57 protein-coding genes and 1 pseudogene (2 of these 58 cut by a window edge) are annotated in these 55,349 nt (G+C 69.8%); 29 read left to right on the plus strand and 29 right to left on the minus strand.

Annotated elements, in window-relative coordinates:
- The 3 genes from ABD093_RS07335 to ABD093_RS07345 form a co-directional block, all read left to right on the plus strand.
- Positions 1–1,165 carry the 3' portion of an aldehyde dehydrogenase family protein gene (locus ABD093_RS07335; RefSeq protein ID WP_343923414.1) on the plus strand. Its footprint begins 320 nt before the window's first position, so 1,165 of the gene's 1,485 nt are visible here — the last part of the coding sequence; its start codon lies off the left edge, out of view; it ends in the stop codon at positions 1,163–1,165.
- Between the two features lie 130 nt (positions 1,166–1,295).
- A complete protein-coding gene (locus tag ABD093_RS07340; protein WP_193117905.1) occupies positions 1,296–2,888 on the plus strand; it encodes a GMC family oxidoreductase in 1,593 nt (530 codons plus the stop codon).
- Between the two features lie 300 nt (positions 2,889–3,188).
- On the plus strand, positions 3,189–3,530 hold the full coding sequence (locus ABD093_RS07345) for a hypothetical protein (RefSeq protein ID WP_343923415.1): 342 nt from the start codon (positions 3,189–3,191) through the stop codon (positions 3,528–3,530).
- 72 nt (positions 3,531–3,602) lie between these two features.
- Here ABD093_RS07345 and ABD093_RS07350 read toward each other — a convergent pair whose 3' ends face one another.
- The 5 genes and pseudogenes from ABD093_RS07350 to ABD093_RS07370 form a co-directional block, all read right to left on the minus strand.
- A complete protein-coding gene (locus tag ABD093_RS07350) occupies positions 3,603–4,142 on the minus strand; it encodes a DUF4411 family protein (protein WP_343923416.1) in 540 nt (179 codons plus the stop codon).
- Entirely contained in the window at positions 4,142–5,296 is a 1,155-nt protein-coding gene (locus ABD093_RS07355) for an ImmA/IrrE family metallo-endopeptidase (protein WP_343923417.1), read from the minus strand. Before ABD093_RS07355 ends, ABD093_RS07350 begins: the two co-directional genes overlap by 1 nt.
- Before the next feature lie 134 nt (positions 5,297–5,430).
- A complete protein-coding gene (locus ABD093_RS07360) occupies positions 5,431–6,369 on the minus strand; it encodes a GIY-YIG nuclease family protein (RefSeq protein WP_343923418.1) in 939 nt (312 codons plus the stop codon).
- A pseudogene (locus tag ABD093_RS07365) lies at positions 6,366–6,977 on the minus strand (type I restriction enzyme endonuclease domain-containing protein); the annotation flags it as partial. The pseudogene ABD093_RS07365 and the gene ABD093_RS07360, both read right to left, overlap by 4 nt.
- 181 nt (positions 6,978–7,158) lie before the next feature.
- Positions 7,159–8,082 carry an NADP-dependent oxidoreductase gene (locus ABD093_RS07370; RefSeq protein ID WP_343923420.1) on the minus strand — a complete coding sequence of 308 codons (924 nt, stop codon included), beginning with the start codon at positions 8,080–8,082 and terminating at the stop codon, positions 7,159–7,161.
- Between the two features lie 198 nt (positions 8,083–8,280).
- Between ABD093_RS07370 and ABD093_RS07375 the strand changes: the two genes are divergently transcribed.
- Positions 8,281–10,992, plus strand: a complete 2,712-nt coding sequence (locus ABD093_RS07375; protein ID WP_343923421.1) for a lamin tail domain-containing protein — start codon at positions 8,281–8,283, stop codon at positions 10,990–10,992.
- 73 nt (positions 10,993–11,065) lie between these two features.
- On the opposite strand, the gene ABD093_RS07380 is transcribed toward ABD093_RS07375, so the two are convergent.
- Positions 11,066–11,389: a hypothetical protein gene (locus tag ABD093_RS07380; protein WP_343923422.1), complete on the minus strand. Its 324-nt coding sequence runs from the start codon at positions 11,387–11,389 to the stop codon at positions 11,066–11,068.
- A 166-nt stretch (positions 11,390–11,555) separates the two neighbouring features.
- Here ABD093_RS07380 and ABD093_RS07385 point away from each other — a divergent pair, with 166 nt between their 5' ends.
- Positions 11,556–12,449, plus strand: coding sequence for an SDR family oxidoreductase (locus ABD093_RS07385; protein WP_343923424.1), 894 nt, complete (start codon positions 11,556–11,558; stop codon positions 12,447–12,449).
- A 94-nt stretch (positions 12,450–12,543) separates the two neighbouring features.
- Here the strand turns inward: ABD093_RS07385 and betC are convergent, their stop codons facing one another.
- From betC to ABD093_RS07400, 3 genes are all read right to left on the minus strand, one after another.
- Positions 12,544–14,136 carry a choline-sulfatase gene (gene betC / locus ABD093_RS07390; protein ID WP_343923426.1) on the minus strand — a complete coding sequence of 531 codons (1,593 nt, stop codon included), beginning with the start codon at positions 14,134–14,136 and terminating at the stop codon, positions 12,544–12,546.
- Complete coding sequence (locus ABD093_RS07395; RefSeq protein WP_425546232.1) at positions 14,133–16,142, minus strand: BCCT family transporter; 2,010 nt, start codon at positions 16,140–16,142, stop codon at positions 14,133–14,135. The genes betC and ABD093_RS07395 overlap by 4 nt, the downstream gene beginning before the upstream one ends.
- Positions 16,143–16,370: 228 nt before the next feature.
- Positions 16,371–19,403, minus strand: coding sequence for a laminin G domain-containing metallophosphoesterase family protein (locus ABD093_RS07400; protein WP_343923428.1), 3,033 nt, complete (start codon positions 19,401–19,403; stop codon positions 16,371–16,373).
- A gap of 565 nt (positions 19,404–19,968) precedes the next feature.
- On the opposite strand from ABD093_RS07400, the gene ABD093_RS07405 reads away from it, so the two are divergent.
- Positions 19,969–20,421, plus strand: coding sequence for a hypothetical protein (locus ABD093_RS07405; RefSeq protein ID WP_343923430.1), 453 nt, complete (start codon positions 19,969–19,971; stop codon positions 20,419–20,421).
- Positions 20,422–20,644: 223 nt separating this feature from the next.
- Here ABD093_RS07405 and ABD093_RS07410 read toward each other — a convergent pair whose 3' ends face one another.
- From ABD093_RS07410 to ABD093_RS07435, 6 genes are all read right to left on the minus strand, one after another.
- Entirely contained in the window at positions 20,645–22,642 is a 1,998-nt protein-coding gene (locus tag ABD093_RS07410) for a TRAP transporter permease (protein ID WP_343923432.1), read from the minus strand.
- A gap of 1 nt (position 22,643) precedes the next feature.
- The gene (locus ABD093_RS07415; RefSeq protein WP_193119602.1) at positions 22,644–23,639 is read right to left on the minus strand and encodes a TAXI family TRAP transporter solute-binding subunit; all 996 of its coding nucleotides are present in this window, start codon (positions 23,637–23,639) and stop codon (positions 22,644–22,646) included.
- 166 nt (positions 23,640–23,805) lie between these two features.
- Complete coding sequence (locus tag ABD093_RS07420; protein WP_193119277.1) at positions 23,806–23,958, minus strand: hypothetical protein; 153 nt, start codon at positions 23,956–23,958, stop codon at positions 23,806–23,808.
- A 205-nt stretch (positions 23,959–24,163) separates the two neighbouring features.
- A complete protein-coding gene (locus ABD093_RS07425) occupies positions 24,164–25,831 on the minus strand; it encodes an ABC-F family ATP-binding cassette domain-containing protein (RefSeq protein ID WP_193119276.1) in 1,668 nt (555 codons plus the stop codon).
- Positions 25,832–25,974: 143 nt separating this feature from the next.
- Positions 25,975–26,289, minus strand: coding sequence for a 4a-hydroxytetrahydrobiopterin dehydratase (locus tag ABD093_RS07430; protein ID WP_193119275.1), 315 nt, complete (start codon positions 26,287–26,289; stop codon positions 25,975–25,977).
- 204 nt (positions 26,290–26,493) lie between these two features.
- Positions 26,494–27,405, minus strand: a complete 912-nt coding sequence (locus tag ABD093_RS07435) for a class I SAM-dependent methyltransferase (protein ID WP_193119274.1) — start codon at positions 27,403–27,405, stop codon at positions 26,494–26,496.
- 64 nt (positions 27,406–27,469) lie between these two features.
- Between ABD093_RS07435 and ABD093_RS07440 the strand changes: the two genes are divergently transcribed.
- The 6 genes from ABD093_RS07440 to ABD093_RS07465 all read left to right on the plus strand — a co-directional run bounded on the left by ABD093_RS07440 (position 27,470) and on the right by ABD093_RS07465 (position 31,966).
- A complete protein-coding gene (locus tag ABD093_RS07440) occupies positions 27,470–28,348 on the plus strand; it encodes a DUF3152 domain-containing protein (protein ID WP_193119273.1) in 879 nt (292 codons plus the stop codon).
- 41 nt (positions 28,349–28,389) lie between these two features.
- Entirely contained in the window at positions 28,390–28,965 is a 576-nt protein-coding gene (locus tag ABD093_RS07445; RefSeq protein ID WP_193119272.1) for a 1-acyl-sn-glycerol-3-phosphate acyltransferase, read from the plus strand.
- 41 nt (positions 28,966–29,006) lie between these two features.
- Positions 29,007–29,447: an alternative ribosome rescue aminoacyl-tRNA hydrolase ArfB gene (arfB, locus tag ABD093_RS07450; RefSeq protein ID WP_193119271.1), complete on the plus strand. Its 441-nt coding sequence runs from the start codon at positions 29,007–29,009 to the stop codon at positions 29,445–29,447.
- Between the two features lie 22 nt (positions 29,448–29,469).
- Positions 29,470–30,213 (plus strand): helix-turn-helix transcriptional regulator, encoded by a 744-nt coding sequence (locus tag ABD093_RS07455; protein WP_343923437.1) that lies wholly within the window; start codon positions 29,470–29,472, stop codon positions 30,211–30,213.
- Positions 30,214–30,386: 173 nt separating this feature from the next.
- On the plus strand, positions 30,387–31,184 hold the full coding sequence (locus tag ABD093_RS07460) for a VOC family protein (protein WP_343923439.1): 798 nt from the start codon (positions 30,387–30,389) through the stop codon (positions 31,182–31,184).
- A gap of 53 nt (positions 31,185–31,237) precedes the next feature.
- Positions 31,238–31,966 carry a hypothetical protein gene (locus tag ABD093_RS07465; protein WP_343923441.1) on the plus strand — a complete coding sequence of 243 codons (729 nt, stop codon included), beginning with the start codon at positions 31,238–31,240 and terminating at the stop codon, positions 31,964–31,966.
- 18 nt (positions 31,967–31,984) lie between these two features.
- Here the strand turns inward: ABD093_RS07465 and ABD093_RS07470 are convergent, their stop codons facing one another.
- The 5 genes from ABD093_RS07470 to ABD093_RS07490 form a co-directional block, all read right to left on the minus strand.
- The gene (locus tag ABD093_RS07470; protein WP_226850976.1) at positions 31,985–32,887 is read right to left on the minus strand and encodes a phosphatase PAP2 family protein; all 903 of its coding nucleotides are present in this window, start codon (positions 32,885–32,887) and stop codon (positions 31,985–31,987) included.
- A 420-nt stretch (positions 32,888–33,307) separates the two neighbouring features.
- Positions 33,308–33,901 (minus strand): response regulator, encoded by a 594-nt coding sequence (locus ABD093_RS07475; RefSeq protein ID WP_343923492.1) that lies wholly within the window; start codon positions 33,899–33,901, stop codon positions 33,308–33,310.
- A 71-nt stretch (positions 33,902–33,972) separates the two neighbouring features.
- Positions 33,973–35,151 carry a sensor histidine kinase gene (locus ABD093_RS07480; RefSeq protein ID WP_343923444.1) on the minus strand — a complete coding sequence of 393 codons (1,179 nt, stop codon included), beginning with the start codon at positions 35,149–35,151 and terminating at the stop codon, positions 33,973–33,975.
- Positions 35,148–35,654 (minus strand): DUF6069 family protein, encoded by a 507-nt coding sequence (locus ABD093_RS07485; RefSeq protein WP_343923446.1) that lies wholly within the window; start codon positions 35,652–35,654, stop codon positions 35,148–35,150. Before ABD093_RS07485 ends, ABD093_RS07480 begins: the two co-directional genes overlap by 4 nt.
- Before the next feature lie 246 nt (positions 35,655–35,900).
- Positions 35,901–36,578, minus strand: coding sequence for a TetR/AcrR family transcriptional regulator (locus ABD093_RS07490; protein ID WP_193119266.1), 678 nt, complete (start codon positions 36,576–36,578; stop codon positions 35,901–35,903).
- Between the two features lie 98 nt (positions 36,579–36,676).
- Here ABD093_RS07490 and ABD093_RS07495 point away from each other — a divergent pair, with 98 nt between their 5' ends.
- Positions 36,677–37,534, plus strand: a complete 858-nt coding sequence (locus ABD093_RS07495; RefSeq protein ID WP_343923449.1) for an SDR family NAD(P)-dependent oxidoreductase — start codon at positions 36,677–36,679, stop codon at positions 37,532–37,534.
- 152 nt (positions 37,535–37,686) lie between these two features.
- Here the strand turns inward: ABD093_RS07495 and ABD093_RS07500 are convergent, their stop codons facing one another.
- Both ABD093_RS07500 and ABD093_RS07505 read right to left on the minus strand, forming a co-directional pair.
- The gene (locus ABD093_RS07500) at positions 37,687–37,971 is read right to left on the minus strand and encodes a hypothetical protein (protein WP_343923451.1); all 285 of its coding nucleotides are present in this window, start codon (positions 37,969–37,971) and stop codon (positions 37,687–37,689) included.
- A gap of 118 nt (positions 37,972–38,089) precedes the next feature.
- On the minus strand, positions 38,090–39,016 hold the full coding sequence (locus ABD093_RS07505) for an SDR family NAD(P)-dependent oxidoreductase (protein WP_193119263.1): 927 nt from the start codon (positions 39,014–39,016) through the stop codon (positions 38,090–38,092).
- A gap of 84 nt (positions 39,017–39,100) precedes the next feature.
- Between ABD093_RS07505 and ABD093_RS07510 the strand changes: the two genes are divergently transcribed.
- The 5 genes from ABD093_RS07510 to ABD093_RS07530 all read left to right on the plus strand — a co-directional run bounded on the left by ABD093_RS07510 (position 39,101) and on the right by ABD093_RS07530 (position 43,562).
- On the plus strand, positions 39,101–39,649 hold the full coding sequence (locus tag ABD093_RS07510; RefSeq protein WP_193119262.1) for a TetR/AcrR family transcriptional regulator: 549 nt from the start codon (positions 39,101–39,103) through the stop codon (positions 39,647–39,649).
- An 88-nt stretch (positions 39,650–39,737) separates the two neighbouring features.
- On the plus strand, positions 39,738–41,366 hold the full coding sequence (locus tag ABD093_RS07515) for an alkaline phosphatase D family protein (protein WP_343923454.1): 1,629 nt from the start codon (positions 39,738–39,740) through the stop codon (positions 41,364–41,366).
- Between the two features lie 27 nt (positions 41,367–41,393).
- On the plus strand, positions 41,394–42,002 hold the full coding sequence (locus tag ABD093_RS07520; protein WP_193119260.1) for a hypothetical protein: 609 nt from the start codon (positions 41,394–41,396) through the stop codon (positions 42,000–42,002).
- A gap of 40 nt (positions 42,003–42,042) precedes the next feature.
- Positions 42,043–42,927, plus strand: a complete 885-nt coding sequence (locus ABD093_RS07525; RefSeq protein WP_193119259.1) for an RCC1 domain-containing protein — start codon at positions 42,043–42,045, stop codon at positions 42,925–42,927.
- Entirely contained in the window at positions 42,924–43,562 is a 639-nt protein-coding gene (locus tag ABD093_RS07530) for a LysE family translocator (protein WP_193119258.1), read from the plus strand. Before ABD093_RS07525 ends, ABD093_RS07530 begins: the two co-directional genes overlap by 4 nt.
- Before the next feature lie 12 nt (positions 43,563–43,574).
- Here the strand turns inward: ABD093_RS07530 and ABD093_RS07535 are convergent, their stop codons facing one another.
- Positions 43,575–44,126 (minus strand): hypothetical protein, encoded by a 552-nt coding sequence (locus ABD093_RS07535; protein WP_193119257.1) that lies wholly within the window; start codon positions 44,124–44,126, stop codon positions 43,575–43,577.
- Between the two features lie 305 nt (positions 44,127–44,431).
- On the opposite strand from ABD093_RS07535, the gene ABD093_RS07540 reads away from it, so the two are divergent.
- Positions 44,432–44,686, plus strand: coding sequence for a PspC domain-containing protein (locus tag ABD093_RS07540; RefSeq protein ID WP_193119256.1), 255 nt, complete (start codon positions 44,432–44,434; stop codon positions 44,684–44,686).
- 65 nt (positions 44,687–44,751) lie between these two features.
- On the opposite strand, the gene ABD093_RS07545 is transcribed toward ABD093_RS07540, so the two are convergent.
- Entirely contained in the window at positions 44,752–45,159 is a 408-nt protein-coding gene (locus tag ABD093_RS07545) for an NTP pyrophosphohydrolase (RefSeq protein ID WP_193119255.1), read from the minus strand.
- Positions 45,156–45,554 carry a hypothetical protein gene (locus ABD093_RS07550; RefSeq protein ID WP_226850972.1) on the minus strand — a complete coding sequence of 133 codons (399 nt, stop codon included), beginning with the start codon at positions 45,552–45,554 and terminating at the stop codon, positions 45,156–45,158. Before ABD093_RS07550 ends, ABD093_RS07545 begins: the two co-directional genes overlap by 4 nt.
- Positions 45,555–45,674: 120 nt before the next feature.
- Here ABD093_RS07550 and ABD093_RS07555 point away from each other — a divergent pair, with 120 nt between their 5' ends.
- From ABD093_RS07555 to ABD093_RS07570, 4 genes are read left to right on the plus strand one after another with little or no spacing between them, the layout of a single operon-like run.
- Positions 45,675–46,379, plus strand: coding sequence for a VOC family protein (locus tag ABD093_RS07555; protein ID WP_319021702.1), 705 nt, complete (start codon positions 45,675–45,677; stop codon positions 46,377–46,379).
- Between the two features lie 43 nt (positions 46,380–46,422).
- Positions 46,423–46,833 (plus strand): VOC family protein, encoded by a 411-nt coding sequence (locus ABD093_RS07560; RefSeq protein ID WP_343923459.1) that lies wholly within the window; start codon positions 46,423–46,425, stop codon positions 46,831–46,833.
- Positions 46,834–46,876: 43 nt separating this feature from the next.
- Positions 46,877–47,407 (plus strand): hypothetical protein, encoded by a 531-nt coding sequence (locus ABD093_RS07565; RefSeq protein ID WP_343923461.1) that lies wholly within the window; start codon positions 46,877–46,879, stop codon positions 47,405–47,407.
- The gene (locus tag ABD093_RS07570) at positions 47,305–48,081 is read left to right on the plus strand and encodes a sulfurtransferase (protein ID WP_343923463.1); all 777 of its coding nucleotides are present in this window, start codon (positions 47,305–47,307) and stop codon (positions 48,079–48,081) included. The genes ABD093_RS07565 and ABD093_RS07570 overlap by 103 nt, the downstream gene beginning before the upstream one ends.
- Before the next feature lie 61 nt (positions 48,082–48,142).
- Here ABD093_RS07570 and ABD093_RS07575 read toward each other — a convergent pair whose 3' ends face one another.
- A complete protein-coding gene (locus ABD093_RS07575) occupies positions 48,143–48,781 on the minus strand; it encodes a hypothetical protein (RefSeq protein ID WP_343923465.1) in 639 nt (212 codons plus the stop codon).
- Positions 48,782–48,922: 141 nt separating this feature from the next.
- Positions 48,923–49,900, minus strand: coding sequence for an aldo/keto reductase (locus ABD093_RS07580; protein ID WP_343923467.1), 978 nt, complete (start codon positions 49,898–49,900; stop codon positions 48,923–48,925).
- A gap of 141 nt (positions 49,901–50,041) precedes the next feature.
- Here ABD093_RS07580 and ABD093_RS07585 point away from each other — a divergent pair, with 141 nt between their 5' ends.
- The 6 genes from ABD093_RS07585 to ABD093_RS07610 all read left to right on the plus strand — a co-directional run bounded on the left by ABD093_RS07585 (position 50,042) and on the right by ABD093_RS07610 (position 53,611).
- Positions 50,042–50,401, plus strand: a complete 360-nt coding sequence (locus ABD093_RS07585) for a hypothetical protein (RefSeq protein ID WP_343923469.1) — start codon at positions 50,042–50,044, stop codon at positions 50,399–50,401.
- Positions 50,402–50,563: 162 nt separating this feature from the next.
- Complete coding sequence (locus ABD093_RS07590; RefSeq protein WP_193119248.1) at positions 50,564–51,094, plus strand: DUF2975 domain-containing protein; 531 nt, start codon at positions 50,564–50,566, stop codon at positions 51,092–51,094.
- Between the two features lies 1 nt (position 51,095).
- Positions 51,096–51,335 (plus strand): helix-turn-helix domain-containing protein, encoded by a 240-nt coding sequence (locus ABD093_RS07595; RefSeq protein WP_193119247.1) that lies wholly within the window; start codon positions 51,096–51,098, stop codon positions 51,333–51,335.
- Positions 51,336–51,525: 190 nt separating this feature from the next.
- A complete protein-coding gene (locus ABD093_RS07600) occupies positions 51,526–52,275 on the plus strand; it encodes an MSMEG_4193 family putative phosphomutase (protein WP_343923471.1) in 750 nt (249 codons plus the stop codon).
- A complete protein-coding gene (locus ABD093_RS07605; RefSeq protein WP_193119245.1) occupies positions 52,272–52,844 on the plus strand; it encodes a DUF3090 domain-containing protein in 573 nt (190 codons plus the stop codon). The genes ABD093_RS07600 and ABD093_RS07605 overlap by 4 nt, the downstream gene beginning before the upstream one ends.
- On the plus strand, positions 52,844–53,611 hold the full coding sequence (locus ABD093_RS07610; protein ID WP_343923474.1) for an SCO1664 family protein: 768 nt from the start codon (positions 52,844–52,846) through the stop codon (positions 53,609–53,611). The genes ABD093_RS07605 and ABD093_RS07610 overlap by 1 nt, the downstream gene beginning before the upstream one ends.
- On the opposite strand, the gene ABD093_RS07615 is transcribed toward ABD093_RS07610, so the two are convergent.
- Complete coding sequence (locus tag ABD093_RS07615) at positions 53,550–54,260, minus strand: YdeI/OmpD-associated family protein (RefSeq protein ID WP_343923476.1); 711 nt, start codon at positions 54,258–54,260, stop codon at positions 53,550–53,552. The two genes, ABD093_RS07610 and ABD093_RS07615, sit on opposite strands and share 62 nt — an antisense overlap.
- Positions 54,261–54,298: 38 nt before the next feature.
- Positions 54,299–55,349: the 3' portion of a helix-turn-helix transcriptional regulator gene (locus tag ABD093_RS07620; protein ID WP_343923478.1), read on the minus strand. 2 nt of this gene lie beyond the right edge of the window; only the last 1,051 of its 1,053 coding nucleotides appear in the window; only part of the start codon is in view: it crosses the right edge, with 1 base visible at position 55,349; it ends in the stop codon at positions 54,299–54,301.

Raw genomic sequence — 55,349 nt, forward strand, 5'->3', positions numbered from 1 at the left:
CGACATCACCGCCTGCTTCCGCTACTTCGGGAAGGTCGCGGGCCAGAACCCGGGCCGCCTGGTCGACGCCGGGGACGACAGCGTGATCTCGCGCGTGGTGCACGAGCCGATCGGCGTGTGCGGCATGATCACGCCCTGGAACTTCCCGCTGCTGCAGGCCGCATGGAAGATCGCCCCGGCCCTGGCCGCCGGCAACTCCTTCATCATCAAGCCCGCGGAGCTCACCCCGCACACCACGATCCTGATCGTGGACGTGATGGACAAGCTGGGCCTGCCCGCCGGGGTGGCGAACCTGGTGCTCGGCTCCGGCGCCGTGGTCGGCGCCCCGCTGTCCTCGCACCCGGAGATCGACCTGGTCTCCTTCACCGGCGGCCTGGTCACCGGCCGGAAGATCGCCGCCTCTGCCGCCGAGAGCATCAAGAAGGTCGCCCTCGAGCTCGGCGGGAAGAACCCCAACGTGATCTTCGCCGACGCCGACTACGAGGCCGCGCTCGACAATGCGCTGAACGCCGCCTTCATGGACTCCGGTCTGCTCTGCTCCGCTGGCACGCGCCTGATCCTGCAGGACACGATCGCCGAGCAGTTCGTCGATGACCTGGTGGCCCGCGCCGAGGGCATCGTCATGGGCGGCCCCCTGGACGAGAAGGCCGAGACCGGGCCCCTGATCTCGAAGGAGCACCGCGACAAGGTCACCGACTACGTGAAGCGCGGCATCGAGGCCGGGGGCCGGCTGCGCACGGGCAACCACTGGGGCGGCGCGGAGCTCGAGCAGGGCTACTTCTACGCGCCGACCATCCTGGACCGGTGCACCGCGGAGAACCCCGCCGTGGTCGAGGAGGGCTTCGGCCCCGTCATCACGGTCGAGACCTTCTCCACCGAGGAGGAGGCGATCGCGATCGCCAACAACACCGAGTACGGCCTGGCCGGCGCGGTGTGGACCTCGAACTCCGGGATCGCGAACCGGGTCTCGCGGCGGCTGCGCCACGGCACCATCTGGATCAACGACTTCCACCCCTACCTGCCGCAGGCGGAGTGGGGCGGCTTCAAGATGTCCGGCGTGGGCCGCGAGCTGGGCCCCACCGGTCTCGAGGAGTACACCGAGTCCAAGCACATCTATGAGAACACCGAACCGGCCGTGACCGGCTGGTTCCCCCGCAAGGGCTGACCAGCCCCTCGCCCGGGGCCGCACCTCGTGGTCCCGGGCGGCGCTTTCGCTCTCCCGGCCGCCGCCGCGAGCGGTCTTCCCGCTCGCGGGCGCCCACCTCCGTCCCCTCCGTCGACAGGAAGCTGAAGACATGACCACCGATGACCTCACCTCCGAGAACCCTCTCTCCGAATTCGACTATGTCGTCGTCGGCGGCGGCTCCGCCGGCGCCGCGCTGGCCTCACGCCTCAGCGAGGACGCGAGCATCGACGTCGCCCTCCTCGAGGCCGGCCCGTCGGACCTCGAGCACCAGGAGGTGCTGCAGCTCAAGCGCTGGCCCGAGCTGCTCGAGGGCGGGCTGGACTGGGACTACCCGATCGAGCCGCAGGAGAACGGCAACTCCTTCATGCGCCATGCGCGCGCGAAGGTGCTGGGCGGCTGCTCCTCCCACAACTCGTGCATCGCCTTCCATCCGCCGGCGGAGGACATGGACCAGTGGGAGCAGCTCGGTGCCGAGGGCTGGAACGCCGAGACGATCATGCCGCTGATCGCGCGGCTCGAGACGAACATGTCCCGCACCGGCGAGGGCCACGGCACCGACGGTCCCGTGCACCTCATGGACGTGCCGCCCGAGGATCCGGTGGGCGTCGCCCTGCTGGAGGCCTGCGAGCAGGCCGGCATCCCCACGGCCACGTTCAACGACTTCGAGACCGTCGTCAACGGCGCGAACTGGTTCCAGGTGAACCGGCAGGCCGACGGCACGCGGGCCTCCTCGTCCGTGTCCTACCTGCACCCGAACCTGGAGCGGGAGAACCTGCACGTCCTCACCGGTCTGCAGGTCATGCGGGTGCTCTTCGACGAGGAGCAGCGGGCCACGGGCGTGGAGTACATCGACAACGCCTTCGACCGCTCCTCGATCATGCACGCTCGGCGCGAGGTCATCCTCTCCGCCGGCGCGATCGACTCCCCCAAGCTGCTGATGCTCTCGGGCATCGGCCCGGCGGATCACCTGCGCGAGGTGGGCATCGAGGTGCGCGTCGACTCCCCCGGTGTCGGCTCGAACCTGCAGGACCACCCCGAGGCCGTGATCTCCTGGGAGTCCACCCAGAAGATGACACGCGAGTCCACGCAGTGGTGGGAGATCGGGATCTTCTCCCCCACGCAGGAGGGCCTGGACCTGCCGGACCTGATGATGCACTACGGTTCGGTGCCCTTCGACATGCACACCCGCCGTCAGGGCTACCCCACCTCGCCGGAGTCCTTCGCGCTCACGCCGAACGTCACCCACGCCCGCTCGCGCGGCACGGTGCGCCTGCGCACGATCGACTACCGCGACAAGCCGCGGGTCGATCCGCGGTACTTCACCGATCCCGAGGGCCACGACATGCGCGTGGCGGTCGCCGGTATCCGCAAGGCCCGCGAGATCGTCTCGCAGCCCGGCATGGACGCCTACCGAGGCCGAGAGCTGTTCCCCGGCGAGAACGTGCAGAGCGACGAGGAGATCGCGGACTACGTCTCCACGACCCACAACACCGTCTACCACCCCGCCGGCTCGTGCCGGATGGGCGCGGTGGACGACGACATGTCGCCCCTGGATCCGCAGCTGCGGGTCAAGGGCGTGACGGGCCTGCGCGTGGTCGACGGCTCGGTCATGCCGCAGCTGGTCGCCGTGAACCCCAACATCACCACGATGCTGATCGGCGAGCGCGCGGCGGAGCTGATCCGCGGCGAGCAGCAGAGCTGATTCGGCACATGCAGAGCGCCTGATCCTGCACCGATGAGCGCCCTGGGCACCGTGGAGGTGTCCAGGGCGCTTCTGTGTTCCCGCCGAGCACTGCGCTGACCTCAGCTTCGGCGTCCTCACTCAATCTGATGCCATCTTCCGGGATAGCAAGACTTATCAACGGTCGCAGCCGGGTTCTTTCGCCCGCTGTCGCATCATCAGATCGTGCGCCGCTCATCTGTCTGCAGCCACCGATCTTCTGCCCGCAGCACTCCCGATGAGGGCGTCACGCGGGACCGTCCCCCTTGTTGAAGGACACCCATGCATCTCACTCCTGATATGGCCGATTCGTTCGGCGACCGGCTCGAGCGCGACCTGATTCAGCACGGTCTGGTCTCGGCTCGGCCGGAGCTCGCCGACGCGATGGTCCCTGATGAGCACCGTCCGCTGCTGCGTATTCGCCGTCCCGGCGCTGGCATGCTCATCGTCGCGAGGGTCATCGAAGGGGCGGCCGCGCGCTGGGTGATCGGAGTGCCCGGCGAGCCCTCTCCGACGCTCCTCGACGCCGACTCCCCCGACGATGCCGTCGCGATTGTTCTCGCCGCCCTGGATGGGGCGAGTCGAGGACGTCACGGAAACAGCCCGGCCGACACCCCCGGATGATGTGCCCGATCTGCGCGCCAGCCAGTACGAAATGCGCCGAAGCCAGCGATGAACCGCGGGCACCTGCGAGCGTCATTCGAGACCTGGAAGAGTAGGTGCTACGAGGGCTCCGTCATCGAATGGTGCCAACGCGAGATGGAGGCTGGCACCGGTCGCACGCATCATGTCGAAGGTGTCGACGGTCGGAACGCCCATGGCGACACAGACGTCCGGGATCAGCACTCGCTTGCGCGCATTGGGCTTGGGCCTCTCATGCGTCGCCACGGTGAACCCGTGCTCCACCGCGAAAGCGATCAGCTGGAAGTCAGCGTCCTTTCCCGTGAACGCGTTGATGGCGGAAGGCCGGTATCCCTGCGCGGTGACCCAGGCCGTGAGCGCACCGAAATGAGTCGTGGTCCGTTGGTCGAGGGGACGGAAGAAGTCTCGATGAGCAGCGGCCCATCCGGTCAGCTCGTCGTCCCCGCGAAGGAGCTCGTCACGAACGGAGTCGATACTGCAGGTGACACCCTGCCGATGAGCCCGGTCCAGCCACTCCCAGAACCCCGGTGCGATGTCGAAGGCGTAGTACCTGTTCTTCGCCTCGATCAAGATGTTCGCGTCGACGAGGTACATCAACGGGCCCCGAGTTGGTCTGCGAGCCCTTCGAACGTGCTGTGCTTCGTCAGGCCGAGGAGCTGATAGGCGTCCCGGTATCGGGTGCTCCCCTCGTGGGTGCTCTCGATGACCGATCGAGCGAACTGCCGGCTCAGCCTCAGCGGCTGAGTGTTGTAGTAGTTCCCTCCCCCGCCGGCCTCACGCACCTCGGCGAGTTTGGCCAGGACTCGACGCTCTTCGTCGATGTACCGCGCACGGAAGTCGGCCCAGGCCAAGAATCCTGCATCTGCTATGCGACGCAGCACGACGAGCGTGCTGACGGAGAACTGGCGAGCGAGCTCGTCGAGTGCTTCAGGGGAGGCATCGCCCCGGTATTCCGCTCTCAGGAGGTCGACCGGCACCAGGAATTCCGCAGCGACATCGTTGCACCAGCGCTCCGTCGTGTTCACAGAGCGCTCAGCGACATTCGCATCAGAGAGAGCGCTGCCACCCAGCCAGAGATGCGCGAACTCGTGGATCAGGGTGAAGATCTGGGCCGCTTTGGTATCTGCACCATTGACGTAGACGAGCGGTGCGATCTCGTCTGCCAGGGCGAAACCTCGGAATTCTCCAGGATCCAGCACGCGATGAGTGTTCGCCCCGACGACCCCGCTCACCATCACGAGGGCACCGGAGGCCTCGATGCGGTCGACCAGTCGACGGAACGTCGCCGACCAGCTACTCACGGCATGTCCAGGGTTCGCGTCACCGAGGAGTACGTGCATCCGGTGCGCAACCGTCGCGGGAGCGTCCTCGATACTGACAGAGCCGATGTAGCCCACAGGGTCGAGGCCGTTCTCCGCTGCGAAGTCGCGGTACCAGTCCTGCCGTTCCTGGCAGAGGTAGATCGTGTCCAGGAGATCGGCGGAGGGCCGTCGGACCGCCGCGTCCTTGATCGTGCGCAGGTCCGGCATCGGCAACGGCTCGATGGGCGGCTCGGGGAGGAACAGCTGCCCGAACGGCGCATGGGTTGCGTGCGCGAACTTCTCCAGCTGCTTGAGAGTCGGCTGCCGTACCCCGGCAGTCCAGTCATCGAGCTGGGGGAATCGCTGGAGCGCCGTCTGCTCGTCCCAACCAGCTCGCTCGACGGCCCAGCGAAGGAGATCGGGCGCGATGTCGAGGTACACAGCCATCCTCTGTTGCCTCCCGTCTCGCGAATCCCTCTGGAGCTCGTGCTGCTCATGGTAGGGACTGGCGGCGCTTCACGGGGGCAGATGTGGACGACGTCGCAATGAGCCGTCCCGTTCCTTCGAGCCTGACGCTCACTTCACGTCTCCGCCTGGGACACCTCCCAGGCGCCATAGCTCATGCCGCTCTCTGCGACCCACTCGATCCGTCCGTTGGAGGTCGCTCGTCCCAGCACGACCGACGCTGCCGCCGACGGCGAGGAATAGACGAGGTCCTTCGTCAGTCGCGCCAGTGAGCCGTTCTCGAGCGGCACCGCGCTCTTCATCAACTCTCCGTGCTGCAGCGAGCGGTTCTCGAACTGCCTGGCCGTCGACTCCGACTGCTTTCCGGAGGAGCGCATCGCAGCGCTGACAACTGACCCCTCGAGCACAGTGAACTCTCCGTCGATGACCTGCGCCTGGGCGTCGATGCCCTTGGACGTTCTCAGCCGGAACTGCGGGCTGTCCACTGCCATGTCCTCCAGCCCGAGTGTTCCCTGCCCAGCAGTCTTCGACGGTCGCTCAGGGACCGATGCCGCGCGGCCGCGGAAGATGTCGTAGCCGAGAACGGGCATCAGGATGCGTACCTGCTCGATGAAGTAGTCCATGTCGGAGGCGTCGGCCTCCGGGAGCTCGGCACCGCCGGTAGGTCCTTGGACGTTCTCCAGGGAGACCCGGCCGACGGTCTTGGCGATCCTCACCAACCGCGATTCGAGGTAGCGGACGTGGGCACTGGTGAGGTTCGCATCCTTCGAGGTGATGATGGTGACCTCGTCCCAGAAGTCCTTCTTGGAGTCATGATCGACAAGGCGTTTGCCGACGTTGTCGCTCTCCCCGATGTAGGCGACGTCGTCACCCTCGGCGTTGCTGCCGAACAGGATGTAGATCCCGGTGCGACTGGCCTCGATGCGCTTTCGGATCTCGCCGAGTTCGAGCCGCTTGCCCCGGAGCACGTGCCCTGTCCAGTTCCCGATCTCGGCGGTCATCAGACCGCCGGGCTTGCCATCGACGAGGAACAGTCTCACCTGCTTGCCGTTCACTGCGTGGCTCCGTTCTCGGACTCGAGCTCTGCGGCGTACCGCGGAGCGAGCGACTCCATCTGGCTCATGACGTTCACGATCGCGTCCTTCTGCTGGTCCGGCGGGTACTTGTACTTCCGCAGCAGTCGCTTGATGGAGGAGCGCAGCTTGGCCTTGACGTCATCGCGCACCGTCCAGTCGGTGCGGATGTCGCGCTGCATGGTCGCCACCAGTTCGCGGGCGATCTGGGCGAGCACGTCATCGCCCATGACATCCATGGCCGAGGGGTTCTGGGCGACCACGTCGAAGAACGCGAGCTCGTCCGTGCCGAGGGGCGGGCTGAACTGCTTTCCGCGATCGGTCTCGAGGCTGACCTCCTGCGCCATCTCGATGAGTCGGGCGATGACCTCGGCGGCGGTGAGCTGCTTGTTGGTGTACTTCAGCATGAGTTCGTTGATGCGCTCGGAGAACAGTTTGGAGCGGACCTCGTTGCCGCGGGTCACGCGGGCTGCCTCCTCGAGGATGCTTGCTTTCAGCGCCTCGATCGCGAGCTGCGACTTCGACGGCTTCTTCGCCTCTTCGGTCCGTGCCAAGTCGAAGAAGTCCCCGTCGGACAGCTCATACTCGGGTGCCACCGCAAACCGGACGACCGAACGAGGCGGAAAGTTCCGCTCAGTGCGGACGTACTCACCCACTCCCACCTTCATCTACCCCGTACGTGGACGGACTGTCAGCGGTGGTCTCCCATCTCTCGGAAAGAACCACTGACTGCCGTGCCCGGAATCAGGGTGCGCTCTCAGCGCATGCGGCTCAGCGGGTGACGTCGATGAGCAGCTTCCCGTTCGCGGCGCCGGCCATGCTGACCTCGAAGGCCTGACCGGTGTCGGCGAGGGCGAAGGTGCGGTCGATCTCGACCCGCAGCGCACCGGCGGCGACCTTCTCCAGCAGGCTGCTCAGCCGCGCGCCGTCGGGACGCACCCACACCCAGTGCCCGCCGACCTCCTCGACCGAGGGATCGGCGATCGAGACGTGCCGGCCACCGTCGGCGAGCAGGGCGAGCGTGTCCTCCCGGACCCCGCCCACGAAGTCCGCGACAGCGCTCACGCCGTCGGGCGCGACCTCGCGGACCCGCTCGACCAGGCCCTCTCCGTAGGCCACCGGAGTGACGCCGATGGCTGTCAGCTTCTCGTGGTTCTGGGCGGAGGCGGTGCCGATCACGGTCGCGCCGATCGCGCGCGCCAGCTGCGCGGCGAGGTAGCCGACCCCGCCAGACGCTGCATGGATCAGCAGCGTGTCGTCTGCGGTCAGCTCCAGGGTCTCGAGGCTGCGCAGGGCGGTCAGGCCCACGAGCGGCAGCCCCGCGGCGGCGTCGACGTCCACCCCGTCGGGGATGGCGGCCACGGAGGTGGCGGGCAGGGCCACGAACTCGGCATAGGTGCCGCCGTGGATGATGTCGGTGCGGCCGTAGGAGGCGACGCGGTCACCGGGCGTGAACTCCGGGGTGTCCGGCCCCACGGACTCGACGACACCGGCCACATCCCAGCCGGGGATCACGGGGAAGATGGTCTCGATGAGCCCGTCCAGCCCGCCGGACATCACCTTCCAGTCCACGGGGTTCACAGAGACCCGCTCCACCCGGATCACGACAGCGCCGGGCGCGGCCTTCGGCATGGGGGCATCCCCCACGGACAGGGTGCTGGGGTCGCCGTATTCGGTGTAGGTGAGTGCTCGCATATCCGGGACAACTCCTCACCCTCCACGGACATTCCCTCGGGTCGCATGCGGGTTCTCACACGCGGGTCCTCGCGGCACGCGGGTGTCCGGTTCATGACGCCGCCCCGCCGGGTGACGGCCATCTGAGCGTCCCGCGCCGTTCATGCAGCGGTGATCGGATATCGAGGTCCCCGTCATGCCCCGATCAGAGGAGCGCCCGTGCGCCGCTGCCCCCGCACTGCCCGTCGAGCCTCCGCCCTCGCTCTCGCTGCTCCCCTGCTCGCTGTCCCTGCCGGTCTGGGTCTCGGCCTCACCTCGGCCTCCGCCGCACCGATCGACGACATCCGCGTCAGCGAGATCGAATCCTCCGGCGACGGCGCCGACTGGGTCGAGCTGGTCAACAACGGCGCCGAGGAGGTGGACCTGACCGGCTGGTTCCTGCGCGACGACAAGGACGACCGCGACTGGACCGTCCCCGCGGGCACCACGATCGCCCCCGGTGAGCGTCTGGTCCTCGAGGGCGAGGAGACCGACGGGGACGGCGGCTTCGACTTCGGCCTGGGCAAGGCCGATCAGGCGCGCCTGTACCTCCCCGACGGCACCACCGAGGTCGACGCCGTCGCCTGGGACGGGCACGCCGCGACCACCTACATCGTGGTGGACGGCGAACTGGTCACGTCCGCGGAGACCACCAAGGGCACCGAGAACTCCGCGCCCCTGGGCCCAGAGGACCCCGCCGATCAGGAACCGGCCGAGCCGGTCCCGGGTGACGGCTCGGTGGTCATCAACGAAGTCGTCTCCAACGCCGGCACACCGGACGACTGGGTGGAGCTGACCAACATCGGCGCCGAAGCCGTGGATATCTCCGACTGGTACCTGCTCGATGACGACGACACCAAGGAGCCCTCGGTGTTCGCCGGCGGTACCGTCATCGAGCCCGGCCAGTACGTGGTCGTGGATCGCGACGAGCTGGGCTTCGGGCTGGGCAAGGGGGACATGGCCCGCCTGTTCTCCCCCGCCGGCACGCTGGTCGACACCGCCGACTGGCCCGAGGACACCCACGCGACGCCGTCCCTGCAGCGCTGCCCGGACGCAGCCGGAGGCTTCGAGCTCAGCACGATCACCAGCAAGGGCGCCGCCAACAACTGCGCCGCCCCCGTGGTCATCCACGAGATCAGCTCGCAGGGCGAGGACTTCGTCGAGCTGCGCAACGTCGGCGACGAGCAGGCGGACCTGGGCGGGTACATGCTCAAGGACGCCGAGGACGACCACGCCTACGAGATCCCCGAAAGCACCACGCTCGAAGCCGGGGGCCTGCTCCTGGTCACCGGCGAGGAACTCGGATTCGGCCTGGGCGGCGAGGACGCGGCGCGCCTGTTCGCTCCGGACGGTGCACTGCTGGACGAGGCCTCCTGGACCGCGCACGTCTCCCCCAGCTTCGGCCTGTGCGAGGGCGAGCTCGTCACGCAGGCCAGTGCCACCCCGGGAGGGGCGAACGACTGCATCGAGCCCGAAGCGGCTGCGGCGCTGCCGACCTCTGGGGAGGTCGCCGTGCTGGATGGCGAGAACACCTGGGCCGAGGATCTCTCCGGCCTGGACGCCGCGATGATCGACGGCGAGATGGTGCTCTGGGCGTCCACCAACGACGCCGGGCAGATCTCCCGCCTGGTGGAGGGCGCGGGCGGCACCTTCGTCGGCTCCGAGGGCTGGCCCGCCGGTGGGATCCCTGCCCGCTTCCCCGGCGGCGAAGGCACCCCGGACGGCGAAGGCATCTCCTACGGTCCTGATGGCAAGCTCTACCAGTCGATCGAGCGCGACAACGACGAAGGCGGCACCAGCCACAATGCCGTGCTGCGCTTCGACCCGGCCGAGGGTGCAGACGCCGACGAGCTGGTCGCCGAGGCCGAGTGGGACCTGACCTCCGTGCTTCCTGCAACCGACGCCAACGCCGGCCTGGAGGCCATCGAGGTCGGTTCTGCGAGCGACCTGGAGAACCTCGGCGGGGAGGTCCCTGCGGGCGCGGAGGCCTACGCCTTCGTGGCGCTCGAAGCGACGGGCGACGTCTACGCCGTGGCACTCATGGGCGACGGCTCCACGGAGCTGGTCGCCACCCTCGCCTCCCCCTTCGACGGGGTGATGGCACTGGATCTGCAGGAGGCCACCGGCACGTTGTGGGCCTTCTGCGACGAGGCCTGCGAGGGTGAGTCGGTCACCTACGACCTGCGGGCCGATGAGGTCACCGCATCCCCGCGATACGCCCGGCCCGCGGGGATGGAGAACCTGGCCAACGAGGGCGTTGCGATCGCCCCCTGGGAGACGTGCACCGACGGGGCTCTGCGCCTCTTCTTCGCCGATGACGCGAACGCCGACGGTCATTCCCTGCGCGGCACGGAGCTGACCGGGCTCGACTGCGCGCCCGAGGACGACGCGGCTCCGGGAACGGGCGAGGACACGGATCCCGGGACCGGTGGCGAGACGGTGCCCGGGACTGGCGACGGGACGGAGCCGGGAACCGGTGGGGAGACGGAGCCGGGAACGGGTGGGGGGACCGACCCCGTCACCGGTGGGGAGCTCGACCCGATCGACCGCGGGGAGCCGCAGCCCGGTCACGGCGCGGGCGAGGATCCGGTGACCGTCGACGACACAGACCTCAGCGGCGTCCCGGGCGTCCCTGAGGACGAGTCGATGCCCACTGACAGCAACGGAGACCCCGGCCGCAGCGGCGACTCCGGGGAGTCCCCGTCGACCGGCGAGAACGCCGGCACGGACTCCTCGGGTTCAGCTCCCGCAGAGACGGCTTCGAGCAGCTCCGGAACTGACCCACAGCAGTCGCTGGCCCAGACCGGGACGGAGCTCGCCGGCACGGGCGCTCTCGCCCTCGCGGCCCTCGCCGCGGGCTTCTGGATGCTGCGCCGCAGCCGACGGGCCTGATCCCTCCGGGAGGGGCCGAGCACGGGATCTCGGTCCGCGCGGCATCCCGTTCAGCTGAGGGACGGCGCCTCTCTCACCGGTCGTCCTTCCCGTGCCAGTTCACCCGCATCGCGGCCTCGCTGCTCGCCATCCAGGTGGCGAAGGCGGCGGCGCCCAGGTCGAACGCGACCAAGCGGGAGTCCCAGCGTCCCTCTCCCCCGGCGACCCGTCGCGCCAGAGCGAGGCCCGCGAGCAGATTGGCCGTGCCCCACGCCGCGTTGATCCATGGCGCGGACTGCGCGCCCCCGATCGGTGTGAGGTGGCGGCGACCGGTCACCGCCGTGGCCAGGTGCGGGAGGCTGTTGGCGCACAGCACCCCCGCTGTGAATGCTCCGGCCCGTGCTCGTCGCGTTGTCATACGGTCAACGTATCGAGCAGTGGTGCCTGACGCCAGGGTGGGGCGGCTGCTGCCGCGGGGACTATGCGGCCGCACGACGGCCATGGTGCCGGGGCGAGGCCGAGCGTAGCCTCAGGAGACGGACGCCCTGCGATCCCGCGGGCGCACCTCTGGACCAGGAGCCGACATGACCCTCCACGAGGGCCGGACCTACGTCGTCACCGGTGCTGACAGCGGCATCGGTGCGCTCACCGCGAGCACCCTGCGGCGGCGCGGGGCCCGGGTGATCAGCTGCGGCCTCGGCCCGGACGTCGATGTCCGCGCAGACCTCGGTGACGACGCGGGCCGCGATCAGCTCGTCGACGGGATCCTCCGGCTCGCGCCGGGCGGCATCGACGGCCTGGCGCTGGTCGCCGGGGTCGCCACTGCCTCGACGGAGGCGGTCCGTGTCAACTACTTCGGGACCCTCGCCGTGCTCGCAGGCCTGCGGACGTCACTGCGCAAGAAGCCGACCCCGCGCGTCGTCGTGGTCTCCTCGGCGGCGTCCCTGTCGGCCGGGGACGACGCCGTCATCCGCGCCTGCCTGCGCGGCGACGAGGCCGCGGCGGTCGCCACGGCGGAGCAGCTCCTCTCCAGCGGGCGCGGCGGCGTGCTGTATCGATCCTCGAAGATCGCCCTGAACCGGTGGGTCCGCCAGTCGGCGACCGGCGAGGACTGGGCGGGAACCGGCGTGGTCCTGAACGTCATCGCTCCCGGGATCGTCGAGAACGACACGGTCCGGGAGACGCTGAGCGCCGATCCCCCGCAGGATTCTGCGCGGGACCGGGTGCTCAGCACCGCGCTCCCCCAGCCGCTCGGCTTCCCGGGTCCCGTCCAGGCGATCGCCGACGCCATCTCCTGGATGATCAGCGAGGAGAACTCCTTCATGGCCGGGCAGATCGTCTTCGTCGATGGAGGAGCCGACGCCACGCTGCGCTCCGACAAGCCCTACGCCGACGGGGTCCGCTACGGCCCGGTCGCCACGTCGAGGATGCTCTTCTGGGCGCTCAAGGCCCGGATGGGGCCCTGGCGCCGGAGCTGACGGCACCGGAGCCGACCGTGCACGAGCTGACCGCGCCGAAGCCGATGGCGCCGGCTCGACTGCTCCTGGCGGAGAGCTCCGGCAGCAGTCATCGCTACTGCTCCGTCGCGACGGGCTCCACGTCCCGGATCTGCCCGAAGGCCAGAGCCGACCAGAAGTCCCCGCGCACATAGCGCTGCTCGGGGTCGGGCTCGTAGTCCCAGTGGCGCACCCGGCCCTGCTGGAGCGCCATGGCGACCAGGCGGCGGCGAGCCTGGCTGGCCAGGATGTCCTCCTCGAGGGTGTCCAGGCCGTACTGCGCCATGAGCTCCTCGCGCAGGCTGCCGACGAGGTCAGCGTGCTCGGCGTCGGCGGCGACATTGCGCAGCTCGTGAGGATCGGCGACCAGGTCGAACAGCTGGTCGGGGTCACCGGGGCAGATCACGTACTTGTACTGCCCGCGCACCAGGGTCACCTGGGGGCGAAGAGTGCCCTCGGCGAGGTACTCCATGAGGATGCCGCGGTCCTCGGGGCCGGCCGCGCCGCTCGCCTCCCGGCGTGCGGATTCCAGCAGCGAGAGCCCGCGCCGGGTCTCGGCAGCGCTGGACCCTGGTGAGGCACCCTCGGCGACGGGCGCGGCGGCCTCCTCCGGGGCGCCTGCCAGCTCGAGCAGGGTCGGCATCAGGTCCAGCAGGGAGACGGGGTTCGCATAGCGCCCGCGCTCGACCAGGTGCTCCGGACCGTGGAGGATCAGCGGCACGCGCGCGGACTCCTCATAGGGCGACATCTTGTACCACAGGCCCTTCTCCCCCAGCATGTCGCCGTGGTCGCTGGTGACCACGATGACCGTGTTCTCCAGCAGCCCCAGTGACTCCAGCCGCTCCTGGATCCGTCCCACGTGGTCGTCGATGTAGCTGACGGCCGCGTAGTAGGAGCGACGGGCACGGGCCACCTCTGCGGCGGTGGTCTCCCGCTGGTCGAAGCCGCTCATCGCCCGCAGACGGTGGGTGTGCGGGTCCTGGGAGGCGTCGGGCACCTCCGGGTGCTTCGGGGCGGGGATGTCGCCCTCTGCGAAGCGGTCCCAGTGCTCGCGCGGCGGCTCGTACGGGTCATGGGGGTGGATGAAGCTGGTGACCATGAGGAAGGGGATGTCCTCGCCGGCGGCGCGGTTCGCCCGCACCCGGTCGTTGAGGTGGCGCAGGGTCCGGAAGCCCACCTCGTCATCGAAGTCCTGCTGGACCGTTGCCTGGGAGACCCCGGCCGTGTGGACGGTGTCGGCGTCGTGGTACCACTGCAGGCGGTCGGCCGGGTCCCGCTGCCAATCCGGGACCATGTCCAGATCCGCCGGGTAGACGTCGGTGGTCAGGCGCTGCTCGAAGCCGTGGTGCTGGTCGGGACCGATGAAGTGCATCCGGCCCACCAGTGCCGTGTGATACCCGGCGGCGCGCAGGTGGTGGGCGAACGTCGGGGTCGAGGCGGCGAAGTCGTCGCCGTTGTCGTAGCAGCCGAGGTCCGAGGGCATGCGCCCGGTCATCATCGACGCCCGCGAGGGGGCGCACAGCGGGGTGGTGCAGTAGGCCCGGTCGAACACTGCGCCGTCCGCGGCCAGGGCGTCCATATGGGGGGTGCGGGCGGCGTCGTCCCCGTAGGCGCCGAGCGCCTGCGCCGCCATCTGGTCAGCTTGGATGATCACGATGTTGGGTCTCATGACCGTGCTCCGTTCTGCTCGGCCCCGTCGGGGCCGGTGCGGTCGGTGTCGTCGGTGTCGTCCGCGGTCGTGTCGTCGGTCTCCGGCTCCCAGCCGTCGGCCCATTCGCCGGTCGCGAAGTCGAAGCCCACGGGTTCGCCGTCCTCGTCGGTGCGCTGGTACCAGTCGGTGTAGTCGGCGTGCGTGGAGTCGACCCCGGCGCCGGCGCCCTCGCCCGGCTCGGCCTTGACGACCTCCAGCCGGAAGTCGTCGTCGTACCGGTCCACGCCGTCCACGACGGCGTTGCTCACGGCGGCCTCGGCATACTCCTGGCGCAGGGTGTGCGGATCACTGCGCAGCTCACGGACCCAGGCCACGATGATCAGCAGCATGACCAGGGCGAAGGGCACCGCCGTGATGATCACCAGCGACTGCAGCCCCTCCAGGGCGGTGTCGCCGCCCAGCAGCAGCATGACCACGGCGATCCCGCCCATCACGATGCCCCAGAACACGACGATCAGCTTGGGCGGGTTCTGACTTCCCCGCGTGGTGAGGATGCCCATCACCACGGAGGCGGAATCTGCTGCGGTGACGAAGAAGATCGCCAGGATCGCCATGATCAGGATCGGAAGGAACCCGGAGAAGGGCAGGTTCGCCACCATCGAGAACAGCACCTCCGCCGGCTTCACCGAGTCCATCTCGCCCAGCTTCCCGTCGCGATACATGGAGATCGCGGTGCCACCCATGATCCCGTAGGCCACGAACAGCAGCGAGGAGGGGATGAGGATGACGCCGAGCAGGAACTGGCGGATCGTGCGACCCCGGGAGATGCGGGCGATGAAGATGCCCACGAAGGGCGACCAGGAGATCCACCAGGCCCAGTAGTAGACGGTCCAGGCGGACTGGAACTCCAGCGTGTCCGAACCCCAGGAGGCCGAACGCGCCATCATCTCGAAGAGGGAGCCGATGTACTGCATGACGCCCGAGGGCAGCAGGTTCAGCAGGAACAGCGTCGGGCCGAGGATGAACAGCATCCCGGCGAAGCCGATCGTGAGCACGATGTTGATGTTCGAGAGGTAGCGGATGCCGCGCGAGACCCCGGAGACGGCCGAGATCACGAAGCCGACCGAGAGGACCGCGATGATCAGGATCATCGCGGTGTTGGTCAGCTCCGAGGCACCGGAGACGATCACCACGCCCTGACCGATCTGCAGCACGGCGATCCCGAGTGCGGCGGCGGTGCCGAACAGGGTCGCGATGATCGCGAAGATGTCCACCAGCTGGCCGGCCCAGCCCTCGGTGAGCCGCTTGCCGAACAGGCGCTCGAAGATCGAGGACATCAGCAGGGAGCGCCCGCGCCGATACGCGGCGTAGGCCACGGCACCGCCCACCAGGGCGTACATCGCCCAGGCATGGAAGCCCCAGTGGTAATACGTCTGCGCGAGCGCCTGATGCAGGGCTTCGACTGATTCGGGATCGTTCGTGAGCGGCGGCGGGGTGATGAAGTACGTCAGCGGCTCGGAGGGCCCCCAGAACATCACACCGATACCGAGGCCGGCGGCGAACAGCATCGCGACCCAGGAGAAGGTGGAGAACTCCGGCTTCTCCCCGTCCTTGCCCAGCGGGATCTTCCCGTACCGGGAGAAAGCCAGGATCAGCAGGGCGACCAGCACCACCGTGGCGACCGCGTTGAACAGCCACCCGAGATGAGCCATGGTCCAGCCGTAGGCGATGTCCGCGACCTCGCCCACGCCCGCGGGATCGACGATCCCCCAGATCACGAAGGCCACCGTGAGGACCCCGGCGACACCGAAGACGAGCTTGTCCACGCTGTAGCGGCGACGCTGGTCGTCGATGGCGATGCCCGGCACGAGAGCCGGATGGATGTCATGGGGGTACTTCGGTCGCGCGTAGTCGATGCTTCGCAAGAGCTCGCCGCCGCGCCGGCCCGGCCGCGTCCCGGGAGCGGGTCGTTCTCCGGGAGAGGGTCGTTCTCCGGGAGTGGGCGGCTCGTCCTCGGTCTTCACGATGGAACTCCGTTCAGGCTGGGGTCAGGGATCCGGGCGGCCGACGGCTCGTTCAGCGGGCCGGCACGATCGAACGCACCCGACGAGGACTGATCAGGAGGGACAGTCGGCCCTACCCGACCACCCACTCTAGCCGTGGGCCTGCTGGACACGGCCCGACGGAAGCTCGGACGCAGCAGGGCGCCCGGCCTGAACCCGGCCGGGCGCCCTGCTGGCGCGGTGATCCTCTCAGGGGGTCGCGCCACCCGTTTCCGTGGCGGTGAAGACGCTGGACTGGACGATCCCGTCCGTCCCGTCGGCCGCTGTCCCGTCGGGCCCCGTCCCGGCTCCGGCGGCGAGGGCTGCCGTGCGCAGCTCCTTCGGATCGATCGCCCGCGAGGCGTCCTGGGTGATGGCGTACCAGCCGTACGGGGCGCCCTCGTCGAGTCCGTCCCAGGCGGCCGTCGCCGGCTCTCCGGAGGCGTGCGTGGCCTCGCCGATCAGCCGGTCGCTCGGGGTCAGACCCATCACGGTGTCGGTCCGGAAGGTCGTGGTGCGGCCCTCGAACTGCACGGGCAGGCGGAAGTCGTCCTCGTGCCCGTCGTAGCGGCCCTTGGTGTCGTACTCGGTGGCGCCGAACTCGTCGAGCTGCGCCGAGTAGGTGTCCACCGCGACTTCGCCGCGGTCCAGGTCGAACTGGAGCAGGCGGAAGAAGGAGGCCCCGAACTGCAGGCCGGTGTCCGCGTCATAGCCGCGCATCCCGTCCAGCCCCATCTGCTCCGCGCTGACCTCGTAGAACTGGTAGTCGGCGAGCAGCTCGACCACGTTGTTGCCGGGGGTGCCGACGTCCTTGCGCACGCTGATGCTCACCCCGTGCTCATGCCCGGACAGCACCAGTGCGATGTTGGGGTGCTCGGCCAGGAGCTGCTCGCGGATGATCTGCCCATCCTTCGAGAACGAGCCGCCGCGACCGTCGGCCGCGTCGCTGGGCTTGTTGTACGCGTGGGTGAGGATGATGGCGTTGCGCGTGGGGTACTGGTCCAGGATCTCGCTCGCCCAGGCCGTCTCCTCCTCCGTGACCGAGTAGCCGAGGTTGATGGCGATGAAGTCGCGGCCCGCGGCGGTGAACAGGTTGTAGCTGTTCTGGTTGTCGCCGGGCTTCCACGGGTGGTACTCCGCCCCGGCCTCCTTCCAGGAGTCCGTCTGCGCGAGCGCCTCGTACCGTTCAGGCCCGAAGTAGTCGTTGTAGAGGCTGTCGGGGCCCACATCGTTGCCGCCGCGGTTGTCGTGGTTGCCCGGGATCACCGAGTGCGGGATGCCGGTGTCCTCGAGGATCTCCTGCGTCTCGGAGGCGAACTCGAACTCCCGGATCGCGACACCGCGGTGCTCGGCGTTCGTGTTCCAGTTCTCGATGACGTCCCCGGTATGGGCCACGTAGGCGAGCTTGTGCTCCTCGCCGTGCTCGGCGACCCACCGGTAGGAGCCCTCGTACGCCTCGGCCCAGACCTCCCGCTCCGTCGTCGAGGGACGCCCCGCGGCACCCTCGGAGAGGTACTGGGTGTCGGTGATGTGCATGAGGGAGAAGTCGAAGCTGTCCGGGTCCTCGAAGCCGTCGCGGATCGGCTCGTCGAGGTCATCGGCGAAGGGATCGGTGCCCAGCACGAGCGCCTTGATGGTCCCGCCCGAGTCGTGGTGCGCGGCGGCCGACGCGCTCAGCTCGACCTGGCCCTCGCCGTCGCCGCGGGCGGTGTCGGCCACCTCGTAGCTGCCGGTCTCGGTGTTCAGCAGCAGCAGGCGCACCTCGCGGGAGGGGTCGACCTGTCCCTGCCACAGGACGTCCTGACCCTCGGTGGTGAACGGGATGTCGGTGCGCAGCGCGGGGACCTGCTCGCTGACCGGTGCGTCGAGGAGCTGGTCGTCGGCCGGGTCCAGTGCGTCCTCGACCGCGGCGGCGTCCTGCAGCTCGACGTCCCCGGCGACGGTGCCGTCGGCGGCGATGACGGCGGGGTCGATGACGCCCTGCTCGACGTTCGTCGCCGTGGTCACCTCGCCCTCGAGGAAGGAGGTGTGCAGGTCCCCGCCGCTCGGGTGCTCGGCACGGGCCGACAGCTGGGCGCTGCCGTCGGCGTACTCCTGGGTGGCGCCGCCGGCCGTGGGGATCGAGGCGGAGGTGAAGGTGCTCGACCCGGAGACCTCGCCGCCGAAGGCGTCGGTGCCCGTATAGGCGATGGTGTGCTCACCCTCGCGCAGGCCCTGGCCGATCTCGTCACCGAGGGCGACGCTCTCCCCGTCGAGCGTGAACGAGAGCGGAGCGGCCAGCAGCTCCTCGTTCCCGACCGCACCGGCAAGGACCGTGGGGGCGGTGAGCTGCGCGTCCGGGACCGGGCTGCCCAGCTCGAACGTGACGTCTCCCTCAGCGCGGTCCGCGAAGGTCTGCGCGTACCGTGCGGTGATCTCGTCGGCGTTCAGCGCCCGGCTGTAGATGCCGGCTGTGGCGAGGGAGGTGGTGCCGTGGAACTGAGGATTCCCGCTGCTGTTGGTATCCGCGCCGAGGAAGAACTGACGCGCGCTCTCCTTCGGCGGGGTGATCGAGCTGCCCTTCGTGGGGGTCTCGGCGACCTTCTCCCCGTTGAGATAGAGGGCGACGGTCTTCCCGTCCCAGACACCGGTCGCGTGGTACCAGACCCCTTCCTGGACCTCCACCCCGGTGCCGTAGTAGGTGCCGTCCACGTTGACCACCATCTTCAGCGTGGACCCGTACGCGGTCAGCGAGTAGCCGCCCGCCTCCTTGGCACCGCAGAAGTTCCCGGTCCCCTCGGACTCGCCGTCGCTCAGGCCGCCGTCGAAGCGGACGGTGCACTCCAGGGTGAGGGCCTTCGAGGTGGTGTCGAAGCCGTCGGCGTAGTCATAGCGCAGGGCATTGGTGCCGTCGAAGGCGGCGACCTTCCGTCCCAGAGCAGTGTCCGCGGCGATCTCGGGAGCGGCGCCGAATCCGGTGACGGTGCGGTCCTGCGCGCTGTCCGCGGTCGAACCGGAGGCGAGGTCGACGTCGAGCACGTCCGGGGTGGGTGCCTCGACGGCCGGTTCGGGCAGCGGCGCGCGCTGCGGTGCCGCGCCGGCGGTCCCGGGCTCGGCCGGTGCAGCGCCGGCGGTCCCGGGCTCGGCCGGTGCGACGAAGGGGGCCGACGGGAGTGCCGGAGCGGCCGCGGAGACCACGGGGGTCATGCCGACGGCCACAGCGGCGGCGAGGGTGAGGGACAGGGTGCGCCAAGAGGAGGGCACAGGGGGCTCCTGAGGTAGGGAGGAGTCGCGGACGCCCGCACGCTAGGGAGCCTGGCGGTCACTTCTGTACCGTTCTGCCGAACGCTGAACGTCCAGCAGATGTCCACTCGATGGCCCCGAACTGCTGTGTGCCTACCGCAACGAAATGCCGAACACTGCAGGTCAGCGCGCCGTTGCCAGTGAGCCGCCTCCTGTTGGGCTGTGCGTCATGACGAACCTGGCGCGGTCGTCGTAGGGCGCCGAGGTGACACCCCCGACCGACGCGCCGATCCACTCCACGAGAACGTCCCACCCACGTCACGAATCAGGGGAATCGGCGGCCAGGGGCCCATCGCCCACCACCGCCCGCGCCACCGACCACGCCACCGCCCTCGGCATCGGCATCGGCATCGGCACCGGCATCGGCATCGGCACATTTGCCCGTCACGCGCCACCGCCGTCGGCACCCAGCGCCCAGCGCCCAACGCCCAGCGCCCAGCGCCCAGCCGAACGGTCAACGCCCCGAAGCGACGCGCCGATCCATTCCACGAGAACGTCCCACCCACGTCACGAATCAGGGGAATCGGTGGCCCGGAGCCCAGCGCCCACCATCGCCATCGCCATCGCCATCGCCATCGCCGCAGCCACCGGCACCGGCACTCGCACTCGCACTCGCACTCGCCCCAGCACCAGCACCAGCACCAGCACCAGCACCCGCACCCGCACCCGCACCCGCACCGACCGTGCCGACCGTGCCGACCCCGCCGCAGAGAATTCCTTTGACCCTGGGCAGGGACCCGGCCACGCTGTGAACATGGGGCAGGCACAGGGATTCGAGTACGCGACGCGTCGCGACGGCGCCGTGGTGATCACCCATCACGGCACGGTGGCCGCCGTGCTGCGCGGGAGGCGTGCGGAGCAGTTCCTCGACGAGGCGGCGGGCGATCCGCAGGGGGCCATGGCCCGCTGGACCGGGAACTACCAGCACGGCAACGAGCGCACCGCGAAGCAGCACCCCCGCAACCGGACCCGGCACTGACCCTGCCCGCGATAACCCTGCCCGTGAGACCCAGCCCGCGAAAACCCTGCCCGTGACGACAAAGGTGCCGCCAAGTTGGAACCTTTTGCGTCGCGGGAGCTGCGCGCATGCAGTCCGTCACGTCGGCGGCGACATCGCCCGAACGTGGCCCTCTGCGATGCGGTCCGCTGCGACAGGAAGTCGCCCGGGATCCGATGCCGTCGGATCCCGGGCAGCTCCGCGGTCAGGCGGTGGCCACCGCCGGCCCCGGGGTCTCCGAATCGGCTCGGCGCCGGACCAGCTGGAGCACCACGGCGATGGCTGCGAGCACGAAGCCCACCGCAGATACCGCGATCGAGGGATACACCATCAGCACACCCCCTACGATCAGCAAGGTGCGGTCCAGCGCTCTCCCCCGGGCCACGAGGAACCCCGCCAAACCTCCGGCGATCGCTGTCATCCCGAGGATCACGGTGATCAGAGCCGGGATCAGCTCGCCGATGGTCCCCTCGAGCAGCAGCGCCGGTTCGAGGACGAACACGAACGGGATGAGGAAGCCGGCGATCGCCAGCTTCAGTGCCGTCACACCGGTCTTCAGCGGGTTCGAGTTCGCGATGCCGGACCCCGCATAGGCCGCGAGACACACCGGCGGCGTGATGTCGGCCAGGATGCCGAAGAAGAAGACGAACATGTGCGCCGAGATCAGGGGGACGTCGAAGTTGTTGTAGAGGATCGGTGCGGCGACGGTCGCGGTGACCACGTAGTTGGCGGTGGTAGGCAGGCCCATGCCCAGCACCAGGCTGACGATCATCGTGAAGAACAGCACCAGCAGGAAGTTCCCCTGCGCGAGGTCGATGACGGCGTTGCCGAGGCGCCCGCCCAGGCCGGTTCCGGTCACGGTGCCTGCGACGATGCCTGCCGTGGCGCAGGCCGCGATCACGGGGAGCGCGGTGCGCGCGGCCGCCTCGAGGGTCTTGATGATCCCGGTGAACGAGAGTCGCGTGGACTTGCGCGCGAAGCTCAGCACGAAGGCGACGCCGATCCCCCAGAGGGCGGCGCGCGCTGGAGAGAACCCGGACAGCATCATGTAGACGATGACGATCAGGGGCAGGATCAGGTCGATCCGCGTGATCAACGACTTCCACGTGGGCAGCTCGGAGACGGGCAGGCCCTTGATCCCGGTGCGCTTGGCCTCGAAGTGCACCGAGAGGAATGCGCCGAGGAAGTACAGAGCCGCCGGGATGATGGCGATGATGATGATCTCGTTGTACGGGATCCCGGTGTACTCGGCCATGATGAACGCGGCCGCGCCCATGATCGGCGGCATGATCTGGCCGCCGGTGGAGGCTGTCGCCTCGGTCGCCGCCGCGAAGTGAGGCTTGAAACCGGCCTTCTTCATGATCGGAATCGTGAACGAGCCCGAGGCGACGGTGTTGGCCACCGACGACCCCGAGATCATGCCCTGCAATCCGCTGGCCGCCACGGCCGCCTTCGCGGGACCACCGGTGAAACGGCCCGTCGCACGGAAGGCCAGGTCGTTGAAGAATGCTCCGATGTTGGTGCGGATCAGCACGACGGCAAACAACAGGAACAAGAAGATGAAGGTCGAGGAGACTTGGATGGGCGTGCCGAAGATGCCGGACCGCGCCGTGAAGAAGGTGCCGACGACGTAGTTCTCCCACGACTGCCCGACGATGAGCACGGCGTAGCCGATCGCCGCCAGGGCGATCAGCACGATCGGAAGCCCGACACAGCGCCGGGTGGCCTCCAGGACCAGCACGATGCCCAGGGTCGCGATCACGTAGTCGAGGTCGCGGAACCCCAGGATCTGCACCATATTGCTGGTCAGGTGGTCGTAATCGACGACGATGAAGAGGTTCACCGCCAACGCGACCACGGCGAGGATCAGGTCGTACCAGGGCACGCCGCGCCGGGTCAGGGAGAGCCGTTTGCTGGCCGGATACAGCAGGAAGATGATCGACGTCGCACCGCCGAGGTGGATAGCCCCCTGGATCAGCGAAGGACGAGATCCGAACAGACCGGTGTAGAGGTGGAACAGGGTGAGGGCGACCGACAGGCCGCCCACTCCCCATGCCCACACCCCGAGGTTCATGCGGAACCGGCTGGCGGTGTCGTGCTCGCGAAGCACCTCCTGCGCATTCTTCTCGGCGTCAGCCACCTCGGCGGGGGCGGTCGCCGGCTCCGTGGACCGCGGCTCCTTCTCGTGGTCTGCCGAGCTCATCTCAGAGGAGTCCCTGTTCCTTGTAGTACTTCTCGGCGCCCGGGTGCAGCGGCACGTCGCCCTGACCCGAGAGCGCGAAGTCGTGGTTGATCAGACCGCCCTGGGGCAGGGTGATCTCACCGGCGTGCTCGAAGGTGGCGGCCGTGATGTCGTAGCCGACCTCGGGGCTCACCTGGGTCATCGAGGCGATCAACGTGGCGGCCACGGACAGGGTGACCACGGGCTCCTCCAGGAAGTCGTACGCATCGGGCTCGATCGTGTAGACGTCGAAGGAGCTCTCGCTCGCCACCTCCTCGGCCTTGTCCTGGTCCATCGAGACGAGCTGCACGTCATTGGTCGCCGCCAGGTCGCCGAGGGAGCCCGTCGGAGTGCCCACCACGAACACAGAGGCATCGATGTTGTTGTCGCGAAGGAGGTCCAGCGAGCTGGCGAAGTCCTGCTCGAACGCCTCGTAATCGCCTTCTTCGATCCCGTAGACGCTGAGGATCGCGTCGGAGACGGCGCGTGTCCCGGATCCCACGTCGCCGACGGCGATCCGCTTGCCCTTGAGGTCCGCCGGGCTCTCGAGCCCGTTGCCCGCGAGTGTCACGATGTGCGCGGCCTCGGGATAGAGGGCTGCGATCCAGCCGATGTTGTCGACCTTGGCACCCTCGAACTCCCCGGTGCCGGTGACGGCGGTCTGGGCGGTGTCGCTCTGGACGATCCCGAGCTGCCACTCCTCCTGGAAGATCATGCCGATGTTCTCCACCGAGGCACCGCTGTCGGTGTAGTTCACCGTCAGCCCCTCGATGTTGTCCTCGTAGATGGTGGCGTACTCGCCGCCGAGCGGGTAGTACACACCACCGGTGCCGCCGGTACCGAAGGTCAGATCGGTGACGAAGTCACCCTCACCGCCTCCTCCGCCGGTGCCGCCCTCGTCCTCGCTCCCGCAGGCGGCGAGCAGTCCGAGCGCCGCGATGGGGCCCAGCGTGGCGAATGTCCGTCGTCCGATCCTCATGGGTCTTCTCCTCAGTGGGTCATGCAGGAACGAGGGGAACGGTCAGGTCCTTCAGCAGCTTCCTCACCGCATTTCCCTGACCGCCTCGTCAGTGATAGTCGATCACATCACGGTTCCTCTGCTGCGCCCCCCTGTTTCCGCTGGGTCACGTCATAACATTTCGGACTCATTCCCCCAGCACACACGGTCCGCCGCGCACGAGCTCGCCGGGCACGAGCTCGCCGGGCACGAGCTCGCCGGGCACGAGCTCGCCGGGCAGGAGCTCTGCCGTCACGAGCTCGCCGGGCAGGAGCTCTGCCGCCACGAGTTCCGCGGGCATGGGTTCCCCAGGCGTGGTCACGGCCACCGGACGGCGTCGGTCCGACCAGTCGACGAGATGCACCGTCCTGGCGGCCTGAAGCCGACGCATCCCCACCGCGGTCGAGAGACTCGGCAGCGAGAGACTCGGCAGCGACCTGCCCGCGACGATAAAGGTGCCGCCGAGCTGGCACCTTTTGCGTCGCAGGAGCTGTGGGCCGTGAGCCTCAGCCCTCCCGCACCTGCCCGCCCTCCACCTGCCAGCTCCGGTCGGTATTCACCGTCTGGAGCATGCGCCGATCGTGCGTGACCAGCAGCAGCGTGCCGTCATAGCTCTCCAGCGCCTGCTCGAGCTGCTCGATGGCCGGGAGGTCGAGGTGGTTGGTGGGCTCATCCAGCACCAGCAGGTTGACGCCTCGGCCCTGCAGCAGGGCGAGGCCGGCGCGGGTGCGCTCCCCCGGGCTCAGTTCGTCGACCGGGCGGCCGACGTGATCGGCGCGGAGCCCGAACTTGGCCAGCAGGGTGCGCACCTCCGCAGGCGACATCTCCGGCACCTGCGCCTCGAAGGCTGTGGTCAGCGGCCGGTCCCCGGCGAGCAGGGAGCGGGCCTGGTCGATTTCCCCGATCTGCACGCTCGCGCCGAGCGCCGCCGTGCCCTCATCCGGAGCCCGATGTCCGAGCAGCGCTCGCAGCAGCGTCGACTTCCCGGCACCGTTGGGACCGGTGATTCCGATCCGCTCCCCGGCATTGACCTGCAGCGAGACGGGCCCGAGGGTGAAGTCCCCCTGCCGGATCACGGCGCCGGACAGGGTGGAGACGACGGAGCCTGATCGCGGCGCGGCCCCGATGGCGAACTCGAGCTGCCACTCCTTGCGGGGTTCCTCGACCTCGTCGAGCCGCGCGATCCGGCTCTCCATCTGCCGCACCTTCTGCGCCTGCTTCTCGCTGGACTCGCTCGAGGCCCGGCGCCGGATCTTGTCGTTGTCCGGCGCCCTCTTCATCGCATTGCGCACGCCCTGGCTCGACCATTCCCGCTGTGTGCGCGCGCGGGACACCAGATCGGACTTGGTCGCCGCGAACTCGTCGTACTTCTCGCGGGCGTGGCGGCGCACCGTCGCGCGCTCCTCGAGGAAGGCGTCGTACCCACCGCCGTAGACCCGGTTGCTGCTCTGGGCGAGGTCCAGCTCGAGCACCCTGGTGACGCAGCGGGCGAGGAACTCGCGGTCATGGCTGACCAGCACCACCCCACCGCGCAGGCCGCGCACGAAGGCCTCGAGACGCTCCAGCCCGTCGAGGTCGAGATCGTTGGTGGGCTCATCCAGCAGCACGATGTCGAAACGGCTCAGCAACAGGGCGGCCAACCCCACGCGGGCCGCCTGCCCACCGGAGAGCGAGGTCATCAGTGTCTGCTGCACATCGGTCCGGGCGAGCTCCAGGCCGAGATCGGCGAGCACCACCGGGATCCGTTCCTCGAGGTCCGCGGCGCCGCTGGCCAGCCACCGGTCCAGCGCGGTCGCGTAGACGTCGGCCGGATCGGGACCGCCGGATCCGGAGGGCGCCGGTTCGGCGAGCGCCGCAGCGGCGGCGTCCATGTCAGCGGTCGCCTCTGCGCATCCGGTGCGGCGGGCGATGGACTCGGCGACGGTCTCACCGGGGACTCGTTCGTGCTCCTGCGGCAGCCATCCCACGAAGGCGTCGGCCGGGGACAGGGAGACGGTCCCCTCCTGCGGGGCATCGACGCCGGCGAGCAGGCGCAGCAGCGTGGACTTCCCGGCGCCGTTCGCACCGACGATCCCGACGACGTCACCCGGCGCGACCGTCAGGTCGAGGGCGTCGAAGAGGGTGCGGTGGCCGTACCCGCCGGCCAGGCCGTGGGCGACGAGGGTTGCGGTCATAGGCCGATTCTCCCACCGCGTGTGCGGTGGACCTGCCAGGGCCCGGGCCGGGTCGACGAGTGCCAGGACACGTCGTCAGGACAAGATCCGCCGAGAGAGGAACTCAAGGTCGCCGACCGGCCCGTCACGTGGTGGGCCCGACGTCAGGACCCGTCGACCGAGACCCCGAGCGTCGCCGCGTGCTCGGTGATGGTGCGCGCCAGGTCCAGATCGCGACTGGTGATCCCGCCGACGTCATGGCTGGACAACGTGACGCCCACGGACGGGTAGGTGAGGGTGAGATCCGGATGGTGATCGGCGGCCTCCGCCGAGGCGCCGATCCGGTTCACGAGGTCCAGGCCGGTGGCGAAGTCCCCGGTGGAGAACTGCGCGGCGATCGTGCCCTCGACCTGGCGCCATCCGGTGAGGCCGGCGGCGTCGATCTCGGACGGGGACAGTGTCTGCTTCGGATCCGTCATGAGCCCATCGTGCCCCGGCAGCCGCACCGGGTCCACCGTCCTGCTGCGGTCAGCGCGCCGGGAGCGGACTCCGCCGGCGCTCAGATGTCCGCGCCGGCGCAGACCTCACGGGCTCCACAGGCTCCACAGGCTCCAAGGACCTCACCGGCCTCACGGGCATTACCGGCTTTACGGACCTCACGGACCTCACGGACCTCACGGACCTCACGGACGATGCGTCGTCCAGAGCGTCCTGGTGCCACGGATCCAGAGCTCGCCGAGCTCGCGCACGCTCCCGGCGCCGTCTCCGGCGAGCGCCCGCAGCGTCTCCTGGTCCTTCTGCTCCAGGGACGGGAGCGCCCGCGCGCCGATCCGCTGCAGCTCGAGTGCGGCGTACTCCCCCGCCGGCCCGTCGGCCGCTGCGTGGAGATCGGTGACCAGGCTGTCCGTGTGCGGAGCCTCGAAACCGGCGGTCGCTATCTGCTCGGTCCAGTCCGGATGATCGGCCGGGGTGCCGCCGCCGGCTGCCCGCACCTGCTCCTCCCAGCCTGCGAGCTCCGCGGGGAGCACCCGTGGCGCGGCGTCCATCTCTAGAACAGCCAGCAGGCCGCCGGGCCGGAGCGCGGCGAAGAGGTTCCCGAAGGCGGCGTCGGGGTCGGAGGTCTCGTGCAGGGAGGCGGACGCCCAGACGACGTCGGCCGAGCCGAGATCGTCGTCGGGCGCGGCGATGTCAGCGCGCCGGGTCGTGACCCGATCCCCGACCCCGGCGGCCTGGGCGCGGTCGCGGACCTGGGACAGCATGTCCTCGGAGATGTCGACGGCGACGATCTCGGCCTCGGGGAACCGGTGTGCGAGCGCGATCGTGCCGGTGCCGACGCCGCTGCCGATGTCCAGCACGCGCCGCACCGGGCCCTCGGCGACCTCGTCTACCCGGGCGGTCGCCGCCGCCAGCATGTCGGCGTGCACCTCGGCGTCGAGCTCGAGCAGCCGCCCCAGGATCGAGCCGTGATCGTGTGCATGGCCGTGGCCATGGGCGTGGGGCGGGCCGTGGTCGTGCGCCGGGCCGTGGCCAGGCACAGCGCCCTGTCCACGATCGGAGTGCGGGCGATCCGGGGTCGGGCCGGGGTACGTCGACATCCTCGGAGTCTAGCCACCGGCGTGTCGAGCATCACCGGGGGCTGATGGACCTACCTTGAGGTTCGTGTCCCCGCCTCCCTCGCCCCGCAGCTCCCTGGTCCTGACGCGCCGAGGCCGCCTCCTCCGGACAGGGCTCGCCCTCCTCATCACCCTGATGGTGGTCATCGCCCTGGTGGCCGGAGCACGAGCACTCGCAGGCGGACGTTCCGACGAGACGGTCGGCACCTTGAGCGCCGCCTCGGACGCCGGATCGGGCAGCGGTTCGGACGCCGCCGCGGACGCCGGATCGGACGCCGGATCGGGCAGCGCGCCCGACGTCGGCACTGCGGAGACAGCCACCTCGGCGACCGCTCAGCCCACGGCGGACGAGAACACCAGCGAGGCCGCACCGGAGATCGTGCGCTCGGGCACCGTCGGTGCGGGAACCTGGACCACCCCGGACCTCGTCGACGGCTCCGACCCCGGCACGTTGCCCGTGCACACCTATGCGGTGCGTGTCGAGGCCGGGATCGGGATCGATGCCGACGACGCCGCACAGGAGATCGCGAGAATCCTCGACGATGAGCGCGGATGGCGAGCCACGGAGGAGGTCGCCTTCGAGCACGTGGCCGACCCGGCCTCGGCAGAGTTCACGATCTCGATCGCCTCCCCGCCCACGGCCGACGAGCTGTGCCTGCCTGCCAGGACGAACGGGCTGTGGAGCTGCCGCGTCGGCGAGGACGTGGTCCTGAACTCGGACCGCTGGCTGCATCGGACCCCGACCTACTCTGACACCACCGAGTACCGGGCCTACATGGTCAACCACGAGATCGGGCATTTCCTCGGTCATGGTCACTCGACGTGCGGAGGCGACGGGCTCACCGCGCCGGTCATGCTGCAGCAGAGCATCGATCTCGGCGGATGCCGGCCCAATGCGTGGCCGACGTCCGAGGGCATGGCCTGAGTCCTGAACCCGGCCGCCAGATCGTGGCTTACATTGATCCCATGATCCGCCGCGCCATCGCCCGCACCTTCTGGACGCTCAGCAGGTGGAAGCTGGTCGCCGAGCCCCGTGCGGACCGGCCCGCCATCTTCCTCGGCGCTCCGCACACCTCCAACTGGGACTTCGTGTTCATGCTCGCCCTGGCGTGGGAGCTCAAGATCCCCCTGCGCTGGTTGGGCAAGAACAGCGTCTTCACAGGCTGGCGAGGTCCGATCATGCGCACTCTCGGAGGCATCCCCGTCGACCGCTCGGACCCGAGTCGCATCGTCGACGAGGTGGTGGAGCGCATCCGGTCGGGAGAGGACTTCAACCTGGTCATCACCCCTGATGGCACTCGCAAGGGCAACACCTGCTGGAAGTCCGGCTTCTACCGGATCGCCCGCGCGACGGGGATGCCGGTGACCCTGGGCTTCGTGGACCGGTCGACGATGACCGTCGGCCTCGGCCCCACCTTCGACCTGACCGGGGACATCAGCGACGACATGGATCGCATCCGCGCCTTCTACGCGGACAAAGCCGGCCACCATCCGGCACATCGCGTCGAGCCCCGCCTGCGCGAGGAGCTCGACGACGCCTGAGTCTCGCGCGTCGACCTCCGCCGGTGCGGCACACTCGGGGGATGGATGATCTGCACGTGCCCGCGGGCCCCGGGGCGCCTCACGGGCTGAGGATCCCTGCGGCCGAGCTGGCCGAGCAGTTCACCCACGCGTCCGGCCCGGGCGGACAGGGCGTCAACACCTCCGACTCCCGGGTGCAGCTGCGTCTGGATCTCGCCACCACCACCGCGGTCGACGACGACCAGCGCGAGCGCCTGCTCTCCGTGCTGGCACCGCGCCTGGCGGGCAGCGTGCTCACCGTCAGCGCCGAGGAGCACCGGGCCCAGCGTCGCAACCGTGTCGCTGCCCGTGAGCGCCTCTCCGCAATCCTGCGCGAGGCCATCGCCCCGCCCGTGGTGCGCCGGCCCACGAAGCCCACCAAGGGCTCGAAGCGTCGGCGGCTGGACGGCAAGCGGCGCCGCTCGGAGACGAAGCAGAACCGCCGACGCCCAGGCGTCGACTGACCCCCTCCGTACACTCATCATCGTGACCCCGCTCACGATGGACCCCGCGGCGACGATTCTCGCCTCCGCGCTGGCCCTCGCCCAGGAGCGGCCGACGGAGCTCCACGTCGCAGACCTCGCCGACCACGTCGGTTACAGCCCCTTCCACTTCTCCCGGATCTTCGCGAAGCACACCGGGATCGGTCCGGGTCAGTACCTCATCGCCCTGCGCATCGACGCCGCCAAGCGTCTGCTGCTCGGTGGGGACGACGCCGTGGTCGACGTGGGCGCCGCCGCCGGCTTCGACTCCCTCTCGAGCTTCACGCGGAGGTTCCGCGCGACGGTCGGGGTGCCGCCCGCGCAGCTGCGCCGCCTCGCCCACCGCATCAGCGACAAGCCCCCACGGCCCTTTGCCCTGCTGCAGCCAGGCTCCGGCCTGGTCCACGCCGACATCGAGCTGCCGCCGGGGTTCAGTCCGCGCGGGGACGCGTCGATCTGGGTGGGCTGGTACCCGCACCCGGCCCCGATCGGACTGCCCCGTTCGGGCCTGCTGATCTCGGGGACGCCGACGGTCCAGCTGCCCCTGTGCCCCGGCGCGCCCTTCCTGCTGGGCTTCGCGGTGCCGAGCCAGGCCGACGCGCTGGACCAGCTGGTGCCGTCGTCCCCGATGGTCGCCGTGCACCCTGGCCCGATCACGCAGCCCGCCCGCGTCGCCCTGGACTTCTCGGTCCCGACATCGACCCGCCCGCCTCTGCTCAGCGCCCTGCCGAGCCTGTGCACCCGGTGACCGCTGTGCAGTCCCGACAGAACCAGCAGAACCAGCAGATCGCACCTCGAGAACGTCCGTCGCACCAGGTGCGCAGGATCGGACAATCATCCCGCCCCGATCCTACCTAGCGTAGGGACCACATCCCGGCCCCGACAGAGACCTGCTCCGGGCCCACCACTGAAGGAGGAGACATGACCCGCACCACCGGCACCAGCACCTGGGCAGATCTCAGCGTCACCGATCTCGCCGCCGCGAAGACCTTCTACTCCGGCCTGTTCGGCTGGGAGTTCGAGGATCTCGGCGAGAGCTTCAACCACTATCACCTGATCCGCAACGGCGGCGCCCTCGTGGGCGGGATCATGGACGTCACCGGGATGACCACTCCCGATGGCCAGACCCTGCCCTCCGAATGGGGCATCTACCTCGCCGTCGACGACGCGAGGTCCCGTACCGCGAAGGTCACCGAGAACGGCGGCACCGTGGTGGTCCCCCCGGACGCCATCAGCGAAGCCGGTGCCATGTCCATCGTGCTCGATGCGACCGGCGCGACCATCGGACTGTGGCAGGCCGGGGCGATCGAGGGCTACGAGTTCACCGGCGCGCCCGGCTCCCCGGTCTGGTTCGAGCTGATGACGCACGAGTACGACAAGGCCGTCGCGTTCTACACCGCTGTGTTCGAGGCGAACCTGGTGCCGATGGGCGAGCCGATGGACGACGACTCCTTCCGGTACGCGACCAACGGTCCCGGTGACTCCGCCAGCTGGGGTCTGTGCGACGCGACCGGCGCGATGCCGGTGGAGGCGACCGGCTGGCGCCTCTACTTCGGGGTCGAGGCCTCCGAGGCGGCACTGGCGAAGGTCGTCGAACTGGGCGGGAAGGTGCTGGACGGCCCGACCGACTCCCCCTTCGGCCGGATCGCGACGATCGAGGATCCGTGCGGGGCGTCCTTCCAGATCAGCGCGATGAGCGAGGCAGTCCCGGAGGACTGACCCCACGGGAAAACTGCTGGAGGGCGGGGGCGAGCGCGCATAGTCTGGCGCCTATGGACCACTCTCCCGCCCTCACGCTGTTCGAGTCCCTCGGAGCCGACGCCACCCACGAGGACGCCGAGGCCCGCTTCCGCGAGGCGGGCTGGGGCCCCTGCGGCGCCGGCGACTGGGCCATCGCCCTCGCCTCGCCGACAGCGGACCTCGTGGTGCGGATCAGTCCCTTCGATCCCGTCGGGCCGTACACGGCCCGGCTGTACCGCGAGGCCTCTTCCACCGGCCAGGTGCCCGCCCTGCATGCCCACCGCCGTCTCGCCGGCGGCGGCGACCTGCAGCTGCTGGAACGACTTGCCCCCGTGGACGAGTCCGAGGCCCACGAGCTCCTGGCTCGATGCGCAGTCCCGACGACGGAGTTCTCGGCGCTCGCGGCGATCGTCGGCGAGATCCATGCGGACGCACGCCGGGAGCTGCCCTGGTGCGGCCCGCTGGACACCAACCCGTCCAACGTGATGCGCACCCTCGCCGGGCAGCTCGTGCTCACCGATCCGTACTACGCCGACGGGCCGAACCTGTATGCCAGCGCGGAGCGGGACCCGGCACTCCTGGTGGCGCGAATCCCGGAGGCGGAGCGCCGGTACCTGACACACATCCCGCTCGCCTGCTCCGGCCCCTGGGAGGACGACGACCGGTCGGCGCTGCGGGAGGCCCTGCGCCGCGCCGACGAGGAGGCCATCACGGCGGAACCTGCAGCTGCGTCTCCTGCCGGAGCTCCGGTCACGGAGTGATGTGCCCCGTCTCCGGCTTCACTCATCCTCTGTGCGCACCCGCGCCACGAGCTGCGTCGGGTTCACGAAGCGCAGCGCGATGATCAGCGTGACCAGCATCAGCGCCGTGTACACGAAGGCCATCGCCGAGACCAGCGGTCGGGGCTCGGAGCCTCCGGCCGAGGGGATCAGCCCGCGCGGGACGCCTCGATCCCCTTGCGCGCGCATGCGCTCGTCCCACTGGGTGATGATCCGCAGGTAGAGACCGCCGATCATCAGACCGCCCAGGAGGTCGCTGGCCCAGTGCCAGCCCAGCAGGAAGGAGACGACCACGGAGTTCACGCTGATCACCACGACGCCCCAGCGCAGCAGCCGCAGCAGTCGCGGACTCGCGGAGCTGTAGTGGGTGATCAGGTAGACGACGGCGCCGTAGATGAGCACGGCCTCGGAGGCATGTCCCGAGGGGAAGCTGATGCCCTTGGCCCCCATGTCGAGGTAGCCGCCGTCGAAGAAGTTCGGATCCCGGGAATAGGTCACGGGGCGGGCGAAGATCAGCTTCAGGGTGCCGACGCCGATGAGGAAGGCCAGTTCGGCGAGCACAGCCACCTGGATCGGCCGCCAGGATCTCCTCCGTCGGGCCAGGACCACCGCGACCACGATCAGGATGGGCAGGCAGACGGCCTGACCGGCGACTCGGTCCAGGACGTTCTGGGCGAACCACAGCAGGTCCGGCTCGAGGTGATAGAGCCAGCGTCGGGCCAGCAGATAGTCCACGTGCTGCATGGGGCCCGCGGCGATGAGGACCATGAGCACGGAGCCGATGATCAGCGCCGGGATCGAGGTGATCGTGTCCAGCCAACCCCGGTTCCGAGGGAGCATCCGGCCCCGATCGGGCGCGTTCGCGATCGGGACATCGGGGCTGTTCGGCGAGTCAGGGACCATCGTCGAACGAGCTTAGACCGCGCCGAGCGCCAGTTCAGGACTTAGAGCCGAAGCTCACCACCCGAAACGCACACCGGAAGCTCCCCATCGGGCGCTCCCTCAGATGCACCGCCTCTCAGCGGATCAGCGCAGGAGACGGCTGAGAAGCCGGTGCGCAGAACGTCGGCCGACGCGCTTACCCACCGCCTCCGGACCCTGTCGGGCGGCATTCACGTCGCCCTTCACCCGGCGAGCACGGAAGAGCCAGCGGAACATCAGAACCTCCTCGACGTGGTGAGCATCGTGACCCTCTCGGGAGATGCTCCGGTCCCAGCAGTGCTGAGGCCCCCGACCGTACCAACACCCTTCCGCGCAGTCCCGGGACCCGACCGACCGTTCACCTCGGACTCGCCTCGGACTCACCGCAGGCGTCGCCGACCGTCACAGCCAGCCCTCGTGGCGGGCGGTGGCGAGCGCTTCGGCCCGGTTGCGGGTACCCGTCTTCCGGATCGCGCTGGAGAGGTAGTTGCGCACCGTGCTCGTGGAGAGGTGGAGGGCAGCGGCCATCTCCGCGATCGGCGCTCCGCCGTCGGAGGCGGCGAGCACCTCCTGCTCCCGCCGTGTCAACGGGCTCGGACCGGCGGCGAGCGCCTGGGCGGCCAGGGCAGGATCGACGACGGTCCCGCCGGCCGCCACCTGTCGGACCGCGGTGGCCAGGTCCTCGACCGGGTCGTCCTTGACGAGGAACCCACGGGCACCGGCATCCATGGCGCGGCGCAGGTATCCGGCACGGCCGAACGTGGTGACGATGATGACCGCAGTGCCCGGATGCGCCCGCAGCACCTCCGGGATGACGTCGAGGCCGCTGCGGCCCGGCAGCTCGATGTCCAGGATCAGCACGTCCGGGTGGTGCGCGGCGGCGGCGCCGACCACCTCGTCGCCGCGGCCCACGTCCCCGATCACCACAAGATCGGGCTCCAGCCCGAGCAGTCCCGCGAGCGCGGAGCGCATCATGGTCTGGTCCTCGACGATCATCACGGTGATCCGCGGGCCGATGCCCTCCTGTTCGGTCCTGTGCTCGTTCCCGCGGTCGGAATCCTGGTCGGTCATGCCCTCTCCTCCTCGCTCGTCGGCACGCTCGCGCCGAGCCGGAACCCGCCGGCCTCCCGATCGGCGACGAGCACGCCGCCCAGTGCCTCGGCCCGCTCGCGCAGGCCGGCCAGGCCGGAGCCCGGGCGGATCGGGGCGGAGACTGCGCCTCCGTCATCGGTGATCTCGAGGGTGGCCTCTCCCCCGCCGGACTCCACGAGGATCCGGCAGCTGCGCGCTCGGGCGTGCCGCAGGATGTTGGTGGTCCCCTCGCGCACCACCCACGCGAACAGGCGGTCCACTGGCCCTGGCAGCTCGACGGCGCCGGTGAGGACCTCGATGTCGATCAGCATCCCCGCGTCGGCCAGGGCCAGCCGGGCTGCCTCGAGCTCGTCCGCGAGCGTGGTCTCCCGGTAGCCGACCACCGCCTGGCGCACCTCGCCGAGGGCGCTGCGGCCGATCTCCTCGATGCTGCGGGCATGCTCAGCCGCCGCATCCGGATCCGTCGGGACGAATCGACGCACGGCTTCGGCCTTCACGACGATCAGGGACAAGGTGTGCCCGAGCAGGTCGTGGAGGTCGCGGGAGAAGCGCTCGCGCTCCTCGAGCACCGCGGTGCGGGCGAGCTGCTCGCGGGTGGCGCTCAGCTGCATGGTCGTCTCCAGGAGGCGGTCGATCAGGAAGGCGCTGAGGCCGGCCATGTAGGTCACGACGGCGAAGACGAGCGCGTCGGCGAGGGAACCTGTGGTGATCCCGGCGGCGATGGCACCGCTGACGGCGAGGCCGCCGATGAAACCCATCACCAAGCGGTGCCGCAGCCCCACCGCCATGCCGAGCGCCAGCAGCGGATAGAGGAACACCTGGTGCTCGTTCCAGAGGAACTGATAACAGACCACCGCCAGGGTGGCGGCGGCGACCAGCACCTCCGAGCCCAGGATCCCGCGCAGTGCCGGGTGCTCGCGCGACACGGAGCGGTGTCGCCCCAGCACGGTCGCGATGTGCAGCGCCGCGAGGAGCAGCAGCATCAGCAGCTGGCCGATGCGCCCGGTCTGGATCGAGACCACGACGGGTGCCAGCAGCAGCAGGGGCAGCCAGAGAAGCGCGTACCAGGCACCGGGACGACGCGCGACCCAGGGCAGGGACCGCTCATCGCACTCGTCGGGCGACGTCGGCACGGGGCGGGCGAGGGTGTTCATGAGGCCTCCCCGATCACAGTACGCCCGGCTCCGACCTGCCGCACAGCACTTCGGCGCAGGCCGAGGATCAGCACGATCCCGACCACGAGGTGCATCAGCTCCAGGGTCACGAGCACGGCCCCTCCGGCGCCGGAGAGCGGCGGGCCGGTCAGGGACAGCACCAGGACCGCGACCGCCACGGCGGTCCACCAGGCCCGGCCGCGCCGGAGTCGGATCAGAAGGGCGAGCAGCAGCCAGGCGGCCGCTCCGCCGATCAGGACCGCCCCGATGATCGAGGCGGGGCCCACGCTCTGCCCGGAAGCAGCCAGTTCGAGATCGAGGCCGCCCAGCGGGACCGCGACGGCCCAGATCAGCAGCGCGCCGATGACGGCGGTGACGAGGGCGGCAACAGCGCCGCGAGGGCGGATCCGCCGTGCGGTGGCCCGAGGTGAGGGTGGCGGCGAAGGCTGCGCGGTGAAGCCGCTCGTCGGCGGGGTCCGAGGATTCAGAGGGATGTTCGACATGACGTGCTCCGTGAGTGCGAAGGATCCATCGACCGTCGATGGCTGTCTTCGACGCTACGGAGACGGCGCGGCCCACGGCAGAGCCAGCGGTACCGACCTGAGAAGGACATTCGTCCTGCGTGTCAGGGCGTCGGCCCGCACCCGTACCCGGGGCCAGGCCGGCGCAGTATCCGACTGGACCTGAAGGTGACCGACGGGCTCAGGAGGTGACCGACGGGCTCAGGAGGCGAGCCGGAACGGTCCCCCTCACGGGCGCGGCCGCAGCCCGGACAGGACCAGGTCCAGGAGGCCGTCGGCGAACGCGTCGTCAAGCTCTGCGGTGCGCAGCAGCCACCGATGGAAGATCGGCCCGAACAGCAGCTCCGTCGCCAACGACGGATCCACGGTCCGGTCGATCTGGCCGGTGTCGATCGCACTCCGGAGCCGCACCGCGGTCGCCGTCAGCTGCGGCCCCAGCAGGCGTCGCACGAGCTCCTCGGCGAGCGCGGGGTCGGATTGGATCTCGGCCGTGACGGCCCGCTGGAGACGGTCGGTCGCCGGGTCGTCCAGCTCGGCGACAGCGCCCCGCAGCACGGTCCTCAGATCCGCCTCGAGGTCTCCGGTGTCCGGGAGCGCGACCACCCCGTCGGGCTCGGAGTTCACGTCCAGGATCGCATCGAACAGGACTTCGGCCTTCGACCGCCACCAGCGGTAGATGGTCTGCTTCCCGACCCCGGCGGCGCTCGCGATCCCTTCGATGCTCAGCCGGGAGTAGCCGACCTCGGCGACGAGGTCGCGCGTGGCCGCGAGGATCGCCCGGCGAGCGCGGTCGCTGCGTCGGGCGACGTCTGGAGACGCTCCCGAGGGTCGAGCGGCAGCACCTCGCGAATCACCTGCACGCTGCACGGATCCCTTCGCGGTGAACTCTTCAGACGCAGGATTCATGCGCCCACCGTACAACGAGACGAGACGCACCGTCTTGACAGGACGTCGCACCCCTTCGATACTGACGAGACGACCCGTCTCGTCACGAGGAGTGCACGATGAAGTCGTCCCCTTCCCCGTCCAGAATCTGGCTCATCACCGGCGCCGGCCGCGGGCTCGGTCGCGCTTTCGCCCACGCCGCACTGGCCCACGGCGATCGCGTCGTCGGCACGGTGCGGCGCACCGGGGCGATGGCAGATCTCCTGACCGAGTTCCCCGGATCGGTTCGCGGGATCGTGCTCGACGTCCGCGATGCTGCCGCGGTCGCGCCGGCCGTCGAGGCGGCCGCTCGGGCCTTCGGCGGGCTCGACGTCGTCGTCAACAATGCCGGGACCGGTTTCGTCGGCGCCCTGGAAGAGATCGAGGAGCAGGCTGCCCGCGACCATCTCGACCTGAACCTCTTCGGCGCACTGTGGGTGAGCCGGGCCGCCATCCCTCACCTGCGCGCCCGAGGAGGAGGCGACATCGTGCAGATCTCGACCGTCGGAGCGATCGGGGCGATGCCATTGTTCGGGCTGTACAACGCCGGGAAGTGGGCGCTCGAGGGATTCACCGAGGCGCTCTCGGGGGAGGTCGCGCAGTTCGGGATCCGGACGACGATCGCTCAGCTCGGCGGGTTCGCAACGGACTGGGCAGGGTCGAGCATGCCGTTCGCCGCTCCACGGGCCGAGTACGACGACCTGCGCACCGCACTGTTCGGCGCCGCCGAGGTGCCCTGGCCGGCTGCGGACCCCGACACCTCCCCGACCGATGCAGACCCGGCTGTGGCGGCCGACGCCCTGCTCGCCCACCTCGGAGACCCCGACCACCCTCTCCGAGTGCTGATCGGTGAGGACGCGCCGGGCCATGCCGCGCTCGCCTATGCGGCACGGAAGGAGTCCTACGGCGCCGACGGGGGCCTGGTCTGGCCGACCTGAACGGCGCGGTGAGTGCGGGCGTAGGCGGGGTCGGGGCCCGAGACCCCAAGCGTCTTCACCTCCAGCAGCCGCACCCCGCGAGCAAGGGCGTCGGCCTCGATGGCGGAGAAGATCGCGGTGCCGATGTCGTCGCGGACGGTCCAGGCCGTCGCTCAGCTCAGGTCGGGCTTGTCCAGCTCGCGCCGGTTGCGACGGTTCGTGCTGAGGATGTACGTGCTGAGCACCGTTCCGCCGAGCACGCCGATGCCGATGAGCACCCAGACGCCCAGCTCCGGGTCGATCAGCTCGAGCACGTAGATGGCGATCACGCTCACGGCGAGCAGAAGCCCTTCCACGACGGCGAACGCGACGAAGAATCTGCTCATCTGCTCCTGCCGCTGGCGGCTGAGCTCCCTCGCGCGGGCGTCGGACGGATCGGTGTCGGAGCTGTGGCTCATGCAGTCATCGTAGCGACGGCTGCGCGCGACGACCTGTCATAGGGACGGGGACAGGGAGCGGGGCCGGAGCCGGGGGCGCGGTCTCGTCGTCCCGCGCAGCCCTGCGCGCAGTCCGCGCTCAGCCCCGTGGGACAGGCAGGGTCACGCCCGCGAGCTCTTCGAGCTCGGCCCAGATCCGTTCCGCGACGTCAGCTCCCGGGCGGGCAGTGTGCACTGACGGGTCGAGCCGGACCGGAGGCCCGGCCACGCGCTTCGGCCCGTAGAACTCCCCGCCTGTGGCGTCCGGATCGACGAGCGCGCGCACACCCGACCACGCCGCCGCGTCTTTCCCCTGCGCCCACGGCGTGTACGGATTGCGCCGGTAGGCGACGCTGGAATCTCTGATCCCCGGTCGCTCCGGCGTCTTGGCGTCGACCCCGACGCCCGGACGCGTGAGGATCGACGCGATCGGCAGTCCGGCGGCGCGGGCACGACGGTCGAGCTCATAGGCGAACACCTCGGTGCGGGTCTTCGCGTCGACATAGGCCCCGATGCCGGTGCGGGGCGCCGGACGCGGCCGGGAGATGTCCCTGCGGAACCGCTGGACGAAGCCGGTCGAGGCATGCACGACCCGGAGAGGGACACCCGGATCCTCGGCGCGCGCCGACAGGATCCCGGCGACGAGGGCGACGTTCGCCACCGTGTGAGCCCCGACCATCAGCGGCAGGCCGTCCTCGGTCGTCTCCCGGGCCGAGAAGTGCATCGGACCGCCGTTGAGGAAGATGCCGTCCAGGCGTGGCAGCACGGAAAGCTGTTCGGCGCCCTCACGGACCGACGCCAGCGAGACGAGATCGACGGCGACCCCACTCGTCACCGCTCGGGGCACCTGCCCGCGGATCGCCCTCGCGGCGACCTCGATCTTCTCCGGCGACCGGGAGGCCAGGACCACCTCGGCCCCGGCCGAGGCGAGCTGCTCGGCCGCGAAGTAGCCGATGCCCCCGGTCGCGCCCGTGACCGCGTAGACGCGGCCGGTGAGATCGGGCAGCCGGGCAGGGTTCCAGGTCATGAGCTTCTCCTCGATTCGGATGAGCTATCCGCTTGAGCGTACACCCAAAGCGGATAGTTGATCCACATCGGGTACGATGCCGCCATGACGACGCTTCGATCGGACGCTGCGCGCTCCCGCGCCAGGATTCTCGACGCCGCTCGCCGCCAGCCCATCGACGAGCTGCGGCTGAATGACGTCGCCCATGCGGCGGGCGTCGGCGTCGCGACCGTCTACCGACATTTCCCGAGCGTGACCGTGCTCGTCGAGGCGCTCACCCTGGACGCCCTCGAGACGCTCGTCGACATGGCTCGGGCCGCGGCCGCCGAGCCCGAGCCCGCCGCCGCCTTCACCCTCCTCATCCGCACGACGGCGACGCAGCAGCTCGAGCACCAGGGCCTCCAGACCATCCTGCTGTCGGACGAGGTCTCGGCCGAGGCGCACACCCTCCGGGAGGAGCTGTTCGGCCTCGCGGAGTCAGCGCTCACGAACGCGATCGCCGCCGGCGCGGTCCGTCCAGGGATCAGGATCGACCAGGTGCAGCGCCTCGTGTGCGGCGTCGAGCACGCCGTGCGCCTCGGGGACGGCCACGACCGGGATCTCCTCCTCGACGTCATGATGTCCGGACTGGCCCCGTCGGCCGGACGATCCTGACACCGATCGCGCATCGCGCCCGAGGCGCACCCCCGGCCATTCACGCCGAGGACATGTGCGCGTCACGACGACGGAGTTCACTGGCGCGATGGACAGCTTCACCGCCCCGAACCGTCGGACCCTGCTGCGAGGAGCCGCCGCAGCGGCGCTCGCCACCACGCTCCCCGTGGCCGGTGCCGCCTCCGCCGCGCCCGCCCGTCCCGGGTCGTCGCGGCTGACGCTCCCCTCCGGCCTCCAGACCGGGGACGTCACCTCGAGCTCCGCGGTGCTGTGGTCCCGCGCCTCGGGCGAGGGGCGGCTCCATGCCGTGCTCCACGCCCTGGACGCCGACGGCAAGCGCCTCACCGCCGGCCGCAGCCGACGCGGGAAGGGCACCGGCGCGGACGGCCGACCGATCTCGCTGCGCGGCCCGTGGGCCACCGCGGAGACCGACTTCACCGCACGGATCAGCGCGAAGCAGCTTCCGGCCGGCACGACCTTCGAGACCGAGCTGTTCTTCGAGGACGAGAACGGGCACCGCGGCGAGGTCGGCTCCGGCCGCTTCAGCACCGCGCCGGGTCACCGCTCCGACGGCGCACAGACCTTCGTGTGGACGGCCGACACCGCGGGCCAGGGCTACGGCATCAACCCTGACGTCGGAGGCATGTTCGGCTACGAGGCGATGCGCGCCGTCGCCCCGGACTTCTTCCTCCACGCCGGCGACACCATCTATGCCGACGGTCCGATCGCGGAGACGCTCGAGGAGCCCGACGGCGCGATCTGGCGCAACCTGGTCACCGAGGAGGTCTCGAAGGTCGCGGAGACCCTCACGGAGTTCCGGGGCCGCCACAGCTACAACCTCCTGGACGACAACATCCGCGCGATGTACGCCGAGGTCCCGGTCATCGCCACCTGGGACGACCACGAGACCACCAACAACTGGTGGGCCGGCGAGATCCTCGAGGACGAGAAGTACACGGTGCGCGACGTGAACACCCTCGCCGCCCGGGGCCGACGCGCCTGGCAGGAGTACCAGCCGATCGCCGATGTGCGCGCCCTGTCCCCGGGATCCGGCTTCGAGCCGGAGCGCATCTACCGACTCATCGAGCGCGGCCCCGACCTGGATGTGTTCGTCCTCGACATGCGCACGGACAAGAGCGAGAACACCGACGGCCGGGAGCAGCACGAGACCTCGATGCTCGGTGAGGAGCAGCTGCAGTGGCTGCTGAAGGGGCTGCGCAGGTCCCAGGCGACGTGGAAGGTGATCCTCGCCGATCTGCCGCTGGGCATCGTGGTCCCCGACGGGGAGGGGCAGGAGTCGATCGCCAACGCGGAGAACGGCGCGCCCCTGGGCCGCGAGCTCGAGCTGGCCCGCCTGCTCTCGGGGATCAAGACGCAGAAGACAAAGAACATCGTGTTCCTCACCGGGGACGTCCACTACTGCGCCGCCCACCACTACTCCCCCGAGCGCGCCGCCTTCACGGACTTCGACCCGTTCTGGGAATTCGTGGCCGGCCCCATCAACTCCGGCTCCTTCGGGCCCAACGAGATGGATGGGACCTTCGGGCCCGAGGTCGACTTCCAGAAGGCGGGCCCTGCGATGGGCTCCCCGCGCGATGGGAAGGGCCAGTTCTTCGGCCGGGTCGAGATCGCCCCGCAGGGCGAGTCGTTCACCGTCGAGCTGATCGACGCCAACGGCGATGTGCAGTACACCCGCACCCTGACCCCGGAGAGCTGATCGGGGCCCTGCTGGCACACTGGGCGCATGGCCGCCCTGGAACTCCACGAGTGCATCGCGCAGCTGGACGCCGGTGGCATCGTGCGGATCCGGACCTCCCGCACCATGGATCTCGGGATGCTCGGCCTGGGAGTCATGGTCGGCATCGGCCTGCTCGTCCTGCTCGCCCTCTTCGTCCAGCAGCTCATCCGGACCGGCGAGCATCTTCCCGCGCTCATCCATCCCGTGACGTGGGCATCCGTCATCGGGGTGATCGGGTGCGTCGTCCTGCTGCCGCTCGCGTCGGTGGCCGTTCTCCTGCGGGGCGATGAGCTCCACCTCTCCCGAGCGGGGATCGCCGAGGCCCGGCGGCGCAGCAGCGCCCGGACGACGACCCGCCGTTGGGACGAGATCCAGCACGTGGGAACACCTCGGACAGGAAATGCCGGTCGCTTCCGGGGTCCTCTCGCGGTGGTCTACACCATGACACCCCGAGCACGGCACCGGCTCGAGCAGGCGCATGCGGAGGCCGGCGTCCGCCCTCCCCGGTGGCTGTCCCGGCGACAGCCTGGAACGGTCCTCGTGAGATCCGAATACGTCCTGGGACCGAAGCGGCTGGCACGGCTGCTGACCACCGCGCAGCAGCGCTACTCCTGAGCAGTACGATCGATCTCCTCGCCCCGGATCGGAGGCAGCCATGTCCGTGATCGCAGCAGGTCGGCGCCACTCCGTCGCGTGCCGCACCGACGGCACGGTCCTGGCCGCCGGCAGCGACCTCGCGGGTGAGTGCGACGTGTCGGGCTGGAGCGATGTCATCGCCGTCGCCGCAGGGAACGTGCACACGGCGCGCAACACGGGGCGCTCGCACACCGTCGGACTCCGCACCGACGGCACGGTCGTCGCGACCGGCTGGAACGGCTCGGGCCAGACCGACGTCTCCGACTGGAGAGACATCACCGCTCTCGCGGCGGGGTGGAGATCGACGCTCGGGCTCCGCGCGGACGGCACCGTGATGGCCGCTGGGCGGACCGGCGAGGGTCAGGGAGCCGTCAGCAGCTGGCGCGACGTCGTCGCGGTCGCGTGCGGGGACTGGCACGCGGTCGCTGTGCGCAGCGATGGCACGGCTCTCGCCACCGGCAGCAACCAGCGCGGTCAATGCCTCGTCGGCTCGTGGCGGCACCTGGTCGGCATCTCCGCCGGGTACCTGCACACGGTCGGCCTCCGGGACGACGGCACGGTCGTCGCGACCGGAGAGGCGGCGTCGGGTGCGTGCGAAGTCGAGCATCTGCGAGGTATCCGTGACCTCGCCGTCGGCAGCCATCACACTCTGGCGCTCCGGGAGGACGGGACCGTCTGCGCCGTCGGGGACAACACCTACTGGCAGTGCGACGTCGAGGGGTGGCGCGGTGTCACGGCCGTCGCCGCCGGTTCGACGCACTCCCTCGGGATCCTCGCCGATGGCACGGTGGTGGCCACGGGGAACAGCTCCGACTTACGGTGCGACGTCGACACCTGGCAGCTCGGCGAGCGACAGGACCTGCGCACCCTTCGCTCAACCTCACCGCAAGGGGCTGCTCAGTGATCTCTTGGAGTGCAGTGGCCGCGGTCGCACTGCTCGAGCTCGGTATGGCTCTGCTCCCCGGGCCGAACATGATCTACCTCGCCTCCCGCTCGATCACGCAGGGCCGCAGGGCGGGCCTGGTGTGCCTGGGCGGGACGGCCGTGGGCTTCGTGTGCTACCTGCTGGCCACCGCTGCAGGACTGTCCGCGCTGTTCACCGCTGTCCCGGTCGCCTACACCGTGATCAAGGTGGCCGGTGCCGTGTACCTCGCGTACCTCGCCTGGGGCATCCTCAAGCCCGGAGGCAGCTCGCCGTTCGCGCCCGACCTCGACATCCCGCCGGACCCCGACGTCCGACTGTTCTCGAGGGGACTGCTCACCAATCTGCTCAACCCCAAGATCGCTCTCCTGTACGCCGCGCTCCTTCCTCAGTTCCTCGATCTGAGCGCCGGCCCGGCGTGGTCGCAGCTGCTGCAGCTCGGCGCAGTGCAGATCGTGGTGGGGGTCGCCGTGAACGGCATGGTCGTGCTCGCCGCAGCACGCCTTGCGGGCATCCTGTCCGCTCGGCCCCGCCTCCTGGCCGCACAGCGGTTCACCGCTGGTGGTCTCCTCGCAGTCTTCGCAGTGCGGGCCGCAACCGCCCGCGGCCCCGCGTGAGCGTCGGATCCCTTATCGTGCACCGCCGAACCAGCCGTCGATCGCTCGCGTCGCCTCGACGTGGATCTCGGCCGTGCGCACCGGGTCCGCGACTCGCAAGCCATGATCGGCCCCGGCGATCTCGAGCACCTCGGCACTGAGCGCAGCGGCGATCCCGCTGTCCCAGGTGTCGGTGTCGTCGGTCCCGGCGATGAGCAGCTGCCGTCCCGGATGATCGGCGATCGCTCGGGCCACGGCGGGCATCTTCACGAGCGGGGTGAGCCAGACAGCATCGATTCGATGCTCGGCCGCATAGGGAGCGGCGAGGGTGCCGAGCGACTTCCCGACCACCCGGACCGGTCCCTCGTGGTCGCCGATGGCCGCCGCCAGCTCGAGCCCGATCTGCTCGGTCCCCCAGTTCTCCGCCGGAGTCCAGTCGACCTCGCGAACGTCCCAGCCATGACTGATCGCGACCAGAGCCGCGAAGTGGAGCAGCGGCATCTGGCACGTGTATGCCGCGCCCGGGAGCATGATCACCAGGCCGCGCGACGGGGTCGGCGCCTGCCAGTCCGCGTACTCGGTCATGGTTCCTCCTCGGGTGTCGGTGCGGGGTCGAAAGTTGGTGCGAGTCGAATGTCGTTGCAGGGCGGGTGACGCTGTGACCCCGCGCTGGAGCACGGCCGCTCAGCGCTCCCTCGCCCTGTGCATCCTCGATGATCCTGCACGGCTGGACCTGAGGCGAAGGCATTCCCTGCGCGGGCGTCCCGAACGGCGCTGACCACACCGCTGGCCTCTCCCCATCGCTCCGGCGACCTCTCTCCGGTTTCCCGTCATCGCCTGCGGGGGTCAGCCCCAGTGCGCTCGAAGTGCACGGCACGTAGCGTCGAGGCATGGACACATTCTTCGACTCCCTCCGCCGCATCCGCTTCCGCCGTGGTCCCCGACGTCTCGTCGGCGGGATCGCCGGTGGCCTCGCCGACCGATTCAGCCTCGACGTGTGGCTGGTCCGCGTGCTGGTCCTCGCCTCGTTCCTGCTCCCGGTGCTCGGCGTGGGCGCGTACCTCGTGGTCTGGCTGCTCACGCCCTGGCAGGACGACAGCATCCCGCTGGAGCGCATGCTGGGCAGTCGTACACAGCGCTACTGAGCTGCGGTCGGCGGGCGGGTCACGACCCAGGGCGTCTCAGCTCGAGTGCTCAGCTCGGCGGCCGATCAGCTCGGGCGCACGACCCGTGGGCCGACGGTGCGAGCACCCAGAGCGGTGACCCGGGTCCGCAGCTCCCGATCCGCGGTGACGACGACGATACTCTCGCCCTGTGCGGCACGTTGCTCGACGACCTTGACGATCATGTCGTCGCCGATCCCGGGAGCGTGAACGACCTGCACCGTCGGCGTGGACTGGACGCCGCGGGCTCGCCCCTCGACCACGAGCACCAGCGCAGGAGTCGCGGCCAGCTGCAGGTCGTGACGGAGAGCATCGGAGGAGAGCGAGTCGCGCAGCCGCCGCGTGGCCGCGGCACGATCGCGCCACCAGCCATCGGGCACGCTGCCGACGCAGTTGGCGGCGTCCACCACGACGGTCGCGGCCCTCTGATCCGTCGTGCGCTCGGGATCCGTCATGGTGCCGTCCTCGCGCGGGTGGCGGGCAGCTCGCTCCAGGCGAGCCGGACCTCGCCGGAGGCCTGCCGCAGTGCGGCGACGAGATCGTCCGCCGCATCCTGCACGGAACCGAGCCCGTCCTCGCCCGCCGACGCCAGCACGATCTGCCACACCTCGCCGTCGTCCGGAGTCGTGACCTCGGCCGTGTACCCGCCGCGGTAGTGGAGACCTGCGCCGCCCGGGTCGTCGGAGTCCGGTTCGTGCTCCAGAGACTCCACGAAGTCCTGCACCGCGGTCGCCGCGTCAGGACCGCTGATCGATGCCTGCACCCCGACCTGCGTCCACACGTCGTACGGCCAGTCCATATTCCAAGCGTCCGTCGGCTGGAACGAGGAGATCTCGGATCGCTCGTGCATGGTGGGCCTCCTCGGGGTCCGTGGGGATGTGGCCATCGAGCCTATGCCCCGCTCCGCACGCTCCCCGCACATCTGGTCCGAGCTCTCGCCATGGGCAGGATTCCGTCCCAAAGTGCAGGAGTGACCCTCCACCTGGACGCAGTGGTCTTCGACGTGGCCGAGGCGAGCGCGGCAGCGGGCTTCTGGGCCGGGCTGCTCGACCGCGAGGTCCTCCCCGAGCCCGGCGGCGCGTCGGTGCCGGGGACCGTGACGCAGGTGGGGCTCCGCTTCGTCACCTCCGACACCGTGCAACTCGGTCCGCGCCAGCTTCATCTGCACCTGACCAGCAGCACCCTCGAGCACCAGCAGCAGACCGTGCAGAGGGCGCTGGATCTCGGCGGCCGGCACCTGGATGTGGGCCAGTCCTCCGACGACAGGTTCATCGTGCTCGCCGACCCCGCCGACGACGAGCTGTGCGTGATCGAACCCGGCAACACCTACCTCGCGGGCACCGGCTTCCTCGGCGAGGTCACCTGCGACGGGACACGGGATGTCGGAGTGTTCTGGCACGAGGCCCTGGGCTGGCCGCTGGTGCTGGATGAGAACGGCCAGACCGCGATCCAGTCCCCGCACGGCGGCACCAAGATCTCCTGGGACTCCTGGGAGGATCCGTCCGCCCCGTCCGAGCACGTGAGGAGCCGGCAGCGCTTCGATCTGCTCGCGGCGGACCTCGCCCTCGAGACGGAGCGGCTGGTCGCGCTCGGCGCGACCCGCCTCGCCGAGCAGGAAGGCCACCTCGAGCTGGCCGATCCCGACGGCCACGAGTTCGGGCTGCGCACTGCCTGAGGCGTGGGCTGATCCGATCTGACCCGAAGGAGATTCCCCCCCGATGCCTGCCCCCGATAGGTCCCCGCTCCGGCTTCACCGAGCGACTGCGCAGGTGTTCGTCACCGACTTCGCGCGGGCGCTGGTCTTCTACCGCGACCTTCTCGGGTTCGAGATCGTCTTCACCCATGGCGACCCTCCGTTCTACGGCGAGGTGCGCCGCGGCGATGCGCGCCTGAACCTGCGGCACGTCGACGAGTCACCGTTCGTGGCAGACGTGCGAGAGCAGGAGCAGCTGCTGTCGGCATACATCACGACCGCCGACGCCGGAGCACTCTTCCGCGAGTTCCAGGATGCGGGTGCCGACTTCCAGGAGACGCTGCAGGTGAAGCCCTGGGGAGCCACCGAGTTCGTGGTCCGCGACTCGGACGTCAATCTGCTCCTCGTCGGGACCCCGTCGGCCCTGCCGTCCTGAGCGGGTCAGGAGCGGACCAGAAGCGGATCTGTACCCTCGGCGCATGACGCTCCGCCTCCTCAGCTCAGAGATCGTGCACATGGACCCTTCCACGTCCCTATGGATCCAGCTGACCGAGTTCGCCCTCGACCCGGGGCAGAGCGACCACGAGGTGATCACGGACCTGATCGCCGCCCCGGGGTACGCGCACGACTACGCCTCCCCCGTCGAGACGCGCCCTGTCGTCACGGAACCCGCGGTCCATGGCCGATGGTGGCGCAGCAGCATCACGACCGAGTCCTTCGCCCCCTGCACCGCGGCGAGCGCCGAGGGCCGTCTGCAGTCCTGGGCGGACGAGCAGGAGTGGACGGAGCCGTCCTTCCGCCAACCGCCCGACGTGCAGCGCCGGCTGCAGGAGGTCTGCGCGCTGCTGCGCACCGCACGTCGCACAGCAGAACGTCCTGCACCGTCGCCGATCTGTAGGCTCACCCTGTGGAACGCGTCCTCAACATCTCCGCCTATCTGTTCACCCGGATCATCGATCGTGAGCAGCTACGACCCGTGCTGCGCGAGCGCGCCGAGGCCGCGGGTCTGAAGGGCACGATCCTCCTCGCAGAGGAAGGCATCAATCTCTTCCTCGCCGGCGACGCCGAGGCGGTGCGCGGGTTCGTGGAGGAGCTGCGCACGGACTCCCGCTTCGCCGAGCTGACCACGACGGAGACCTGGTCGGCCGAGCAGCCGTTCCGCAAGATGCTCGTCAAGCTCAAGCGCGAGATCATCCGCATGGATCACCCCACGATCCGCCCTGCCGAGGACCGTGCGCCGGCGGTGGCGCCGCGCACTCTCAAACGCTGGCTCGATCAGGGGCACGACGACGGCGGCCGCGCGATCGTCCTGCTCGACACCCGCAATGCGTTCGAGGTCGACTACGGCACCTTCGAGGGCGCGATCGACTGGCGCATCGAACGGTTCACGCACTTCCCCGACGCGGCATCCGCACATCGCGACGCGCTCGAGGGCAAGACCGTCGTGAGCTTCTGCACCGGGGGGATCCGCTGCGAGAAGGCCGCGATCTACCTGCGCGAAGAGGGCATCGACGCTCTGCAGCTCGACGGCGGCATCCTCGGCTACTTCGAGCACGTCGGCCAGGACCACTATGACGGGGAATGCTTCGTCTTCGACGAGCGCGAAGCGCTCGCTCCCGACCTCACGCCACGGGACGGCGTCGCATCGTCAGACGACGCGGCCCCGGCCCCGAGCACGTCATAGCGGCGGAGCTGCCGCTGCCAGGTCGCCACAGCCGAGTCGCCGCAGCAGAGTCGCCGCGATCTCACCGCCTCTGGCGGCCTCCGAACATCTGGTGAGCGGCGTTGATCAGCCACATGACCTCGCCCTGATCCAGCCCCTCGACCCCGGGCACGTAGATGTGGGGGTGGGTGCGGTTCCAGAACGGACCGGTGGCCGGTGAGATCCGGCCTCGGAGGTCGGGGGCGAGATGCTGGTTGACGGCGACGAAACCCGTGCGGGTCAACGGCATCACCGCCCGACGGGTGTATCCGCTGGAGTGTTCGGAGCGCACCAGACGGTGCTGAGCCGCACCGAAATCACGCCATGGGATCGGCCCCACACCCCGCAGGGTGATGCCCCCGGCCTCGAGCACGACAGGGTGGGATTCGACGGCGCGATACCTCTTCTGCTGCCGATACCACACGCTGATCAGGGCACCCATCACGGCGAACATGACATAGACGCCGAGGACACCGGCCACTGTGGCGACGGTGACCTCGACTCCCGCGACGAGGACGATCGGGATCGCGACGAGGCCGCCGACAGCGAGCAGCACGACGAGCGCCAGCAGGGCCAGGATGAGCCACCGCATCGCCGTGGACCAGAGGGCCGGCGCTCCCGCGAGAGTGACCCGCCCTGTGCTGCGCAACGCGGCCCACGCCGCTTCCACCTCTGATGACACGTGATCAGACTCCTTGTCAGGCGGTGGAGCAGACGTCCACCGCATTCCGGTTCAGAGCACCTCCTGCCGCACGGCCGGAGCGCGGGCCGTCGTGGGCTGCGCTCGACCCATGCCGCGGGTCCGGCCGGCTCTGGGCCGGGTTCAGCGGCGCGATGCGGCGAAGGTCGAGTGGCCGGGTCCGGAGCCCGGCGCCACGACGCGATCGATCGCGTCGAGCTCCTCCGCCGTCGGCTCCCATGCCACGGCGCGCGCGTTGGCGGCGACCTGCTCAGGACGCGTGGCGCCGGCGATGACAGTGTCCACGGCAGGCTGGGCGCGCAGGCCGCCGATGGCGATCTCGAGCATGCTGCGCCCGGACTCCTCGGAGAGCTCCCGGAACCCCTCGACCACGTCCCAGCGGGCCGAGTCGAGACGGGCCGTCTCGGTGGCGAGGCGGGTGCCCTCGGGGGCGCCGCCGGTCTGCGAGTACTTGCCGGTGAGCAGTCCGTAGGCGAGGGGGAAGTACGGCAGCAGGCTCATGCCGAAGTGCTCGAGGGCGGGGACCAGCTCGGCCTCGGCACTGCGGTTGTACAGCGAGTACTCGTTCTGTGCGGTGATGAACGCGGGTGCCCCGACGGCGGAGGCGAGGTGCGCGGCGTCGGCGACCTCCCAGGCGGCGAGGTTCGAGCAGCCGATGTAGCGGACCTTGCCGGAGCTGACCAGGTCGCCGAGGGCGTCGAGCGTCTCCTCCATCGGCGTGATGCGGTCGGGGGTGTGGAGCTGGAAGAGGTCGATGTGGTCGGTTCCCAGGCGACGCAGGGAGCCCTCGACCGCGCGCAGGATGTAGCCGCGGCTGGCGCGGTTCGCCCGCGCCCCCGGGTAGGTATCCCCCATGTCCATGCCGAACTTGGTCGCGATCACGACCTCCTCACGGCGGGAGCCGAGCGCCGTCCCGAGCATCGTCTCGGACTCGCCGGTGCCGTAGGCGTCGGCGGTGTCGAAGAAGGTCACGCCCTCATCGAGCGCGGCCTCGACGACAGCGGTCGCCGCATCCTGATCGATCCGGCGCCCGAAGGCGTTGCACCCGATACCGAGTGCCGAGACGAGGAGACCGCTGGAGCCGAGAGAGTCAAAGTGCATAGCCCCAGGCTATCGCTGACGCGACAGTCTCCGGCAGCCAGTCTTGTTGGGGCGTTGGGGCGTTGGGGCGTTGGGGCGTTGCGGCGTTGCGGCGTTGGGCTACGTTGGGCGTCCGAGGAACGGACGCACGACGGAGGCAAGATGGCACGGATGAAGAAGACGCCGGAGGAGCGGGCGGACGAACAGCGGCGGTACGCGCTCGCCGCCGCCGCGACCACCGATGACGAGCTCGAACCGTTCCTCACCGACCCGAATCAGGCGATCCGCAGTGGCGCCATCATGAACCGGCGCGCGAGCGCCGAGATCCTCTCTCGGTTCGCGCACGACGCGTTCTGGGGCAACCGCGTGGAGGTGGCGCGTCACCCCAACAGTTCCCGCGAGACCGTGCTCGGGCTGCTCGAGGCAGATCCTCGTCAACGCGGGGTCGTCCACAAGGCCGCGCGCGAACGGCTCGAATCAGAGGGCGTCGAGTTCGGCGAGGACCACATGCCGCTGGACTGAGAGAGTGGGAGGCGAGGTCTATCTGGCATGAGCTGGCGCGAACTCCGACGACCGTTCCGATGGGCGTCCCGACGGCATCCGGCCCTCATGCCGAGAGCAATAGGTGCGTTTCCGCCCCAAGCTTCGATTGACAAACGATAGATATCGATCGACACTCAATGCATGACCACGCCGATGCTCCGACGAGCCCTCATCATCGCACTCGAGGTCGGGCTCGCCCTGGCCCTCCTGACCTGTGTCTTCTTTCAAGCAGTCGTCGTGCCCACGGCGCTCGCCGACGAAGCCCTCGTGGACCCGGTGGTCGCCCGCGCCCAGGGAGCGTTGACGATCATCGGGATCCTCAGCATCGCGTGCTTCGAGGCCGTGCTCATCGCGACCGGCATGCTGCTGCGGCACACCTGGAACGACTCGATCTTCTCCCAGCGGCCCTTCATCTGGGTCGACGTCACCATCGGGGCATGTCTCCTCGCGGCAGGACTCAGCGTCGCCGCTGCCCTCACCGACATCGTCGCACCGTCCATCGAGGCGAGCGCGATCCCGGACGGCAGGGAGATGAGCACCGGCAGCGCGCTGCTCATCGTCGGCATGTCCGGCACCGCGGTATGCATCGCCGGGGCGCTCGTCGTCGCCGTGATGCGCGACCTCCTCAAGCGTGCGGTCACTTTCCGCCAGGAGCTGGACGAGGTGATCTGACATGGCCATCACCGTGCGGCTCGACGTCCTGCTCGCCGAGCGCGGCATGAGCGTCGGCGACTTCGCCGCAGCCATCGGGATCACTCCTGCCAATGTCGCGGTCCTCAAGAACGGGCGCGCGCGTGCCGTCCGTTTCGAGACTCTCGACGCCATCTGCCGGGTCCTCGACTGCACCCCCGGCGACGTTCTCGCCTGGACGCCCGAGGACCAGACAGACTTCCCGCCGACAACTGCTCGATGAGCTGATCTCGTACAGGGCGGGACGCCGTGTCGAGGACCTCGCCCTGCCGCTGCGCGCTCCCGAGGATCTCCACGTCGTCAGATCCCCTGCCTTCCCCTCTCGGCCTGCGCCGACGTCGGCCGGGCGGCGACTCACGTCCTGTGATCCCCCTGCCCGCACCGGCCCTCGACACGGTCGCTAGGCTGGGAAGATGGCGACAGTACTCCTCGTGCGGCACGGCCGCACCACGGCCAATGCGACGGGACAGCTGGCAGGTCGAACCCCCGGCGTCCACCTCGACGATCGCGGACGGGACCAGGCGTCACTGACCGGGGAGAGGATCGCGGCCGTGCCCGTGGTCGGGGTTGTCTCAAGCCCTCTCGAACGCTGCGCGGAGACGGCCCGAGCCATCGTCGAGCGCCAGCGCGGCACCCCGTCCTCGTCGGTCGAGCCCGAGCTCACGGAGTGCGACTACGGCCAGTGGCAGGGCCGCCAGCTCAGCGATCTCGCGACCGAGGATCTGTGGCGGGTCGTGCAGTCGCAGCCTTCCGCTGTCGTCTTCCCTGGTGGCGAGTCCATGGCCGGGATGCAGGCCCGGGCGGTGGCGGCGATCCGACGCCACGATGCCGCCATCGAGGCCGAGCACGGGCCGGGCGCGGTGTGGGTGGCGGTGAGCCACGGCGACATCATCAAGTCGATCCTGGCCGACGCGCTCGGCATGCACCTCGACGTCTTCCAGCGGCTCGAGGTGGGCCCCGCCTCCGTGTCGATCGTGACCTATGGCGCGAGCCGGCCGCGGGTCTCGGCGACCAACACGGATTCCGGCGACCTGTCCTGGCTCGTCAAGGCGATCCCCTCCGGCGACGCAGCTGTGGGCGGCGGTGCCGGCACGCCCGACGCGAACGGCGGCGGTGCCAGCACTCCCGCTGAGGACGACCGGACGCCTAGGATCGTCACATGACCGACGCACCTGCACATGTTCACGAGTTCGATTGGCCGGACCGGGTCGTCATCGGGACGGTGGGGCCTCCGGGTGACCGAACCTTCTATCTGCAGGTGCGTGCCGGGGCACAGATCGTGAGCATCGCGCTGGAGAAGCAGCAGTCCGCTCTGCTCGCGCAGAAGCTCGACGAGGTCCTCGATCAGCTCATCGACGTCGAGGGCAACCGCTTCAGCGTTCCCACCAGCACTCCCGTCGAGCTCGTCGACAATGATCCGCTCGAGGCCGTCCAAGAGCAGTTCCGCACCGGGACCATCGGCATCGGCTGGGACCCCACCACCGCCCAGGTGATCATCGAGGCGCACCCCCTCCCCGATGACGATGCGCTCGACGCCGACGCTTTCGACGAGGACGCGATCGACGACGCTGCGGAGGAGTCCGAGATGCTGCGGGTGCGGATGCCGGTCGGCACTGCTCGCGCGTTCACCCTGCGCACCCGGGAGGTCGTGGACGCCGGGCGGCCCCTGTGCACGCTCTGCGGCTACCCCATGGACCCCGACGGCCACATCTGCACCATTCCCGACTACTGATGAGCGCGCCGGATCTGGCGACCGCCGAGCTGACGCTCACCGGCCGCCTCACGACGGCCTCCAACGCGACGTTCCTGGGCACCATCGGTGACGCGACGGTGGTCTACAAGCCGGTCGCGGGCGAGGCCCCGCTCTGGGACTTCCCCGATGGCACCCTGGCGTACCGGGAGGTGGCCGCCTATCTGATCTCCCAGACTCTCGGTTGGAACGTCGTGCCGCATACGTGGATGCGCGACGGCCCGCTGGGCGAGGGGATGGTGCAGCTCTGGCAGGAGCAGGACCGCACCCAGCGCGCCGTGGACCTGGTCCCGACGGACCACCTGCCCGAGACCGGTTGGAGAAGCGTTCTCGAGGGCGAGGATCAGAGCGGGCAGAGAATCACCCTCGTCCATGAGGATTCGCCGGCGCTCCGACGCATGGCGGTGTTCGATCTGATCGTCAACAACGCCGACCGCAAAGGCGACCACATCCTCCCCATGGCTGACGCGCATCGGTACGGCGTCGACCACGGCCTCACCTTCCACTGCGACCACAAGCTGCGCACGGTCCTGTGGGGCTGGCTGGGAGAGGATCTGAGCACCGAGGAACGCGACGGCATCGACCGCGTCAGCGACGGGCTGCGCGGCGAGCTGGGGCAGCGCCTGACGGACCTGCTCAGCACCGAGGAGATCGCATCGCTCACCGCGCGCTGCACCCAGCTGCGTGCTAGCGGGCGGTTCCCGGCTCCGAGCGGGGAGATGCCGGCGGTGCCGTGGCCTCTGTTCTGAGGGCCGCCGCGGCCGCACGTGAGAGCCAGGCCGGCGTGCGCCCGGGGCGCTGGGGCGGGATGAGCTCGCCCGCCTCACAGCAGGCGACGAGCTGCCGCGCGCGGCGTTCCCACGTGACGGATTGCTTCGCGGACATGATCCAGTGGCGCACGGCCTTGCGGTAGCCGGCGGTCGACTCGGCGAGGAACGCGACAGATCCAGGGGACGCGTCCACGATCGCCTGCAGCTCCGGCGTGAGGTCCACCTCGGGGTTCTCATGGGAGTAGATGCCCGACCGATCGACGGAGCGTCGTTCGAACGCCGCGATGCCGGACGGATGCATGCGGCCCTCCGACAGGAGCCGCTCCACGTGCGCGATGTTCACGGTCGACCACGTGCTCCGTGACGTGCGCGGTGTCCAGCGCTGGCGACGCGAGTCGTCGTCGATCCTCTGCGACACCGAGTCGATCCATCCGAAGCACAGCGCCTCGAGCACGGCATCGGCCCAGCTGAGCCCGCGATCTGCGACATGAGCCTTCTTCAGCCCCATCCACAGCTCGGTGTCGGTGTCGTGGTGGCGCTCGAGCCACGCGCGGAACTCAGCGGCGTCCTGGAAGAAGATCGCCGGGCGCTCGGTGGTGCCGCCGGGTGATCCAGGGTCGGAGATCATGCGCCCACCCTACGAGCCCGCGCCGTCGGTCGCGCGGCTCATGCCCGGTCTCTCTTCACTCGTCGCTCGTCGCTCGTCATCGGCGAAGGGTGATCGGCGCCGGCCGAGTGAAGCAACCTCATCGCAGCAGCCCTCACACGGCTTCGGAGTTCGTCGGGGTGTTCGATCACCACTTCGCAGTCGAGAGCCAGGATGACGGACGGCAGCCAGTCGAGCTCCTTGGCATGGATTTCGGCTCGATGCCAGGGCGGCCCACCGTGACCCTCCTGGTCCTCCCGGTCCTCCCGGTCCTCCGCAGGGTCCAACCTCTCCAGGCGGGCCACGCTTCGCGGCAGATGACCCCTGATGCGCTCCTCGGTCTCCCGGATGTGCAGCACGACCCGGAACTGATAGTCCGCGTCGGCGAAGAGGTCGAGGAGACGGCCTTCGAGATCGGGGGGCAGCGGCGGTGCGAAGGTTCCGGATGTCGGCCGAGCTGATCGGATCCGGTCTGCCCGGAAGGTGCGTTCTTCCTGCCGATCCGTGTCGAAGGCGACGAGGTACCACCGATCGGAGTGCGCTACCAGGCCATGCGGATGGACCGTGCGCCGCGACGGGGTCCCATCGCCGCGGACGTAGCGCAGATCGAGGACGTGTCGATGGTCCACGGCCTCCGCCAACGCCAGCATCACGGCAGGGTCGGGGGCGCTATCCCCTTGCTGGGGCGTGCGCGTCATGGTGCTGAGAAGGGCGTCGATCCTCGTCGCATCAGTGGCCGGCAACGCACGCTTGATCTTGGACAGGGCCGTCTGTGCGGCTACTCCCGGTTCCCGCGACGCCGCCTGCGAACGGGCGAGTCCGAGGAATACCGCAATCACTTCCTCAGTGCTGAACATGAGCGGGAGGACGCGCTGACCGGGCGCAAGCCGGTACCCCCCGTAGCGCCCTCGCAGAGTCTCGACGGGCACCCTCAGATCAGACAGTCGCGCCACGTCCCGTCGAACCGTCCGCTCGTCGACACCGAGGCGATCGGCCAGCTCGGCGCCAGTGCGCAGCGGCGCGGACTGCAGCAGCTCGAGCAGGTGCAGCGCTCGCGCGGTCGTGTCAGCC

Origin of the sequence: Brachybacterium tyrofermentans, from assembly GCF_039526165.1 — a bacterium.
GTDB lineage: Bacteria > Actinomycetota > Actinomycetes > Actinomycetales > Dermabacteraceae > Brachybacterium > Brachybacterium tyrofermentans.

Excerpts from the sequence above, each read along its gene's own strand:
- ABD093_RS07340 (WP_193117905.1), top strand. The coding sequence starts at position 1,296 with ATGACCACCGATGACCTCACCTCCGAGAACCCTCTCTCCGAATTCGAC.
- ABD093_RS07345 (WP_343923415.1), top strand. The coding sequence starts at position 3,189 with ATGCATCTCACTCCTGATATGGCCGATTCGTTCGGCGACCGGCTCGAG.
- ABD093_RS07350 (WP_343923416.1), bottom strand. The coding sequence starts at position 4,142 with ATGTACCTCGTCGACGCGAACATCTTGATCGAGGCGAAGAACAGGTAC.
- ABD093_RS07355 (WP_343923417.1), bottom strand. The coding sequence starts at position 5,296 with ATGGCTGTGTACCTCGACATCGCGCCCGATCTCCTTCGCTGGGCCGTC.
- ABD093_RS07370 (WP_343923420.1), bottom strand. The coding sequence starts at position 8,082 with ATGCGAGCACTCACCTACACCGAATACGGCGACCCCAGCACCCTGTCC.
- ABD093_RS07380 (WP_343923422.1), bottom strand. The coding sequence starts at position 11,389 with ATGACAACGCGACGAGCACGGGCCGGAGCATTCACAGCGGGGGTGCTG.
- ABD093_RS07385 (WP_343923424.1), top strand. The coding sequence starts at position 11,556 with ATGACCCTCCACGAGGGCCGGACCTACGTCGTCACCGGTGCTGACAGC.
- betC (WP_343923426.1), bottom strand. The coding sequence starts at position 14,136 with ATGAGACCCAACATCGTGATCATCCAAGCTGACCAGATGGCGGCGCAG.
- ABD093_RS07410 (WP_343923432.1), bottom strand. The coding sequence starts at position 22,642 with ATGAGCTCGGCAGACCACGAGAAGGAGCCGCGGTCCACGGAGCCGGCG.
- ABD093_RS07415 (WP_193119602.1), bottom strand. The coding sequence starts at position 23,639 with ATGAGGATCGGACGACGGACATTCGCCACGCTGGGCCCCATCGCGGCG.
- ABD093_RS07420 (WP_193119277.1), bottom strand. The coding sequence starts at position 23,958 with ATGCCCGCGGAACTCGTGGCGGCAGAGCTCCTGCCCGGCGAGCTCGTG.
- ABD093_RS07425 (WP_193119276.1), bottom strand. The coding sequence starts at position 25,831 with ATGACCGCAACCCTCGTCGCCCACGGCCTGGCCGGCGGGTACGGCCAC.
- ABD093_RS07430 (WP_193119275.1), bottom strand. The coding sequence starts at position 26,289 with ATGACGGATCCGAAGCAGACACTGTCCCCGTCCGAGATCGACGCCGCC.
- ABD093_RS07435 (WP_193119274.1), bottom strand. The coding sequence starts at position 27,405 with ATGTCGACGTACCCCGGCCCGACCCCGGATCGCCCGCACTCCGATCGT.
- ABD093_RS07445 (WP_193119272.1), top strand. The coding sequence starts at position 28,390 with ATGATCCGCCGCGCCATCGCCCGCACCTTCTGGACGCTCAGCAGGTGG.
- arfB (WP_193119271.1), top strand. The coding sequence starts at position 29,007 with ATGGATGATCTGCACGTGCCCGCGGGCCCCGGGGCGCCTCACGGGCTG.
- ABD093_RS07460 (WP_343923439.1), top strand. The coding sequence starts at position 30,387 with ATGACCCGCACCACCGGCACCAGCACCTGGGCAGATCTCAGCGTCACC.
- ABD093_RS07465 (WP_343923441.1), top strand. The coding sequence starts at position 31,238 with ATGGACCACTCTCCCGCCCTCACGCTGTTCGAGTCCCTCGGAGCCGAC.
- ABD093_RS07470 (WP_226850976.1), bottom strand. The coding sequence starts at position 32,887 with ATGGTCCCTGACTCGCCGAACAGCCCCGATGTCCCGATCGCGAACGCG.
- ABD093_RS07475 (WP_343923492.1), bottom strand. The coding sequence starts at position 33,901 with ATGATCGTCGAGGACCAGACCATGATGCGCTCCGCGCTCGCGGGACTG.
- ABD093_RS07480 (WP_343923444.1), bottom strand. The coding sequence starts at position 35,151 with ATGAACACCCTCGCCCGCCCCGTGCCGACGTCGCCCGACGAGTGCGAT.
- ABD093_RS07485 (WP_343923446.1), bottom strand. The coding sequence starts at position 35,654 with ATGTCGAACATCCCTCTGAATCCTCGGACCCCGCCGACGAGCGGCTTC.
- ABD093_RS07490 (WP_193119266.1), bottom strand. The coding sequence starts at position 36,578 with ATGAATCCTGCGTCTGAAGAGTTCACCGCGAAGGGATCCGTGCAGCGT.
- ABD093_RS07495 (WP_343923449.1), top strand. The coding sequence starts at position 36,677 with ATGAAGTCGTCCCCTTCCCCGTCCAGAATCTGGCTCATCACCGGCGCC.
- ABD093_RS07500 (WP_343923451.1), bottom strand. The coding sequence starts at position 37,971 with ATGAGCCACAGCTCCGACACCGATCCGTCCGACGCCCGCGCGAGGGAG.
- ABD093_RS07505 (WP_193119263.1), bottom strand. The coding sequence starts at position 39,016 with ATGACCTGGAACCCTGCCCGGCTGCCCGATCTCACCGGCCGCGTCTAC.
- ABD093_RS07510 (WP_193119262.1), top strand. The coding sequence starts at position 39,101 with ATGACGACGCTTCGATCGGACGCTGCGCGCTCCCGCGCCAGGATTCTC.
- ABD093_RS07515 (WP_343923454.1), top strand. The coding sequence starts at position 39,738 with ATGGACAGCTTCACCGCCCCGAACCGTCGGACCCTGCTGCGAGGAGCC.
- ABD093_RS07520 (WP_193119260.1), top strand. The coding sequence starts at position 41,394 with ATGGCCGCCCTGGAACTCCACGAGTGCATCGCGCAGCTGGACGCCGGT.
- ABD093_RS07525 (WP_193119259.1), top strand. The coding sequence starts at position 42,043 with ATGTCCGTGATCGCAGCAGGTCGGCGCCACTCCGTCGCGTGCCGCACC.
- ABD093_RS07535 (WP_193119257.1), bottom strand. The coding sequence starts at position 44,126 with ATGACCGAGTACGCGGACTGGCAGGCGCCGACCCCGTCGCGCGGCCTG.
- ABD093_RS07540 (WP_193119256.1), top strand. The coding sequence starts at position 44,432 with ATGGACACATTCTTCGACTCCCTCCGCCGCATCCGCTTCCGCCGTGGT.
- ABD093_RS07545 (WP_193119255.1), bottom strand. The coding sequence starts at position 45,159 with ATGACGGATCCCGAGCGCACGACGGATCAGAGGGCCGCGACCGTCGTG.
- ABD093_RS07550 (WP_226850972.1), bottom strand. The coding sequence starts at position 45,554 with ATGCACGAGCGATCCGAGATCTCCTCGTTCCAGCCGACGGACGCTTGG.
- ABD093_RS07560 (WP_343923459.1), top strand. The coding sequence starts at position 46,423 with ATGCCTGCCCCCGATAGGTCCCCGCTCCGGCTTCACCGAGCGACTGCG.
- ABD093_RS07565 (WP_343923461.1), top strand. The coding sequence starts at position 46,877 with ATGACGCTCCGCCTCCTCAGCTCAGAGATCGTGCACATGGACCCTTCC.
- ABD093_RS07580 (WP_343923467.1), bottom strand. The coding sequence starts at position 49,900 with ATGCACTTTGACTCTCTCGGCTCCAGCGGTCTCCTCGTCTCGGCACTC.
- ABD093_RS07585 (WP_343923469.1), top strand. The coding sequence starts at position 50,042 with ATGGCACGGATGAAGAAGACGCCGGAGGAGCGGGCGGACGAACAGCGG.
- ABD093_RS07590 (WP_193119248.1), top strand. The coding sequence starts at position 50,564 with ATGACCACGCCGATGCTCCGACGAGCCCTCATCATCGCACTCGAGGTC.
- ABD093_RS07595 (WP_193119247.1), top strand. The coding sequence starts at position 51,096 with ATGGCCATCACCGTGCGGCTCGACGTCCTGCTCGCCGAGCGCGGCATG.
- ABD093_RS07600 (WP_343923471.1), top strand. The coding sequence starts at position 51,526 with ATGGCGACAGTACTCCTCGTGCGGCACGGCCGCACCACGGCCAATGCG.
- ABD093_RS07605 (WP_193119245.1), top strand. The coding sequence starts at position 52,272 with ATGACCGACGCACCTGCACATGTTCACGAGTTCGATTGGCCGGACCGG.
- ABD093_RS07610 (WP_343923474.1), top strand. The coding sequence starts at position 52,844 with ATGAGCGCGCCGGATCTGGCGACCGCCGAGCTGACGCTCACCGGCCGC.
- ABD093_RS07615 (WP_343923476.1), bottom strand. The coding sequence starts at position 54,260 with ATGATCTCCGACCCTGGATCACCCGGCGGCACCACCGAGCGCCCGGCG.